Source organism: uncultured Methanobrevibacter sp. (genome assembly GCF_902788255.1).
In the GTDB taxonomy this organism is placed as follows: Archaea; Methanobacteriota; Methanobacteria; order Methanobacteriales; family Methanobacteriaceae; genus Methanocatella.
Genome location: NZ_CADAJR010000021.1, coordinates 1 through 45,276 on the forward strand (window position 1 = coordinate 1; position 45,276 = coordinate 45,276).

38 protein-coding genes are annotated in these 45,276 nt (G+C 37.7%); 9 read left to right on the plus strand and 29 right to left on the minus strand.

What is annotated here, in order from left to right:
- Nucleotides 1-300: 300 nt before the first annotated feature.
- The 7 genes from hdrA to QZV03_RS06700 all read right to left on the minus strand — a co-directional run bounded on the left by hdrA (nucleotide 301) and on the right by QZV03_RS06700 (nucleotide 7,449).
- Nucleotides 301-2,610: a ferredoxin:CoB-CoM heterodisulfide reductase subunit HdrA gene (gene hdrA, locus QZV03_RS06670; RefSeq protein ID WP_296875137.1), complete on the minus strand. Its 2,310-nt coding sequence runs from the start codon at nucleotides 2,608-2,610 to the stop codon at nucleotides 301-303.
- On the minus strand, nucleotides 2,600-3,547 hold the full coding sequence (hdrB, locus tag QZV03_RS06675) for a ferredoxin:CoB-CoM heterodisulfide reductase subunit HdrB (protein ID WP_296875140.1): 948 nt from the start codon (nucleotides 3,545-3,547) through the stop codon (nucleotides 2,600-2,602). The genes hdrA and hdrB overlap by 11 nt, the downstream gene beginning before the upstream one ends.
- Nucleotides 3,544-4,143 carry a ferredoxin:CoB-CoM heterodisulfide reductase subunit HdrC gene (hdrC, locus tag QZV03_RS06680; RefSeq protein ID WP_296875141.1) on the minus strand — a complete coding sequence of 200 codons (600 nt, stop codon included), beginning with the start codon at nucleotides 4,141-4,143 and terminating at the stop codon, nucleotides 3,544-3,546. Before hdrC ends, hdrB begins: the two co-directional genes overlap by 4 nt.
- On the minus strand, nucleotides 4,140-5,390 hold the full coding sequence (locus tag QZV03_RS06685; RefSeq protein ID WP_296875144.1) for a methanogenesis marker 16 metalloprotein: 1,251 nt from the start codon (nucleotides 5,388-5,390) through the stop codon (nucleotides 4,140-4,142). The genes hdrC and QZV03_RS06685 overlap by 4 nt, the downstream gene beginning before the upstream one ends.
- Nucleotides 5,391-5,413: 23 nt before the next feature.
- Nucleotides 5,414-6,184: a phosphosulfolactate synthase gene (comA, locus tag QZV03_RS06690; protein WP_296875147.1), complete on the minus strand. Its 771-nt coding sequence runs from the start codon at nucleotides 6,182-6,184 to the stop codon at nucleotides 5,414-5,416.
- 104 nt (nucleotides 6,185-6,288) lie between these two features.
- Nucleotides 6,289-6,576 carry a UPF0058 family protein gene (locus tag QZV03_RS06695; protein ID WP_296875149.1) on the minus strand — a complete coding sequence of 96 codons (288 nt, stop codon included), beginning with the start codon at nucleotides 6,574-6,576 and terminating at the stop codon, nucleotides 6,289-6,291.
- Nucleotides 6,577-6,726: 150 nt separating this feature from the next.
- Entirely contained in the window at nucleotides 6,727-7,449 is a 723-nt protein-coding gene (locus tag QZV03_RS06700; RefSeq protein WP_394350679.1) for a UPF0280 family protein, read from the minus strand.
- A 34-nt stretch (nucleotides 7,450-7,483) separates the two neighbouring features.
- Between QZV03_RS06700 and QZV03_RS06705 the strand changes: the two genes are divergently transcribed.
- The gene (locus tag QZV03_RS06705; RefSeq protein WP_296875153.1) at nucleotides 7,484-8,863 is read left to right on the plus strand and encodes a 2,3-diphosphoglycerate synthetase; all 1,380 of its coding nucleotides are present in this window, start codon (nucleotides 7,484-7,486) and stop codon (nucleotides 8,861-8,863) included.
- 11 nt (nucleotides 8,864-8,874) lie between these two features.
- Here QZV03_RS06705 and QZV03_RS06710 read toward each other — a convergent pair whose 3' ends face one another.
- The 9 genes from QZV03_RS06710 to QZV03_RS06750 all read right to left on the minus strand — a co-directional run bounded on the left by QZV03_RS06710 (nucleotide 8,875) and on the right by QZV03_RS06750 (nucleotide 17,360).
- A complete protein-coding gene (locus tag QZV03_RS06710; RefSeq protein WP_296875155.1) occupies nucleotides 8,875-9,198 on the minus strand; it encodes a zinc-ribbon domain-containing protein in 324 nt (107 codons plus the stop codon).
- A 3-nt stretch (nucleotides 9,199-9,201) separates the two neighbouring features.
- Complete coding sequence (locus QZV03_RS06715) at nucleotides 9,202-9,783, minus strand: hypothetical protein (protein WP_296875157.1); 582 nt, start codon at nucleotides 9,781-9,783, stop codon at nucleotides 9,202-9,204.
- A gap of 261 nt (nucleotides 9,784-10,044) precedes the next feature.
- Nucleotides 10,045-10,953 carry an SseB family protein gene (locus QZV03_RS06720; protein WP_296875159.1) on the minus strand — a complete coding sequence of 303 codons (909 nt, stop codon included), beginning with the start codon at nucleotides 10,951-10,953 and terminating at the stop codon, nucleotides 10,045-10,047.
- On the minus strand, nucleotides 10,953-12,524 hold the full coding sequence (locus QZV03_RS06725; RefSeq protein ID WP_296875160.1) for a helicase C-terminal domain-containing protein: 1,572 nt from the start codon (nucleotides 12,522-12,524) through the stop codon (nucleotides 10,953-10,955). Before QZV03_RS06725 ends, QZV03_RS06720 begins: the two co-directional genes overlap by 1 nt.
- A 98-nt stretch (nucleotides 12,525-12,622) precedes the next feature.
- On the minus strand, nucleotides 12,623-13,693 hold the full coding sequence (locus QZV03_RS06730) for a zinc ribbon domain-containing protein (protein ID WP_296875164.1): 1,071 nt from the start codon (nucleotides 13,691-13,693) through the stop codon (nucleotides 12,623-12,625).
- Between the two features lies 1 nt (nucleotide 13,694).
- Nucleotides 13,695-15,152, minus strand: coding sequence for an AAA family ATPase (locus tag QZV03_RS06735; protein ID WP_296875168.1), 1,458 nt, complete (start codon nucleotides 15,150-15,152; stop codon nucleotides 13,695-13,697).
- A 54-nt stretch (nucleotides 15,153-15,206) separates the two neighbouring features.
- Nucleotides 15,207-15,626: an NUDIX domain-containing protein gene (locus QZV03_RS06740; protein WP_296875172.1), complete on the minus strand. Its 420-nt coding sequence runs from the start codon at nucleotides 15,624-15,626 to the stop codon at nucleotides 15,207-15,209.
- Nucleotides 15,627-15,666: 40 nt separating this feature from the next.
- Nucleotides 15,667-16,665: a GGGtGRT protein gene (locus QZV03_RS06745; RefSeq protein WP_296875176.1), complete on the minus strand. Its 999-nt coding sequence runs from the start codon at nucleotides 16,663-16,665 to the stop codon at nucleotides 15,667-15,669.
- Between the two features lie 2 nt (nucleotides 16,666-16,667).
- Nucleotides 16,668-17,360 carry an iron-sulfur cluster assembly scaffold protein gene (locus QZV03_RS06750; RefSeq protein WP_296875179.1) on the minus strand — a complete coding sequence of 231 codons (693 nt, stop codon included), beginning with the start codon at nucleotides 17,358-17,360 and terminating at the stop codon, nucleotides 16,668-16,670.
- 258 nt (nucleotides 17,361-17,618) lie between these two features.
- Between QZV03_RS06750 and QZV03_RS06755 the strand changes: the two genes are divergently transcribed.
- A complete protein-coding gene (locus tag QZV03_RS06755) occupies nucleotides 17,619-18,404 on the plus strand; it encodes an NAD(+)/NADH kinase (RefSeq protein WP_296875181.1) in 786 nt (261 codons plus the stop codon).
- Here QZV03_RS06755 and QZV03_RS06760 read toward each other — a convergent pair.
- The 3 genes from QZV03_RS06760 to QZV03_RS06770 form a co-directional block, all read right to left on the minus strand.
- Complete coding sequence (locus QZV03_RS06760) at nucleotides 18,397-18,633, minus strand: 4Fe-4S binding protein (RefSeq protein ID WP_296875182.1); 237 nt, start codon at nucleotides 18,631-18,633, stop codon at nucleotides 18,397-18,399. The two genes, QZV03_RS06755 and QZV03_RS06760, sit on opposite strands and share 8 nt — an antisense overlap.
- An 84-nt stretch (nucleotides 18,634-18,717) precedes the next feature.
- Nucleotides 18,718-19,686, minus strand: a complete 969-nt coding sequence (locus tag QZV03_RS06765; protein ID WP_296875185.1) for an alpha/beta hydrolase — start codon at nucleotides 19,684-19,686, stop codon at nucleotides 18,718-18,720.
- A gap of 76 nt (nucleotides 19,687-19,762) precedes the next feature.
- Nucleotides 19,763-20,305 carry a flavodoxin family protein gene (locus tag QZV03_RS06770; protein ID WP_296875187.1) on the minus strand — a complete coding sequence of 181 codons (543 nt, stop codon included), beginning with the start codon at nucleotides 20,303-20,305 and terminating at the stop codon, nucleotides 19,763-19,765.
- Between the two features lie 89 nt (nucleotides 20,306-20,394).
- On the opposite strand from QZV03_RS06770, the gene QZV03_RS06775 reads away from it, so the two are divergent.
- Both QZV03_RS06775 and QZV03_RS06780 read left to right on the plus strand, forming a co-directional pair.
- The gene (locus QZV03_RS06775) at nucleotides 20,395-21,420 is read left to right on the plus strand and encodes a glycosyltransferase (RefSeq protein WP_296875189.1); all 1,026 of its coding nucleotides are present in this window, start codon (nucleotides 20,395-20,397) and stop codon (nucleotides 21,418-21,420) included.
- Nucleotides 21,417-22,121 carry a PD-(D/E)XK nuclease family protein gene (locus tag QZV03_RS06780; protein ID WP_296875191.1) on the plus strand — a complete coding sequence of 235 codons (705 nt, stop codon included), beginning with the start codon at nucleotides 21,417-21,419 and terminating at the stop codon, nucleotides 22,119-22,121. Before QZV03_RS06775 ends, QZV03_RS06780 begins: the two co-directional genes overlap by 4 nt.
- On the opposite strand, the gene QZV03_RS06785 is transcribed toward QZV03_RS06780, so the two are convergent.
- The 6 genes from QZV03_RS06785 to QZV03_RS06810 all read right to left on the minus strand — a co-directional run bounded on the left by QZV03_RS06785 (nucleotide 22,122) and on the right by QZV03_RS06810 (nucleotide 39,209).
- Entirely contained in the window at nucleotides 22,122-22,814 is a 693-nt protein-coding gene (locus tag QZV03_RS06785; protein ID WP_296875193.1) for a class I SAM-dependent methyltransferase, read from the minus strand.
- A gap of 12 nt (nucleotides 22,815-22,826) precedes the next feature.
- Nucleotides 22,827-23,300, minus strand: a complete 474-nt coding sequence (locus tag QZV03_RS06790; RefSeq protein WP_296875195.1) for an isoprenylcysteine carboxylmethyltransferase family protein — start codon at nucleotides 23,298-23,300, stop codon at nucleotides 22,827-22,829.
- 80 nt (nucleotides 23,301-23,380) lie between these two features.
- Nucleotides 23,381-25,117, minus strand: coding sequence for a Na+/H+ antiporter NhaC family protein (locus QZV03_RS06795; RefSeq protein ID WP_296875197.1), 1,737 nt, complete (start codon nucleotides 25,115-25,117; stop codon nucleotides 23,381-23,383).
- 201 nt (nucleotides 25,118-25,318) lie between these two features.
- Nucleotides 25,319-26,755: a GNAT family N-acetyltransferase gene (locus QZV03_RS06800; RefSeq protein ID WP_296875199.1), complete on the minus strand. Its 1,437-nt coding sequence runs from the start codon at nucleotides 26,753-26,755 to the stop codon at nucleotides 25,319-25,321.
- Between the two features lie 150 nt (nucleotides 26,756-26,905).
- Nucleotides 26,906-30,364 (minus strand): C1 family peptidase, encoded by a 3,459-nt coding sequence (locus tag QZV03_RS06805; RefSeq protein WP_296875201.1) that lies wholly within the window; start codon nucleotides 30,362-30,364, stop codon nucleotides 26,906-26,908.
- Between the two features lie 49 nt (nucleotides 30,365-30,413).
- Nucleotides 30,414-39,209, minus strand: coding sequence for a right-handed parallel beta-helix repeat-containing protein (locus QZV03_RS06810; RefSeq protein ID WP_296875203.1), 8,796 nt, complete (start codon nucleotides 39,207-39,209; stop codon nucleotides 30,414-30,416).
- 196 nt (nucleotides 39,210-39,405) lie between these two features.
- On the opposite strand from QZV03_RS06810, the gene QZV03_RS06815 reads away from it, so the two are divergent.
- From QZV03_RS06815 to QZV03_RS06830, 4 genes are all read left to right on the plus strand, one after another.
- Nucleotides 39,406-40,356 carry a ketopantoate reductase family protein gene (locus QZV03_RS06815; protein ID WP_296875205.1) on the plus strand — a complete coding sequence of 317 codons (951 nt, stop codon included), beginning with the start codon at nucleotides 39,406-39,408 and terminating at the stop codon, nucleotides 40,354-40,356.
- 186 nt (nucleotides 40,357-40,542) lie between these two features.
- Nucleotides 40,543-41,028 (plus strand): hypothetical protein, encoded by a 486-nt coding sequence (locus QZV03_RS06820; protein ID WP_296875207.1) that lies wholly within the window; start codon nucleotides 40,543-40,545, stop codon nucleotides 41,026-41,028.
- Between the two features lies 1 nt (nucleotide 41,029).
- Complete coding sequence (locus QZV03_RS06825) at nucleotides 41,030-41,473, plus strand: hypothetical protein (RefSeq protein WP_296875210.1); 444 nt, start codon at nucleotides 41,030-41,032, stop codon at nucleotides 41,471-41,473.
- The gene (locus QZV03_RS06830) at nucleotides 41,473-41,736 is read left to right on the plus strand and encodes a hypothetical protein (RefSeq protein WP_296875212.1); all 264 of its coding nucleotides are present in this window, start codon (nucleotides 41,473-41,475) and stop codon (nucleotides 41,734-41,736) included. The genes QZV03_RS06825 and QZV03_RS06830 overlap by 1 nt, the downstream gene beginning before the upstream one ends.
- Here QZV03_RS06830 and QZV03_RS06835 read toward each other — a convergent pair.
- Nucleotides 41,728-41,997, minus strand: a complete 270-nt coding sequence (locus tag QZV03_RS06835) for a hypothetical protein (protein ID WP_296875214.1) — start codon at nucleotides 41,995-41,997, stop codon at nucleotides 41,728-41,730. The genes QZV03_RS06830 and QZV03_RS06835 overlap by 9 nt on opposite strands.
- Before the next feature lie 9 nt (nucleotides 41,998-42,006).
- Nucleotides 42,007-42,198, minus strand: a complete 192-nt coding sequence (locus QZV03_RS06840) for a hypothetical protein (RefSeq protein WP_292601247.1) — start codon at nucleotides 42,196-42,198, stop codon at nucleotides 42,007-42,009.
- A gap of 52 nt (nucleotides 42,199-42,250) precedes the next feature.
- On the opposite strand from QZV03_RS06840, the gene msrA reads away from it, so the two are divergent.
- Nucleotides 42,251-43,177, plus strand: a complete 927-nt coding sequence (gene msrA, locus QZV03_RS06845) for a peptide-methionine (S)-S-oxide reductase MsrA (RefSeq protein ID WP_394350678.1) — start codon at nucleotides 42,251-42,253, stop codon at nucleotides 43,175-43,177.
- Nucleotides 43,178-43,607: 430 nt separating this feature from the next.
- On the opposite strand, the gene QZV03_RS06850 is transcribed toward msrA, so the two are convergent.
- Together QZV03_RS06850 and QZV03_RS06855 are read right to left on the minus strand one after the other, a co-directional pair.
- Entirely contained in the window at nucleotides 43,608-44,135 is a 528-nt protein-coding gene (locus QZV03_RS06850) for a group II intron maturase-specific domain-containing protein (protein ID WP_342764231.1), read from the minus strand.
- A gap of 449 nt (nucleotides 44,136-44,584) precedes the next feature.
- The coding region (locus QZV03_RS06855; protein WP_296875218.1) for a group II intron maturase-specific domain-containing protein at nucleotides 44,585-45,276 on the minus strand (692 nt) is incomplete at its 5' end.

Sequence of the window (45,276 nt, forward strand, 5' to 3'; positions counted from 1 at the left end):
TGGTTCCGCGGGGATAGCCTAGAAAATACTCAATAAACGATTGAGCAATAAAAATAAAACTCTAGGAATCCTCACCTTCTATAAGGCGAGGTTGTTCAAGAAGACGCACTTTAGTTTCAGGCTCTTCAAAAATATCATGAATTTTATTATTTAAAATTCTATTTAAACCCATATTATCACCTCTAAGGGTTAAATTTGTATTATATAATTTAAAATTAGTTATTTATAAAGTTTTTCGAATGTAAGCACTCACTTGCATTTAAAAAAAAGAAAAAGAGATAATAGATGAATAATCATCTATCATAATTCGGCTTCATCCAACTCAGCAATCTTTGCATCAAATTCATTGAATTTGCGAGCAAGACCTGAGAAGTATGGAATATATACCTTTGAAAAGGTAATTCTTTCAGGGTTTTCGCCCAATTCTTCAAGTCTGTCTTTTACCCTGTTGATTTTACGTTCCACCTCATCATACATCAAATCGCCAGGGAACTCCCCGATGAACACTCCATCGGCACCGTTTTCCAATGCATATTTGATATGTCTTGGCCTTACACGGTTAACTGAGATGACCTTGATGATATGTATGGATTCAGGATAGTGAAGCCTGTTTACCCCAATATTGTCTGCAGCAGTGTATCCTATATTGTCCAAAAAGACCAGAATCATACGTTCGCCTTCCTGCTTTTTAGACAGTGCTCCCTTGATTGTGGAAATGATCTTCTCATCAATGTTACCATTTACAGTAATTGCCCTCTGTTTGCATCCAACAAGACATTTTCCGCATCCAGTACAACTCATAGGATCGATATATATCTCATCATTCTGAATGCTCATTGACTTATACTTGCATCTCTCGATACATTCACCGCAGACGGTACATTTCTCAGTGTCGATTTCCGCAATGAACGGCTCGATTTCAACACCACCATAATTGTATTCACCTACCTTTGATGCTGCGGCGGTTGCCTGCATGATTGAATCGGTTATGTCTTTTGGCTCATGGGCTGTTCCGCAGACAAATATTCCCTGAACATCTGTTGCAACAGGTTTGATTTTCGGATGGGACTCCTTGATGAAACCGTCTTCGGTTACACCAACATTAAGTATCTCCGCAATCTCCCGTGTACCCTCTGAAGGCTCCATTGCAGTGGACAACACCACCATGTCAGCCTCGATTTCAACAAACTCTCCCTTAAGAGTATCCTCTGTTCTGACTATGAAGTTGTCACCTTTCTTGACAACCTCTCCAGGACGTCCACGCAGGAACCTGACCTCATTTCCCTGGGTGTGTTTATAGTACTTTTCAAACATTCCAGGAGTCCTAACATCAGTATAGCATATCAAGACATCAGTGTCGGGATACTTGTGCTTTATGATGTTTGCATTCTTGAGAGCTACAGTGCAGCATATCTTTGAGCAGTACTTGTGTCCGTCAGGCTTTTCATCACGTGAACCCACACACTGTATCATGACTACACGCTTCGGCACTTCACCGTTGGATTTCAATAGCTTACCCTTTGTCGGACCGTTTACACCGGTGATACGTCCAAGTTCAGACTGGGTTATGACATCATCATAACGGGTGTATCCGTATTCCGGACGTTTTTCCATGTCAAAGAGCTTATGTCCTGTTGCAACCACGATTGAACCCACCTGCAGAGGAATCCTTTCAGACCTTCCCCTAAGGCGTATCGCCTTCATTGTACATGCCTTGACACATTCGCTGCATTTTGAACAGTTGTCCATATCTATCACATACGCTTCAGGATATGACTGTCCGAATGGCCTGTAGATTGCCTTTCTCATTGAAAGATTGTCATTCCAGTCATTTGGAACCTCAACCTCACATGCCTCTGCACATTTTCCGCATGCAATACATTTATCGGTATCAACATAGCGAGGGGACTGCTCCAATATCAGGTTATATGTTCCGGCACGCCTTTCAGCTTCGATGACCTTTGTGTTTGTCAACACTTCAATGTTGTCGTTCCACACAAGCTCATTCAAAATCGGATTTAAAAGACACATTCCACACTCCTCAGCTATCTTTACCGGGGAGAATACCTTACCTATCTTTGCCATGTGCCCACCGATTGAAGGGGACTGCTCTATTAATGTGACCTTGGTACCCTGTTTTGCAAGGGAAAGCGCTGCATTCATGCCCGCTATTCCTCCACCGATTACCGCAACCTCATCAGGTGTCTGGCAGTAAATAGGATCTACGGCATCAGACTGCTTTACCTTTTCGATTGATGCATTTATCAGTGTTATTGCCTTTGCGGTTGCACGCTTCTTGTCGTCATGCACCCATGAACACTGTTCACGAATATTGGCCATATCCATCAGATAAGGATTTAGAGGTTTTACATAATCCTGGAATGTTTTTTCATGGCTTATCGGTGAGCATGCCGCCACCACAACACGGTCAAGGTCATGGTCAAATATTGCATCACGTATAATTTTTCGACCATTGAGTGAGCATAGGTTCTCGAACTGCCCGATAAATTCAACATCCAGGGAGGCCCTTACTTCATCCAAATCCACAATGTCTGAAATGTTGCCTCCACATTCACATAAAAACACGCCAACTTTTAAATCATCCCTCATTTTTAACCTCCCTCAAATCCTTAATGATAGAATCTATAGGTACTGTATGTGCCTTGACACCTATTACCTTATCAAAGTCCCCGCCCATGGCAAGGGCAATGAACTGTGCAATATTCAAATGTATTGCCTTGAATTTTCTGCCTTCCCTTTTTGCAATCAAATCCTGATACCTGTCGAACTGTATATGACAATTAGGGCACAGGTGCACCATTATGTCAACATCCTCATCGGCTATTGCATTCATCTTGTCTGCAGTTGCCGTGAATGACAGTTCGGGATTTGAATACCTTTGTCTAAATCCTGTTCCACAGGTGGCCCTCTTATGGTCATACCATCCAATAGTATGACAGCCACATTCCTCAATAATCTCATCCATAATATTCGGGTCTCGCACACCACCTATTGTATCCTCATAGTGCACCTTGCAGTAGTGGCATCCGTGATGGGTTGCGATTTTGTATCCGCTTAAATCATATTTGATATTCTCTTTAATTCTGTCCTTTTTAGCATATAAGATATCAACCACATGGAAAATGTTTTCTGTCGGTTTCAAGTCATCCTTTTCATATTTGAGATGACCCAATCCATTATCATCAAACAGCTGATTGATATGCTCTCTTAAATCATCCTTCTTGTTCAAGAGTTTCACTGACTTTTTGTTGATGGCATAGCATGTCGCACACATCATGACAAGATTTGGCCTTCCGATATCTTTTGCAATACGGAAATTACGGGCTCCGATTGCTGTTGTGTCAATCTGTGAGAACACATCGGAGTAATGTCCAAGACCGGTACAGCAGGTCTGTTTTGGAGATATCTCATAGTCAACACCCAGCTTGTCAAATACAAATTTTGTAGATGCCTCAACACCAGGATATTCAACGCTTACAAGACAACTTCTAAAAAGAAGAATATTGCTATCTGGAACATCCTTCATTTTCCTTCCTCCTCGCTTTGCCTTATCTTTTCGATTTTATCCTTAAAACCAGTGATTGTTAAAATCTTACTTACCTCATCTATTACTTCCTCATCAGGCATCAGTGGAGGATCAAGCTCCAGTTCCCGCCTGATTTCATCAAGGTTCTGTCTGAAGTCCCACCATCCATCAACGTCACGGTCAATGTCCGGGAAGAACCTTTCAGGAATTGCACCGATTGCGGCTGTAAAATATGAATCTGCAAAACCGAGATATTCATACAGCTTTTCATAACCGATTTCAGAGGATATTGCAATCTGCTTCAGGATTTGGTTTACCTCACATACACTGTTTCCAACAGGACATACGCTGTGACAGGTATAGCAGTAGAAACAGTTCCAGATATTGTCATCCGCAAGAATTGTCTCATCACCTTCAAGAACTCTCTCCATGATGTCTCTTGGATTGTAATTTGAGTGTCTTGCGGCAGGACATGTTGATGTGCACATTCCACACTGCACGCATTTCAATACACCTTCATCCTTGGAGTTTTTAACATCCTCTATGATTTTTTCTGCAAAATCAATTGGGGAATCGGTAATCTTTTGAGTGGTCATAATATAAATTCCCTGTTTTCAATTTGTTGTTTAAGCTTTAAAGACAACTTGTTTGCCCTTAACCTGTCTGATTGTCTGCAGATGATTGGCAGACTTACATCCTCATTATTGATATTCAAGTCCACACTACCTGTTTTCATGTCAAATGCATCATTCCTGCAGTAGTTTGCACACATTCCGCATCCAAAACAGTAGACAAGGTTAAATTTCCTGTCCCTGAAGGCATTAGTAGGGCATACGCTTTCAACGATACAATCATCACAGTTACTGCATTTGTCACTGTCATACTTTGGCCTTAAATCGTTGCCGTCCCACATGCAGGCGTAGTTGGTATTGTCCAACGGCAAATGACGTCCCTTGATGTCTGCAACAGGAAGGTCAATCATGTCATCGGTTACTAGCAGGTTTTTGTATATTTCCTCCGAAAGAACAGGTATCGGTATTGCAACAGTGTCGTAGATTTCTCCGCCCTGACCAGTCTTGAATCCTCCAAGGTAATATGGATCCATTTCAAACAGGTCTGCTGAAAGCATGAGGTTTGGCTTTTCAGCACTGGACCTTGTTCCGTCACCCAGAACATACCCTTGAGCTCCGTTTACAAGAACCCTGCAACCTTCCCTGATTACATTGTGAGGGATATCGTTTTGAAGTGGGTTTAAATCACCGCAGCCTGAAAATGTCAGTCCCCTGAGGTTTCCTTCAAGAGGTATTGCCGCAAATATTGATTTTACTGATTCCTTGTTTGGGTTTGTAAATGCAGTATAATTCTTGAATGCCATACGCGCACCTATAATCTGTCCACGTGTAATGTCATCTTTTGTTATTGTATTTTCGATTGTTTTTCCTTCGGCGCTTTCCACCCTTACATCAATAGATTTTCCTTCTAAAAGATCCTTTAAAAGAAATCCTCCGCCGTAATTTTCATCATATATCGAATGGGCAGTACCGTGAAGTATCACATCCACAGATCCCAACCATTCGTTTGGACATGGTCCCGCATATGCAGGAACCCCGTTCAGGTACACCTCATTTGCCCTTATGAACTCTCCAGGAGGAGAGACGATAAAGTTAAGTATTGCAGCGGTTCCGCTCATTACACCACAGGTTCCTGCGGTTACAACATCAACCTCATCAAAGTCAGGTGCATCATCCTTTTTAATCAGCTTTTTGAATTCTTCAGCCGTGTAGATATTGGCTTCGCCATTATTGATTTTTTCATTTATTTGGCTGATGGTTTTAGTTTTCATATGCTACTCTCCATTAATCTAAATCATATTTTTCCTACAGTATCTCCCCTTAAACCTCTTCTTAAGGTTTCAAGTGAAGTTATATCATCAGTTGAAACGTTACCAAGGTTAACAGTGTTTCCCAACTTCAATATGAAAAATACCTGCTGGTCCTTGTTCGGAGCCTCCCAGAGGAGTTTGCTGCCGTCAAAGTTGTCAAGTATATAGTCAATTTCATCTTCCTTTGCGTTTCCGGACTTGTCAAATATTCCAATGTTTTTTCCGCCTTCCCTGGCTTCTACAATAATCAGTGATGAACCGGCATCCAGCTCTTCCTGCATATATTCTATTCTTTCGTCAAGTGTAAGTTCCTTGTCAAGATTAGGGTCCTTTTTCCCAACTTCGGACAGCACCTCAAATCCTTCATCCCTGGCCATTTCTATGCATTCAACTTTTCTGTCATGAGGAATCTGTATTGACCCGTCGGATATCTCAATTGCATTAAAGCCCAAATTGTGTGCTTCTTCAAAGTATTCATTGAGCTTGTCATTCATGTAGGCCAACTCAAACAAGGTTCCTCCAGTGTATGGGGTTATGTCATGGGACTGGTACATACTGACCTTTTTTCTGATAATATCCTGTTCATGCACGATTGATGTTCCCCATCCAAATTTAAGATAGTCAACATACTCACCGGATATTTCCATTAGGCTTTCTGCGGTTTCAAGACCTAATCCTTTGTCCAAAACCATTGTTATTCCACATTCTCTTGGTTTTTCCTGTCTTTTTATAGATAAAAATTCAAAAGATTTCAAAATATCACACGTGTTAATTTTTATTATATAATTAATTATTAAAATATTGAATATAAATATTATTAAAATTTGTGTAAAAAAAAGTATAAAAAAATTTTTGAAAATTATTCGGCATGAAGCTCAGCTTCTGATCTTTTAACTAAATCAGAAAGTGAGTTGCGAACATTTTCAGGAATTGGATTATCTTCCCTATCAGCAATTATCTCAGAGATAATTTTGCATAAAACAAATATCGCATGCTTATGTTCAGCTTTTGTCTTATGAATGTGATGGGGACTAATTTTGAGGGAGATATATTCACTACAGTCATTTTTTATTTGGTCATCTTCAGCTAAATATTTTAAAACATATACTAAAAATTGGTGCATTTGTATCATTTCGTCTTTATACATAGATATCTAACCCTTATTTAACTAATTTCAGTTAGTTAAAAATTAACTCCTTAATTATATACATTAATATTATATATTAATCATATTTAAATCTTGCATTCAAAAATTTATTACATATATGGCTTATCAAGTTAAATTAAATTTAATCAACTATCTTTTAATATTAACATCAAAATTTTGTGTCTCGATTATATTCGGAAGCTTTCCGACGGTTCCAACATTGTCATCCGAAATGACAAGAACACCTTGGAATAGGTCCCGGTAGTTTTCAGCACACTCCAACGCATGATAAACCTTATCCTCACTGGTCATGCCATTGACCTCATTGGCAATTCTTGTTGCAAGACCATCCGCCAGGGAAGGGGAGTTTGAAATGACAGTTACACTATCCGATTGGCCGAAACTGATTGAATGACCGATTTTTCCGGAGGATGTGCAGATTCCAAGAGGACTTTTTCTTTTTTTAATCTCGAATGCAATCTCATTTCCCAAAACATCATTGTTAGAATATATTCCGCACAGAACCTTGCGGGAGTTAATAAGTGCAATGTCACCACCGTTTTCAACAATTGAATGTACGGAACCATTGGAAATCAGATAATTAAGGGACAACTCAGAAATCGTTCCGGCAACGCATGCCATCGGACCTACATCGGCAAGACAGGAAGACTCATGCATTCTTCCTACAATCAAGGGCAGATTCTCACCATCCAATTTTACAGGTTCCATTGAAATCAGAAAATCATCATTTCCTAAAATGTAGTTTTTAAGATCCCTTCTTATTGAAAGAATATATGCGTACAAATCATGATTTGCCAAATCTGTCGTCAATCGGATATGAGTTTCTCCAATGTTAATTTCCATAATAATAATTAAACTTTTAATTTATTAAAAATATACTATACTTATGAAATCCCTAACCAAAATGCTATGTTTAGTTGACGGCGAACATTACCTGCCGGTCACACAGCAAGCGATAGATACATTGAATAATTTGGAACACATTGATATTAGAGGTGCAGTATTCATTGGAGGAACTGAAAAGCTCAGAGACGATTCAGAAGAGTCATACTCCGAAAAGCTGGGAATGCCCGTTCAGTTTGCAAAGGACAAGGACATACCTTATGATATCATTGTGGAAATGATTAGAAAATATGAAATCGATACAGTATTCGACTTAAGCGATGAACCTATACTCGATTATCCCAAAAGGTTCAAGATAGCATGCAAGGTTTTAAATGAAGGAATAAGCTATGAAGGCCCCGACTTCAAATTTGAGCCTACAACACAGTATGAAATTATGGAAAAGCCATCATTGACAATTCTCGGTACAGGAAAAAGAATAGGAAAAACCGCTGTTTCAGGTTTTGTATCCAGATTGATTGATAAAAACGGCTATGAACCATGTGTAGTTGCAATGGGAAGGGGTGGACCTGAAGAGCCTGAAATCGTACATGGGGAAGAGCTGGAAATAAATGCAGAATTCCTTCTAGAACAGTCCGAAAAGGGAGTCCATGCTGCAAGTGACCATTGGGAAGACGCTCTTATGAGCAGGATTCTAACCATAGGATGTCGCCGCTGTGGTGGAGGAATGGCGGGTGAGGTATTCATGACCAACATGAAAAAGGGTGCCCGTCTGGCCAATGAGGTTGAGTCCAAATTTGCAATATTTGAGGGAAGCGGAGCTGCAATACCTCCAATTAAAACAAACAAGAAAATAGCATTGATCGGTGCAAACCAACCGATAGAAAATCTTACAACATACTTTGGACCATATAGGGTTGGTCTTGGAGATCTTGTAATACTGACAATGTGTGAAGAGCCAATGTGTTCAGATGAAAAGGTTAAAGAAATAGAAGAGTTTGTAAATGATGTAAATCCAGATGCCGTCGTAATCTCAACAGTATTCAGGCCAAAACCATTGGATGACATTACCGGCAAAAAGGTATTGTTTGCAACCACCGCACCTGAAGATGTCAAGGACAAACTTGTGGAATATCTTGAAAGCAACTACAACTGTGAAGTTGTTGGTACAACAGCACACCTTTCCAACAGACCGCTTTTACGTGAGGATATGCAGAAATATATGGACAAGGCTGATGTCATGCTGACCGAGCTTAAGGCAGCTGCAGTGGATGTTGCAACCAAGGATGCAATTGCACACGGTCTTGAAGTGGTATACTGCGACAACATCCCGGTACCTATCAATGACTCATATCCTGATTTATCACAGTCAGTAATCAATCTGGTTGACTCAGCAATTGATGATTTTAACAAATCATCATAATTTTTCTTTTTTTAACGAATCAACATGAATGAAATGAACCAGACTATCGCCGCAACTATAATAACATATTTACCGTGCTTTTTGGCATTCTGTGAGTCGTTTCTGGTAATCAAATAGATTCCAACAATGAATCCGAATAATGGTATCAGAACAGCTAAAACATAACCAACTATAACTGCTGCTTTATGGTCATTTTCAACAACCGGAACCTGAAAACTTTGAGATGTGTTAACATCTTGAGGATTTTCAATATTTTCCAAATTCTTTCCGCAATTTTTACAGAACTTGGCATTATCAACCAATTCTTCACCGCAAGAGGGACAATATTTTGACATAATCTATTCTCCATTATCGTTCTCAAATAATTTTTCAATCAATTGCTCATCGTTTCTATAGAAGTTAAGTTTCAGAATTCTTTGCAATGTATCCGGCGCACCCAAGAGTTCCATCATCTGATCCCATGGAATGAAAACCTTTTTTGCACCCTGCTCATGACATATCTGCAAAGTTTTTGGCAAGTTTCCTTTACTTGAGTTGGTGAGTATTACTGTTCCATCATCAATGCTTTCATTTCGGCCAATGGATTCATTAGAAATTTTTTCCACTGCACTAAAATTGGTAGTTACCTCCCCACCCATTAAATTATCAATGACTCCTTCATTATTTTCAATACTATACCTGTAGATGTCACCGTCCATGAAATATACTTCCCCAACTGCAATCTCATTATCCAATAGATTTTCAAATTCTTCAAATTTATCTTCCACTTCAGGAGTATCATCCTCAAATTCAGGATACACATACCCTGACCTATCAGCATAGTCGGCTTCTCCTGCAATGATTTTTAAAAGACGGATGATTTCCTTGTTTTGATTTTCTATACTTTTGTTGATTCTAATTAACTCTGATAATTCTGACATAGTAATTAATATAAAAAAAGTAACTATTAAAATTTTGTAAAGAACCCCATTTCGTCACCATCACATCTTAAAAAAATTGTACCTAAAAAAAGAATTGAATGGGGTTCTTTAGTCACTACTCGAGAATCGTGGGATTGTCACCGACACAATCCCATATAGTAATTTAAATCTTATAGAATATATATTTTACCATATGAAGCCAGTACAATATTGCTTTTAACTTGTAAAATACAAATTGACTTCAATTTTGATATTGAGTTGTTATTCATCAATTAAAAACATGTAATATATTGTATCTGAGAGTTTCTCATCATGGGCAAATTTTTCAAAACCGAGAGAATATCTCAAAAGTGTGACCCTTGGAATCAACACGTCATCGCTTCCCGGATTTAGGACTATGCCCTCCATGTCTTCAGAAAGAACAAAATTTACAAGCATCGCAAGGTTTACAACCTGAGAATATTTGAACTTGTCTGTTTCAACTATTTTCATCTTTTCCTCACTGGAAAATATTGTGGCATAAACCCCTCCAACATTATCGGTATACATCTGTGCCAATGGTCCTGAATCCATCATGGAAATGACTCCCTCCTTGGCCTTTGAGGATAAGTCGATATCAGATACCATCATTGTCAATGGCCTTGAGTTTGCAAGCACTTCGAACAATGCCTCATAGTTTCCAACATTTTGTCTGTTAGCAATGAAACTTTCCAGGGCATCATTTTTGGAATTTTTCAAACCTTTCAGCTCCTCTATGCTGTAGGTATTGGTTGAATAGAAATTGGTCTTTGGTATATTTTTTATTTTAAGGATGAATTCCTTGGTAAAAACATACTTCTCGGTTGCAGGATTTAGGATATAACCTTCAATATCTGTGGTGTGGAGAATATTCTGGTATAGCTCGAATGAATTCTGCATAAGTTCAATGCTGTCCTCATCCTTGAAAAACTTCTTGAATTCATCAGGATCTGTGAATAATGGTGTCAGTTTCAGTCCATTGTCATCTTCATAAATGATAAAATTCAGACTGAATTCATCCCTTTTTGCAGGAATATACAGGTTTGAGTATCTAAACTCATTAATTAATCTCAATGTCAGCTCTTCAGTCAGTTCGTTATTGTTGGAGTAGATATCTTCAATCACTACCCTCAAGTGTTTATGGTTTGTCATCAAGAAGTATTTTGTTCGATTAAATATTTAAATGAATCTGGCATGAACTTGTCGGATTTAATGAATTGCCTTATTCTCGAATCGATAAAATAGGTGATGCAGTAATCATCCTCAAATCTCATCCCCCTTCCATAGGTCTGGACCAGTGCAAGGGATGTCTTATAGTTATACCAATCCTCATCCGCATTCGCCCTTAATCTGATCTGCTTGTCCCTCAAATCAGGATACGGCAATTTGTATATGATCTGAAAACGGCACAAGTCCCCCGGAAGGTCAACACCCTCATTCATCGATGGAGATATTAAGACTAATGGATCCTTAGAGTCCTTAAAATCCTTTAATACTTCAGCACGGTTTTGAGTATTGTGCTCAATCAGACGTGAATCGTTCAAATTGTCAACGATAAAATCCTTACATGTGGTGCTGACCGTATGAATCATGCCCTTTTCATCCCCATGATTGTCTAGAATCTTTTCTATGACATTCAATGTCTTCGGAGCATTATCCCTGATTGTCTTATGGGACAGGTCATACTCCTCAAATGTCTTGATTGGATTTCTGTTTAAGTCGAATGGGCTTTTGCGCCTGATTGCATATACTTCACTTTCACTGATTCCCAGACATTTTGAAAAGAACTTGTAGTCAAGTATTGTCGCACTCATGAAAATGCAAACGTCCGCATATTCAAATAGCGTATTCTGCGCATAGTTATCGACTTTGAGAGGCTTGAATTCCAGTATCTCATAATCAGTGTTGTAGTCAAAAACCCAACTGTACGGATCATAGGTGATGTTTTCAATAAATCTGTTGCAGTCGCTTATCCTTTGTTTGATATATGATATCTTCTCTATTAGATGTGGTTTTGAAACATTTATTATCTTATCCAGTTCCTTTTGAAAGTTGTCATTAATCTCCTGGATAAACAGAAGCCACACGTCATAGTCCCCATTGTCCAGTTCGTATATCAGTTCGTCTTCAATGTCAAGCTTAAGGTAGTGCTTCAGGTCGGCAATGGAAAATTCAAGTTTCAGCTGGCTCATCAGCACATTTTCCAGGTTATGTGCCTCGTCAAATATCATCAGTTCCCTTCTGGTAAAATCATTAACATAATTAAGCTCCAAAAACATGTAATGATAATTTGAAATTACGGTTTTTGAGTTTAAAGCCTTGAATTTCTGGATATAATAATCACAGTCCGTTTTTGGGTTTTCACATGGATCGGCTTCAAGTATGCATTTTCCATCATCACAGGTCAATGACATATCCCTTCGGCATCTGAAGTTTTTCCTGCCCTTTACAAGACTCATATTGGTGAAATCCTCAAGATACTGGTCCTGCAGCTGTTTTGTGACAGTCAGTATATATGATGAATCATATATTGATGATAATGTTGCAGCTATAGCGGACTTGCCAGTACCTGTCCCCGCTTCGAGAATGATATATTTATAGCCCCTGTTTATTGCATCGATTATCTCTGAAATGGTTTCCAGCTGGTCATCTCTCGGATTTTTAAACGGGAAATTCCTTTGGGCCACAGGACTTATTTTTGAATAATTGCTATACTGCCACATTGTTTGATAGTTTAATAGTTAATATATATTTAAAAATTGTGAGAGAGCATTTGAAAACTAAACTCCCTTTAAAAAAATAATGATGATAACAAAAGCCATCATTGCTCATAGTCTTTTACTGAATCAATCAGATTGTCCATGTCATTAATCAGATTGTCGACATCATCCTTATTGGACAGATTGTTATTCAGTATCAATTCGTTAGACAAATCATCCAGCTTTTCAATGATTGACTTTAAAATATCTATTTTTGTTTCAACCTCGCCGGCAATTCTTGGTGAATACTCATCTGCAAGGTTTATCATCGTATATGCTGAATCAGAATGTTTTTTAAACAACTCGCTTGACTTATCCACTCCACTGATGAAACGTGTATATGTCAGTTGAGGCGGTTCAAATCTTTTTTCAATCAAATCACGTGCGGACTTTTCCTTGGAAGCGAACTTGCCATTTAAATCATCCAGCTGTGAGAGATATCCGACATATTCCGGAATAACCTGTGGATTTGAGCTTGCGGTTTCAACCTTTTTGACTTCCTTAACCTTTTTGGGCTTGACTTTCTTTTCGGGCAGTTCATGTTGGGATGTATCGGACAATGTCAACTTGTGTATGAGAAAACCCAAGACAAACACTGGAATTTCAAAAAGAAGTGCAAGCAATATTGCTGAAAAGACCACCAATGTGTTAAATGTGGTCAAACCCAAGCCAAATACCAATAGAAATACTGCAAATGAAAATATTTTGGTTTTGGATAAAATATATCCTCCTGTCCTGTCCTGCCAATAGAACAGTAAATGTTTTAGATCCTGAATCAGGCCGTAGTCATTGTATCTGATCTTATTGAATGAGGGTTCCCCAAGGAACTTGTGGATTGCAAAACCTAACAGGTATGTTGCCAATGCAAAGATTAATGTTATTACCACAAATATTGGAGGTGCACCCGAAAATAGCCACATTAAAAAGAAAAATGCAAACACGCTTATTGAAGCTATCTTTGTTTTGGACAATACGCTACCTCCAGAATATTGCCAATAAAATGCCTTATGGACAATATTATCATTTGGAGTTGTAACTTCGTACTTGTTTCTAAATGTCTTGTTTTTGCAGTATGGACAGAACTTTGCATCATCATTTACTGTCTTTCCGCAGTTTTCGCATATTTTTGACATGTTAATCCTCAACTAAAAAATCTTCATATGTTAATGTATTTAATTCCTCATCAGTTATATCCTTTTGCGGTGCCAGACGATTGGCCTGTGAGGTAATTACCTCTTCAAAGAAATTCCGAACGGCCCTTCCGTTAGCGAAATTGGCAGGCTTGTGTTCATACATTTTTGTGAAATACTGGTGCGCGTAGTCATCTGCGGCATCATCAAGACTCAGGTTAGCCCCTTCGCACATGAGCATGAATATGTCATAGAGCTCATCGGCATTGTAATCCTCAAAGAATATGAACTTGTTGAACCTTGACTCCAGACCTGGATTTGAATGAAGGAACCTGTCCATGAGTTCCGGATATCCGGCTACTATGACAATCAAATCATCACGATTGTCCTCCATGGCCTTCAATATCGTATCTATAGCTTCCTTGCCGTAGTCATTTTCGGAAGATGATGCAAGGGAATATGCCTCATCGATAAAGAGTATTCCGCCCATTGCCTGGTCTATTACATCCTTTGTTTTAATTGCGGTCTGTCCCACATATCCGCCTACAAGGCCTGACCTGTCGGTTTCAATCAGATGTCCCTTGGAGAGAAGTCCGATTTCATGATATATCTTTGACAGAAGTCTTGCAACTGTTGTCTTACCTGTTCCAGGATTTCCACTGAAAACCAGATGAAGACTCATTGGAGGCTGTTTTATTCCACGGTCTTTTCTGAGTTTTCTAATCTGCACGAGATTGATCAATGAGTTTACATCCTTTTTGACCTTTTCAAGACCGACAAGCCTGTTCAGCTCATCAAGATATTCATCGATTGAGTGGTGTTCCTCCTCCTCTTTCGGTTGTGTGATGTTTTTAGGAAGCTGATAGGTCATGCCGTCATCTTCAACGAGATAATCTCCCAAGGCGTTTTCCAAATCATCAATGTACTTATTATATTTGTCAAGCACTTCCGGATTGAGTTCACCGTCAACAGTTATGAAGAACTTGCCCAGGAACTTATACGAGTTGAATAGTTCATTGCAGGACTTTACGGCATACATGTCAAACTCCTGTGCAAACAGGTCCAGTTCATGCAGACACTCAAATGACAGCGGCAAATCATCGGGAGTGCTGTCTGAAAGACTCTGCAAATCATCAATTGAGTAGTTCGCATCAAGCAAATCATTGATAAATGTCAATTCGTTGTCGGTGATTTTTCCATCACCCCAACTGAGATATGTGAAATATTTAAACAGGTCATCAAGAACTATGACATTTAGGGATGCATCCTGTGATTTAATCTGTGGACAATAATCCTTTACCAAATCAATGTCCAAAGTCTTTATCAGAAAAGTCAAGTTAGCCAAATGATTTTTAAAAAAATCCATGTTAAGCTTTTTGGTTTTGCTGTTGCAGCTTGGACAGATGTCCTTTGAATTGTCCAGAACTTTTCCACATTTTGTACAGATTGTCCACTCTAACATACTATCAGATTAATATTTAATATCATTGATTATATAAATTGTGTTTAAGTTATCTTAATTTTTTCCAAATGCATTGGCCGCAGCAGGAGTCAGCAAGCCATTCTCAATCATTTCATCAATTTCATCCCAGCTGAACCATCCGTAGTCGTCATGTTCCCTGCTGATTGTTATCTCATCGCTTTGGCAAGTGACTTTCATTATAAGCTGGATTGACTTTACCTCCTCTGAGGTCTTGCATGCGGTATAGTCATTTCTTACAACATTATGCAATGATTTGATGTCTATTTCAAGGCCGGTTTCCTCAAGGTATTCCCTTTTGAGGGCCTCATCGAAATATTCACATTTCTTGACCTTTCCGCCTGGAATCTCCCATTTGTTTGCATCATGTGATGAGCGTGAACGGACCTTCAAAAGCAGTACCTTGCCGTCAAGTTCACAGATTCCCCTAACGGTCAATCCCCACATTGTTGACATTATTATGACTCCTAAAAAAAAGAAAAGGGAAATGATTCCCTTATTTCATTGCCTTTTCAACGGCAACTGCCACAGCTACGGAAGCACCTACCATCGGATTGTTGCCCATACCAATAAGTCCCATCATTTCAACGTGGGCAGGTACTGATGATGATCCGGCAAACTGCGCATCGGAGTGCATTCTACCTAATGTATCTGTCATACCATAGGATGCAGGTCCTGCCGCCATGTTGTCAGGGTGAAGTGTCCTTCCTGTTCCTCCACCTGAAGCTACTGAGAAGTATTTTTTACCCTGAAGGAGACATTCCTTCTTGTAGGTTCCGGCTACAGGGTGTTGGAAACGTGTAGGGTTTGTTGAATTACCGGTAATAGATACGTCAACCCCTTCAAGATGCATGATAGCCACTCCTTCACGCACATCATCGGCACCGTAGCATCTGACTTTTGCACGTTCACCGTCGGAGTATGCCTTTTCCTTGACGACTTTCACTTCACCAGTGAAATAGTCAAATTCGGTTTCAACATGTGTGAATCCGTTGATTCTTGAAATTATGAGTGCGGCATCCTTACCAAGACCGTTTAGTATAACCCTTAAAGGTTTTTCACGCACTTCATTAGCTGAGTTTGCAATTCCTATTGCACCTTCTGCAGCCGCAAAACTTTCATGGCCTGCAAGAAATGCGAAACATTCACTTTCATCACTTAAAAGCATTGATGCAAGGTTTCCGTGACCTAATCCCACTTGCCTGTCATCAGCCACACTTCCAGGTATGCAGAATGCCTGAAGTCCTTCACCGATAGCCTTTGCGGCATCGGAAGCTTTTGTGCATCCTTGTTTAATGGCTATTGCAGCGCCTAATGTATATGCCCAGCATGCATTTTCAAAACATATTGGCTGAACGCCCTTAACGATTTCATACGGGTCAAACCCTTTGTCGAGACAAATCTGTTTTGCTTCTTCAAGGTCCTTGATACCATATTTCTCAAGTACTGGAGTGATCTGGTCGATTCTTCTTTCATAACTTTCAAATAAACTCATGCTTATTCACTCCTTGGATCTATTTTTTTGACTGCATCATCAAATCTTCCGTACTGACCGGTTGCCTTTTCAATGGCTTCCATCGGGTCAACACCCTCTTTGATTGCATCCAACATGACTCCCAGGTTTATGTATTTGTAACCTATGATTTCATTATCTTCATCAAGTCCGATTTCTGTGATGTAACCTTCTGTAAGTTCAAGGTATCTCGGACCTTTAGCCTTGGTGGAGTATATTGTTCCCACCTGACTTCTGTGGCCTTTACCTAAATCTTCAAGACCCGCACCGATTTGAAGTCCTCCTTCAGAGAATGCTGACTGGGTTCTTCCGTAAACGATTTGCAGGAAGAGTTCACGCATTGCGGTGTTGATTGCATCACACACAAGGTCGGTGTTCAATGCCTCAAGGATTGTCTTTCCAACAAGTATCTCACCGGCCATAGCTGCTGAGTGTGTCATACCTGAGCATCCCAGGGTTTCAACCAGTGCCTCTTCAATAATTCCATCCTTAACGTTTAATGTCAGTTTGCAGCATCCTTGCTGTGGAGCGCACCATCCGATACCGTGGGTAAAACCGGAAATGTCACTTACTTCCTTTGCTTTAACCCATTTTCCCTCTTCAGGAATTGGAGCAGGGTCGTGATTTGCACCTTTTCTAACAGGACACATATTTTCAATTTCAGTTGAATATATCATCTTTTTTCTCCAAAATTTATTGTTGATTAAATATATTTGTTTTTTAATTAATGTATTTTTGCAAAAATATATGGATTTCAACCATTTTGAATATTCTAATGTGGATGAGTCAATTCACAATAATTGTTTTTTATTTCTGTTGTCGATATTTTAAAGATGCTTTTTAAATAATTGAAATCATTATTCAATCATGTCAAATTATCCCTTCTGCTTTTAAGGATTATGCAAGAAAAATATTTTAGTGATGCAGTCCAAATTATGATTATGAAAATATTCATCAAAACCGACAATTATAAAGAAATTGCCCTGAAAACAAGAGATGACTTAATCAGACATGCCAATGACTTGGATATTGAGGTTACAAATGAAATCGGTGATGCCGACATAATCTTTTCCATTGGCGGTGACGGAACATTTCTAAAGACCGCAAGATTATCCGACAAGCCAATAGTGGGAATTAATACCGGTACACTGGGCTATCTTACCGAAGTTAATCCTGAGGATATCAGATTGATTTTGAAAAATATTATTGAGGGTGAATATTACATTGAAGACAGGATGATGCTTGAGGGAGAAATAATCAGAAATAACGGAGAAATCATTGAAATTCCCGAATCATTGAATGAGATAGCAATTTCTAAAAACATTTCCGGCGTCGTGAGGTTTGATGCAATAGTTGATGGCAAGCTTATAAACTCATATACAGCAGACGGGATTCTGGTCTGCACACCAACCGGCTCAACAGCATATAACCTCTCATGCGGAGGACCTATCGTTGATCCGACAGCTGAGATAATAACATTAACACCAATTGCTCCCCATACCGTAATAAACAGAAGCATAATATTGTCAGACAATTCTACAATAGAAATTAAAATAAACGAACTTAGGGATGACACCACATCCTATGTTCTATATGACGGCATAGCAATTGAGGTATTCAGTGATGATACAATAAAAATTAAAAAATCAGATAAGATTACCAGAATAATCAAGTTTGAAAACAGAAGTTTCATCGATACAATACGTGAAAAAATCAGTTGACTGTAATGCAGTCACTCGGACATATTGCAACGCAAACCCTGCAGCTTTTGCACACCTGCGCATCACGAACGGACATCACATCATCAGCAAGCATCAACACATTGTTCGGACATGCAACTGAGCATTTTTCACATCCGTCACAGTCATCAACGTTAATGTCGATGTGACATTCCTCGACAACATCCTCTTTTTGCTTTTTTCCTCTTTTGAAAAATGAACCTAAACCCATAATGATATTTTGAACTTCATTGCTTATTATCATTTGGTTTTGGTTTGATAATCATTAAATGTTTTTAAAAAAAAAAGAAGAACTTTATAAATTTTTATTATAAAATTCAATAATTTTGTCAAATGGAATGATGTCCATATCATCATAGAGGTCTGTGTGAACAGCTTCAGGGATGATCATCAGTTCCTTGTTGTCACCTGTCAGTTTCTCAAACTCATCTTTTGAGAAATAGCATGAGTGTGCCTTTTCCCCATGGATGATTAAAACAGCAGACCTGATTTCATCGGAATATGCAATTATAGGCTGTGATATGAATGACATTGTACCTATTGCTGTCCATCCGTCATTGGAGTTGAGTGAACGTTTGTGATAACCCCTTTCGGTTTTATAGTAGTCATAATAGTCCTTTACAAAGAATGGCGCATCATCAGGAAGTGGATCGACTACACCCCCACCCATGGCATACTCGCCGTTTTTAAAGTCTTCGGTTCTCTGATTGTTGAGCATTACTTTCATTTCATATCTTGCATCCGCACTGTCTGCCTCGTCAAAATATCCTTTTGCGTTGATACGGGTCATGTTGTACATTGTTGAGGTTACAGTAGCCTTGATACGGGTGTCCAAGCTAGCCGCATTTAATGCCATTCCTCCCCATCCGCAGATACCGAGGATTCCAACCCTTTCTGCATCGACTTCATCGTTGGTGACCAAAAAGTCAACAGCAGCCTGGAAATCTTCTGTGTTGATGTCGGGAGATGCCATGTATCTTGGAAAACCTCCGCTTTCACCGGTGAATGACGGGTCAAAAGCTATTGTCAAAAATCCGTTTTCTGCAAGTTTTTGTGCATATAGTCCTGATGACTGTTCCTTGACTGCACCGAATGGACCGCAAACCGCAATTGCAGGCAATTTGTCTTCAGCTTCCAATGGTTTGTATAAATCAGCAGCCAATGTTATTCCGTATCTGTTGGTGAAAGTTACCTTTTCATGGTGTACTTTTTCTGATTTGGGAAATACCTTATCCCATTCGCTGGTTAAATTTAATTCTGACATAGTTAAGACTTTGTTAAAAATAGTATATAAAACTGTTGTAGTTTACAACAAAAAAGTAAAAAAAAAGTATTAGGTTTTAGAATTTTAAACCTAACTCGTATGCTTCTTTAAGTTTGTTTTCTTGTTCTTCTGCAACGATACCTGCAGGTCCTGCTGAACCGGCATCAACATGGCCAAGTACTTCATATCCGACGAATGCAAATGGTGAAGCTTTAGTCAGTTCAATGTACTGTCCATATGTTCCTTCAGGTTGGTTTTCAGTGAAAATCAATGCAGCCTTACCTGATAGGGATTCATCATTGAATTTTCCGATTTTATAGAAACGGTCAATGATAAGTTTACCTTGTGCAGTCATTTGACCATAGTAGATAGGTGTTGCAAATATTACACCGTCAGCATCGAGTAATGCCTGAATAATTTCATTACCGTCATCTTTACGGATACATTCAGGGTTTTCAGCACAGTGCATGCATGCCTTACATGGTGCAATGTCACATTTTTCAAGGTAGTATTTTACTACTTCCCCGCCGTTTTCCTCAATACCTTTAATCATTTCATCCATTAATACATCACAGTTTCCACCTTTACGTGGACTTGCTTGAAGTGCGATAATTTTCATTTTAAAATCTCTCCAAAATATTGTAATTAACAATATATATTTTAAACATTAAATAGATTATTGTAAAAATTATATCGATTTGATGAATTATGGTAAAAATTTCAGTGATAGTTCCCGTATACAATACCGAAAGCTATCTAAGGCAGTGCATTGACAGCATTTTAAATCAGACATTTGAAGACATTGAAATAATCTGTGTAAATGACGGCTCAACCGACGGATCACTTGACATATTAACCGATTTTGAAAAAAGAGACACAAGGGTCAAGGTTTACACACAAGAAAATCAGGGTGTCGGAGTCGCCAGAAACAGGGGATTAGAATATGCCTGTGGAGAATATATGTACTTTATGGACAGTGACGATTATCTGAATGATAATGCGCTTGAGGACGTTTTAGATATTATAGAAGAAAAACATGCCGATTTTGTAATGTTTAAAATCAGAAACTTCAATGAAGACAGCGGCGAAATCATAGATGATGACTACTACAATATGCCATACCTAAAAGAGGCAGTAGGGGATGAAACCTTCAACTATTCAGATGTTTCAAAAATGGCACTGAATTTATGTGTCTGCCAACCTGGAATCCTATTCAATCATGAATTCATCAGGGACATCAGATTTCCCGAAGGCCTGCTTTTTGAGGACAATGTCTTTTTTACAGAAGCACTTTTTAAGGCTAAAAGAATCGTATTTTATGATGAATTTCTCTATAACCGAAGAAAGCATACAGAATCCACAACAACCCAAATAAGTCTAAAGTCACTGGATACAATCGATATAACAAACATGTTGCTTGATTTGTGTGATGAATACAATCATAGCCTGCATAAAAAAGAACTGTACTACAGGATTTTCATCAATATCTACAATATATTTAAAAAGGCGGATCCTGCATCAAAGGAAAAGTTGTTTGAAAAAATAAAAGAGAATTATCTGAAATACCAAGAGAAGTGGGAAGGCGACGATTACTTTAAAAATAAGTTAGACCCTAAATATAAACATATCTACAGCTGTGCGTTAAAATCAAAAAATGCAGATAAATTCGAGTCCTGTGTAGAAAGTTATGGAAAAGAATCCAGATTAAAAAAATTAAGGAAAAAATTATTATGAAGCTATCCAAATCAAAAATAAATACCTATCTCAAATGCCCATTGGAGTTTAAATTCCAGTATATTGATGAAATAGAGGTTGAGCCTAATGTCTATATGCAGATAGGCACCAATGTGCATCTGATTGCCGAGAAGTTCTCTGAAAAGTTCGGCGATGAACTGGACGGAGTTGACATTGAAAATGAACTGGTTAAGATAGCTTTTGAAGAGAACCTATATGATCTGGACAACCACATCGAGAATCTGGCAACATTTTTCAGGGAAGTCTTTGTTGAAAGCGACTACAAGCTGTTTTCACAGGAGGAGTACCTTCTTGATGAAACACATCGGTTTTCAGGAATATGCGACATCATTCTTGAGGATGAAAACGGTGATTTAGTGGTTGTCGACTACAAGACCGGAAATTCAAATTCATTTTCAAAGTATCGCCGTGAACTGTGCTATTATAAGTTGCTTGTTGAAAATGTCTGTGAAAGGGACGTTTCAAGTGTGGGAATATTCTTTACAAAAAACGGTCGTTTAAGGTTGCTTGATGTATGTGATGAGGAAAATAAGCGCAAGTTCCTTCATTCACGTGAGATTGATGAGGCAATCGATACATTCTACCATGTCAGAAATGAAGTAAACAAGGGCAATTTCTATCCTAAAAGACAATTCTTATGCAAGTTCTGCACATATAAACATATCTGTGATGCATACTGATTATTTTTTTGCAACAATTGTCATCCATTCTACCAGTTTATCGGTAAACGCCCGATGATTATAGTCATCAGCAATCCTTTTTACCTCACCATTGGACTTGACAATTTCCTCTTTGTTTTTTGCGTCCCTCAGATATACTGTAATTTCACCATAACCGTTGTTTTCTAAAAATTGAGTTAACTCCTCATCATTATAAACGGTCATGTCTATGAGTTTTTGAGATATTTTCATAGGAAGATTGTCTGATCCGTTTGACTCCATTCCAATCAGGAATATTCCACCAGGTTTTAAAACCCTTTTAACTTCACCAAATGCCTTTTCAATATCTGGCCAGAAATAGACTGTTTCAAATGCTGTTACAATGTCAAATTTGTCATCATCAAACGGCAGGGACAACACATTTCCTTCAAGCACTTCAACCTTTCCCTTGCTGACGTATTCCTCATTGACCTCTCTTGACAGTTTGACACTTTCAATGCTGTAGTCAACGCCATATACCTTTTTTGCCTTTGATGCCATTCTGTTGATGTTAATTCCTCCACCGCATCCGACATCCAAGATTATATCGTCACTTTTGATGTCCAAATGCATCAGGTTCCACAATGCCACTGGAGTGTGTTCCTTGTTCATAGATTTTAATTGTATGTTTCCAAGTTTTCCTTTCGGCTTTCTCATATTTTCAAAAATTCCCATGTTATCATATCCTTAAGAACGGAACAAATCTTGATACATTTCTTGAATACTCGGCATAACTCTCACCGAATTTATCGAAAGCCACTTCTCTTCTGTTTTCATCATGGCTATTGTCAAAATAAGCCAGCATATTACAGGCAATATCAACAGATACAAATTATTGGAGATGAATGTCAAACCTGTCACTGCATAAAGAAACGCAGCATAGATTGTGTGTCTAACCAAAGCGTAAATCCCTGTTGTGACCAGCTTGTTTGATTTGATATTTTTGTCGATTCTAGAGTTTAACACCGCAAGTAGCCAGAAAATGATTCCCAAAGTAATCAATACAATTCCAATAACTGCCATTATCAATCCGTTGGACTTAAATGCGGGAATCATATTGTAGTAGGACAACAAAATTACAGTTGCTGTTGCAATAATGATTGGAAAAATTAAAAATGGTCCCACTCCAAAAAGCGGCAGATGATTGTCCTTATCGTTCATATATATTAATTTATACAAAATGATATAAATATTTTTAGGCATACCTAAATTTAAACAAAATTAAAAAAAATAAGTGAAGTTTAAGAGGAGGCCTCTTCAACTTCTTCAAAGTCTACCTTTTCACCTAGTATTCTCAGTCCAACAAACATCACGATTACACCAGCAACCAATGAGACGTAGAACGGTACGCCTAAACCTGCTGGGATGTAACCAATGAGTATTGCTACTAAAGCAACGAATATTGCATAATAGATTTGTGTTTGAACGTGGTCAATGTGGTTACAGCTTGTACCCATAGATGAAAGGATAGTTGTATCTGAGATTGGAGAACAGTGGTCTCCGAAAATTGCACCGGTCAATACTCCACTTGTACATACGATTGTGAAGTTCATGTCTCCGGTACTTACAGCCCATGCAAGAGGAATGGCCAATGGCATCAATATACTCATTGTACCGTATGCTGTACCTGTTGCAAATGAAATCAGCGCACCCAATATGAAAATCAGGGAAGGTACAATCCATGCAGGAATGGTACTGCTTAAAACACCAACAAGATAATCAGCGGTTCCAACTTCACCGATTACTCCACCAAGGGACCATGCAAGAAGCAGGATTACACCGGTGATAACGATGGTTTTCATACCGCCGATCCATTCGGATATTGCATCTTCAATGGTGAGTATGCGTTCACCCACAGCCATTACGATTGCAACGATGGATGCAAGAAGTGCAGCCTGGAAGAGTGCAACGGAAGCGTCAGATTGTGATAATGCTTCAAATATACCGTTGAATGATAACGGTGAAGTTTTCATCAAGGTAATGAGAGCTTGGTCTTCTCCACCTAAAATGGTGGTGTATCCGCTCCAGTAGAATGCTATCAATGCACCGATAATCAGTGTTCCAATAGGAATGATTGCATTCCAGACAGACAGTTTGATTCCTTCAACTGGTTTTACTTCATCAAAACCAGGTGCTTCAGGAACAACGATTTCTTCATCTTCTTTTCTGGCACGTGCTTTTTGTTCTGCTTTTTTCATCGGACCGAATTCATATAATGTAATTGCTGAGATTACAATGAATAAAAGGATAAATATATTGTAGAATCTGTATGGAATTGTTTGAAGGAATATTCCAAATCCGGTTACGTTGGTCACACCAACTGATTGGAAACCGGCAGCAATTAAACTGATTTCTAATCCAATCCAGGTGGATATAATTGCAATTCCCGCTACAGGAGCTGCAGTTGCATCCACAACAAATGCCAATTTTTCTCTAGATACTTTAAGTTTGTCCATTACCGGCCTCATGATAGGACCGACAATCAATGAGTTTGCATAATCGTCAAAGAATACACATAATCCTAAAACCCATGTGAACAGTTGAGCTTTTCTTGGAGTGTCCGCCCTTTTAGCGAATGCGTCAGCAAGAGCCTTTGCCCCACCCATTTTTGTAATCAATTGGATTACTCCTCCAATGAGAAGACATTGGAGAATGATTCCTGCATTCCATGGATCTGCCATACAAGAAATAATCTGTGAACCTAAATCCAGGAAAGCATTGATTATAGTTGAGATGATGTTTAAATCATTGCAACATAACATGAATTCCCCAACAAAAACACCGATGAATAATGACAATATTGTCTCTTTTGTAATAAATGCCAATGCTATAGCAACAAGTGGCGGTAATAATGTTAATATTCCGAATCTAACGGAATTGTCAGCGTTTGCCGGTGTTGTTGAAATCCATAATGATAAAACAAAAAGGAGTATAATTGAAACAGCAGCAACTAATCCTAATTTCATTTTCTCATTCATTTATTATCACACCATTTTCCTATACATTTGTTAAAATAATCTTAATAATTTTAAACAAAGATAAGTTAATGAATATTAACTTAAAATGTACACTTTAATATTGGTTTTAATAGTATAAAAATATTATTTTATAAAAATAAATGAATAAAAATTATAATATTATATTTTTTTAAATAGAATATATAATTATATAAAAAATAGTTAATTTTTTAAACAATCCTTATTAATTTTAGTTATAATTTCAACAAAATCTTCATCATCACCAAATTGTTTTAAATATTTTAAACAGATTTCATGAGGATTTGAGTCAGCGTTCTCATAAAAATACTTTTCAAAATCATTATAGTTAACAATATCCATTCCATATTTCTCCCAAAAATGCAAAGGATGATTATTTAGGAAAACATAACCTTCAGAAGTGATTTTATTGTCATTAAAGTAATTATTATCCCTTAAAAATGAATTCAATTTTTCCCACCTGATGTTATATGTATGTTCAATAGTGAATATTGAATATTCAAGTTCTATTTTTGATTCAACCAACCTTAAGAATTTGTATGCGACGAAACGGATATCCTCCTTAAAATCACTTTCATGAGTGTTGACATATTCAAAGAGATTTTCCTCAGTCCTTTCGAGGTCGAATTCAAGATTGATACCACAGAAATGGCAGAACCTGTCATGGTCATCAACAGGCATGCTGCAATATGGACAGACCTCGATGTGTGATGTTATTGTAGGTACAGGATTTTCATTGAAAAGATATTCCAGCCGGATCATAAGTGACTCGTTTAATATCATGCCCGCTTCGTATTCCTCTTTTATCTGCTGTTTGATTTTCAAGGCCTTTTCCCGTGTGACGTGGGCATCGTCAATCATGCTTTCTATGTAAATTGAGAAGTTGTCGTCATCACCTATTATCTCTTCAAGAGTGTAATTTTTAATGGCAAGGTTTTCCTCAAGTTTTAAAATGGTTTCCATTAGCTTTACGTCATTTTTCATGTAAAAATCTATGAGACTATCCACATATGCATCATCAACATGTTTAATCCCATCAAAGCGGAGGATGTCGTCATTCAAAGGGGCACTATATGCTATGGATTTGTTTTTCCAGTCAAGAATATGAATGCTTGAGCAAATGCTCAAATCATAAAAATGGGTTGACAGCTCCTCATTGTCATAAGCGGCATTGGACATCACATGGCTTCCTGGAATGACAAACTCAATGGCGCTTGCAACAATGTCGTCATTGACTTTCAAAGCAAAACCATATTTGATTAAAAGTTCAACGACAAAACGGGTCGGCTCCATTATGCTGGGCTTGTTGTGCTCCTCCATTGTCTTTTTCAGTTCGGACAAGAGCAACTTATTTCCCCTGTATTCCGGAAGTACATAAATATTGTTCAGTGCGGCGGTGATGAATTCCCTTGAAAAGTCGTATGAACAGAAGCCCACCACCTTTTTGTCATGGACAAGTTCCTTGAACAGATTGCATTCATTGTATTTCAATATGAAACCTTCGGATTTGATGGAATCCAGAATATATGGATAGTGCGCTTCAAGAATTTCCAAAACATCAAGTGCATTTTCACTTAAAAATACCTTTTGAGTATTGTCATCTTTAGTTATGATGTCCATTATTCTCCCTTTAAAAATGCTTTTTTTAATTAATAAGTATATAAGATTTAATATTATATAAATTGTTCGATTAAAAATTTAGTTTAAACTAAAAAAATAATGGTTATTTAGTTATAACTAAATTTAAAAAAAATAAGGGGAAAAGTTAATTTATTTTTTAACTGTTATCTTGTTTGTAATCTTAACTTTTCCATAACTGGTTTTTATTGTATATTTGCCGACCTTAAGCTTTTTGACTTTAATGGTTGCAATACCCTTCTTATTTGTTTTGGCTGTGTATTTCTTGCCTTTAATTTTAAAGGTCAGTTTTTTACCCTTCAAGGCCTTGCCTTTGCTGTTGACCAGTTTGGCTTTAAATTTAAGGGTTTTGCCTTTCTTGATTGATTTGTTTTTTGCAGTCAATGTTGATTTGATGGTTATTTTATTTGAAACCTTAAATCCTTTATAGTTAACAGTAACAGTGTATTTGTTTACTTTGAACTTGTTAAGTTTAAGGTTGGCAAATCCGTTTTTGTCTGTTTTAACCGAATAGACTTTTCCATTAACAACAATTTTGACAGTTTCGCCTGAAATGGCTTTGCCGAAATCATCATGGACTCTTAGTTTATAATAGCTGTTTGCCCCATAATACATGACAATGTTTCTGTTATCACTTAAACGTGGACGAACCTCAATGTTTTGGCTAACACTCTCATTGTTGTTTGGATTGGTGATTGTAAGTACATATTTTCCAACACCCCAATCAATAGGCAGAATAATTTCCCCATTTTCATCACTGACCTTTTCAAATTCCCTGTTGTTTAAGGTAAAAATCAATGCCTTGCCTGAAATGCCCTGGCCGTACTGGTCATGAAGGACAAGCATATAATTTGAATTAAAGCAATACACATTACTTGAAGGAAGATCCATTTTTAACAATATTTCAAATGTCAAATTCGCATGTGAAGCGTTATAGCTTCCAGATTCATAAGTCACATCAACACCATATATCCCGTCAGCCAGACTGAAAGGTATGGTTGCGTTACCATTGATAAGATTCAATGTTTGTGTGGCGTTATTGAATTTGACAATGATTCTACCGTCTTTTACAGGTCTTTTGAATTGGTCAACCACACTTACTGAAATGCCACCTCCATTGACAGAAACATCCACAGTAGTATTGTATTTTGCCAATTGAGTGAATGCCTTTATGCATGCAACCTGAGATTTGTAGGTATGCAGCGCATAGGTTTTTGAAAGATAAAAGAGATCCTCCCAGTTTACGCCGTCATAGCTTACATATGATATCTCAGGATAATAGATTGCCTTGTTGAGTGATGCAATCTCTGAAATCGGCACGGAAGATAATTTTTCTGAAGTTGTGTTAAAGACTATTTCAAATATGTCCCCTTTATATAACGGTACAACATCATCCAAATGGAAAGTATAATAGCCCGCTTTGGACATTCCACTTTTAACTGTTTTCAAAATGCCATTCACATAAACCGATAATGTCCAATTGGTTAATTTTTCGAAGTATGTTGAAACTCCAGACAGGATTTCATTGTCTGTGGCTGTGAATTTGTTCTTGTACCATACAGATGTCCTGTCATCATGCAGATAATCAGTCTTACCTGCTATATCATACTGATAATTTTTATCGTATTTTACAGTGTCATTTAAAATAAATGTATAAGCGATTCCTTCAACGCCAGGTTTTGCAAATGACTCGTCATAATATGACACATAGAAGTAACCATTGTCACCCCAATTTGGTCCCCAGCTGTTCTTCACTATCCATGCACCATCACCTGCAGCGTAACTGCCGAAATAGAAATTGTCCCTTGAATAGGTATCATTCCATCCCACAATTGTCACTGCATGGTTTGAAGGATAAAGTGCCCAAGTGAAATAGTCCTTTCCATTGTTTAGATAATAGTTGTCAAAGTATATTGAGGTTCCGACTGCACCATATTTCAGGATAGCGGTTTTAATTGCATCATTGTCTGTGTAATTGTCCCTTTTCAAGAACAGTATATTTTGGATATGCAATATGCTGTTTAAAACCGGTGATAAAACTGATTTGTCATCAAACAAATCTGAAGTTTCATTTACAGGACCCAGCCAACTTGCAAAATAACCGAATGGCATGGAATCATATCCTCCTTCATTGGTATCCATCTTCCAGCCATAATCGGAATACAGTGCAATCAGATTTTTCATGTTTTCCTCAGACAGGTCAAATTCTGTTCCTGTTGCCTTTTTAAGGCAGGACTCCAATACCGCCATGGCTGTAAATGCCCAGCAGTTCCCGCTTGACTGTTGGTCTTTAACTTGTGACACCAATCCCTCATCCACTAAGCTGTAATAGCTAGGAAAGTCAGTGATTTCAATGTCTTCAGCATTATAAATTGTATAGTTTTCCCCACCAAGATGGACGTTTAAATCCTTGGAGTCAATATAATCCTTGTCCATTGGAGCGTTGTTATTGTTATAATGATTGTTCTTTATAGGCAATCTCAACTTGCTTAATAGGGAATATACTGCTCCAGCTTGAATTTTGGCATTGTTATTTTCAAATGAGTTGGAAAGCAATACCAAATCTGTGGAATTGTCTATGAATAATGCTCCTCCGTTTCTTGCAGAGTTATTATTAAACACTCCATATGTGGATGCAAAAGTACCGTACATATGATAAACAGATCCACCATCCCATTTTGCGGAGTTATTATAAAAATTATTGTAATTCAGTGTTACTGCACTGTTTAATGTGGTTATTGCACCTCCAAATGTTGCCGAACAGTTGATGAAATCAGTGTGGTCAACCTTAAGTGGAGATGATTTGATATAGATTGCACCGCCGGCATCATCAATAGTATAGTCCTTAATGAATTTTGATCTTGAAATGGTTACGTCTGCTGTATTTTCACAGGCTATGGCTCCACCGAAATTATACGCATAGTTGTTTATGAACCTGGAATTTGATACGCTCAAATAGCCTGCGCCCATGTATATCGCTCCACCATAGACGGCGTAACCTCCTTCGAATGTGCAGTTGTTTATTGTCACTTTGGAATTGGCATTCAAGTCAGATGTGTAGATTGAACCTCCATAATTATTTCCATAACTGTCAGGTGCACTGCCATACCCATAGTTAAAAATGGTGTTTGTGGCATTGAGGGTTCCTGAATTTGTAATTGATAAATCCATTAATGTGACATTGGTCAATGTTAAAAGGGAATTCACTCTGAATCCTACACCGTCATACCTGATTATTGTCTTGGTGGGATTGGACCCTATAATGTTTACCTGTTCGATTGCCTTATAATCATCTAGATTATATTCCCCATTGGCCAAATGGATGTTGCAGTTTCCCTTAATTCTTTCCACAGTCAGATATTTATATGGATTTTGTGATGATCCATCACCATTATCGTCTTCAAGTGATGCATCGAAATAATAATCGTTATTAGCAGTTAATGCGTCATCATTATAATCTATAGCAATGGTTGTCTGGTGGTCATCAAGCTGAACTACGTCAGCTGTCTGGTTATTTATTGCATAGCTTGACGGAATTATAAATATCACAAGCAATAATGCCATAAGAATAATTTTATGATATTCAGCCATTTTCATTCCCCCAAAAAAAGAAAAAATAAATAGAGATTAATTATAATCCCTATCTTTTAACTCTTAAAGTTTTCTTAACAACGTCCTTACCGTAGATTACTTGGAATTTGTATTTTTTACCAGCTTTAAGTTTTTTAAGTATACTTTTCTTAATCTTAAAGGTAGCAACACCTTTCTTATTGGTTTTTGCTTTTATTTTTTTGCCTTTAATCTTAAGGGTAATCTTTTTGCCTTTAATAGGTTTCTTCTTAGATGTTTTTAAAGTTACTTTAATCCTAACTTTTCTAGCTGATTTTTTAATCTTTGTGTTTTTAGCCTTGATAACATTTTTGACAGTGACTTTAACTGTTTTTGACACCTTGTTGTAGGTCACTTTGGCAGTGTACTTCTTAGGTTTTACTTTCAATGTGAATTTAGCATAACCGTTCTTGTCAGTTTTTGCCTTTAATGTTTTTCCAGCTATTTTCAAGGTTACGACTTTACCTGCACCAACGGATTTACCATTGATTGTAGCGCGAACCTTATATTGGAATCCGTAATCCACTTTGGCATTGCTTGCAACCACTTTAATGACATCTTTAGCCGGTGGGGTGACCGGATCTTCAGATGACTTGTTGTTGTCAACTTTTACATCTGAGTTGTTCAATGCAATGGTTGCATCTCCTCTCTTGCCGTTTGCAATCAATTTGTTATTGACAATTGATCCGTTACATCCATTCAATGAAATTGTCTTGTTTCCTGTTGAAGTGATGTTGTTGTTTTCAATTGTAACATTTGAGTTGTCTGCATAAATGCCCAATGTTTCGATAGGGTTAACCATTGGGTAATCGTCTGCAGATTTACCTACATTTGTACCGTTGGCATTGATTGTGTTGGCCTTAATGGTTGCATTTGCATTTTTGACACCGATACCGATAGTGTAGTTACCGTTAACGGTAATTTCATTGCCGTCAATTTCAGTTTCATTTGTAACCAGAGACAAACCATATGCAGTGTTAGAGTCAACTTCAATAGTGTTGTCGACAATTTCTAAACTGGTATCATGAATACCCCAATTGTCAGCATATATACCATATCCAACATCTTCTGATTCAGCAGTGATGTCATTTCCGTTAAAAGTTGCGGTTGTTTCTCCTTGTACAGAAACACCTGCCGCATAATGGTCATCTGAAGTTACATCAATTGTGTTGTCTTCAAGGGTTATGTTTTTGCCTGAAACCTCTACACCATAGGCGTATTGGTGACCGTTCAATTCAATGTCGTTTCCAGCGATGTTTGCATCATCACAACCTGCAACTCTTAAACCGTAAAGTGTATCTGAATATCCTGCAGATTTATTGTAGTCTACGATAACTGTGTTGTCCTCAAATGTGAGGTTTTTACAGTTTTCAAATTCGATTCCGGCAGACAATACCATAGGAGCATAATCAGGTGCAGGACCATAACCCACATCAACGGATGGAACTGAAGCTTTGACATTATTATCGCTTACAACCATATTGTTAGAGTCAATTGCAAATATTGCCATGGTCCTAGTTGCCTCACCTAACTTGCCCTCATAGAAAATGTCGTTTTCAATCAATTTGGTTCCATCAGAACCATCCACATAAACAGCGTATGATTCACCGATTGGAGCGTCATAATCGATTGTGTTATTTTCTATTATATTGTTTTTACCTTCAACATAAATGACTGCATTGTTGTCGAATTCCTTATCAGCAACAAATTTGATGTTTTTAACAGCCACATTGTCGGCCTTGATGTAAAGAGCGGTGTTGTTGAACAGTGCACCGTCACCGGTTATGTTGATGGCCTTGTTTAATTTGAGTGTTCCTAAGTCTTTGAATTCTCCTTGGAATATGAGTTCATCGAATGGAACATTAGCTTTCATTACACCGTTTTCATCGAAGAAGTTACCTATTGTTTCCGGAGTTACAATGTTGTTGATTCCAGTGACTGTAAGAGTTTTGGTAGCTTCACTAGCACCGAACTGTTCGGTTGTGTCAATGAATTTGGCCTTGATATCATAGGTTCCGATGTCTTTGGAAATTAAAATGCTTTGCTTAGCTGTTCCATCCACAACAGGAATTGTTGCTATTAAATCTTCACCGAAGTAAAGTTCAACTTCTCCCTTGTTGACGACAGTTCCGTCATCGGAAGTTACGGTGATTGTGTATTCTACAGAGTCACCTTTTGCTGCGGTAATGTCATCCATTGCGATTGTTGTTGGAACAGTGTTTACGAATAACACTTCCTCATCGCCACCAACTTTTGCGGAGATGTATTTAATGCCTGTTGCATCTAAATCGTGAGTGAATTCACCGTTGGACAATACTCCTTCAATATCTCCCTTGTTAGTGGAGATGGTTACTGGGATTTCAACATTGACAGGACTGTCCAGTGCATAAACGCTTTCACCGTCAGTATATGAATCAATTGCTACGGTTAATTTTACGATGTTTCCATCCTTGATTTCGGTGTCATTTTTAATGGTCAATATTGCCCAATTGTTTACGGTCGGTTTGTATTTGTTGTTTCCGCCTACAAATGCACTTGGATCAGCATTGGTTCCCCACCAATTCTTATTGGCAGTTATGGATGGGTTGATTTGTTCTGTTGCATATCCGTAAACTGAGATGTTGTTTGCATCATTGTTGTTTATGAATACGGATTTTTCAACATTTACTGTGGTAGCTCTTGAATATATTGCTCCACCGTTTGCATCAGCAGTGTTGTTTTCAAATAAAGTGTCAGAAATGGTTAATTTACCTTTTCTTTCATAATTTGAGGTTCCAACCATGTAGATTGCTCCACCGCCGGTACCGTCCTGACCGTTAGCATGGTTTGCAATGAATTCGGAGTTTGTGATTTTCATTTCAGCTTCGGAGTGTGAAATGAATATTGCTCCACCGCTTGAAGTGGTCAATGCCTTATTGTCCTTGAATGTTGTGTTGTCAATGGTCATTCCAGCAATTTGCTGAGCAAATATTGCTCCACCACCGTTGTTTTCATTACCATTAGCAACGTTGTTTTCAATTACGGAATTTTCAATATTGATTGTTGCTCCTTTAGCAAGACCTGTACCTGAATAGATTGCTCCACCAAGTTTAGCGGTGTTGTTTGCAATAGTTGAGTTGATGATAGTCAAGTAACCAACATTGTAAATTGCTCCACCGTTATTTTCACCGGCTGTTGAATTAGCTAATGTACAGTTAATCAGGGTTAAATAGTTTGAGTTTCCGAGTAATGCACCGCTTTCAACTGCATTGTAACCGTTGATCATGATTAGGTTTTTAAGAACAACTTTTGCATCTTCACCTACGTAAAGGAGTCTGTTGCTGTTGTCCGCATCGATTACAACTTTTCCTTCACCTGTAATGTTTAGGTTGTTGGAAATGATTCCTAAATCACCGGTTTTATAGGTACCTTCTAAAAGAACGATTTGACCTTTTTTAGCGATTTCAACTGCATGAGCCAATGTTTTTACAGGAGCGTCAATAGATCCTTCGTTTGCATCGTCACCTTCAGGAGATACATAGATTACATCAGGAATATCACTGATGAGTACTGTGAACTGAGGAACTCCACCTAATGAGACGAGAATTTCCTTATCCGCTTCATCTACAGTGTATTTGAAAGTGATTTCTTTGCCTTTGCTTAAAACAACTTCGTTTAATTTACCTGAATCAGAAGTGAAACTCACTTCGACACCGTCTGGAATTTCATTTGAAAATACAGCGGTGATTGTGATTTCATCGCCTGCAACAGCATCTTTAGGGTCAACAGTCACATCCAATGTGATTTTACTGTCTTCACTAATGTCGATGTTTGCTTTTGTATTATTACCCCAGTAGTTGTTGTTGGCGGTAATGACTGTGGTTGCTTTTTCTTTCTTGTCTATTGCATATTTGTCGTCACCTTCTTTGCTGATGATGATTGAATTTGCAATATCGAATGTACCTTGGTCGGTATTCACATAGATTGCAGAACCTGCATCTCCAGCAGTGTTGTTAATGAATACACAGTTGTCAATGCTCATTGTGGATTTCAGATCATCCATAGTTTGATAAATCGCTCCACCTTGACCTTTAACATATTCTCCACTGTTAGCCTGGTTGTTGGTGAAAGTGGAATCCTTGATTGTTGTTGGGGTTCTTCCGGCAAATATTGCACCAGCAGTACCTTCAACTGCAATATTGTTGTCAAAAGTACAGTTAGTTACTTCCAATGTTCCTTTAGTTGCAGAGGAAGCTCTGGTTGCATAGATTGCACCTGCTGATTTAGCTTTGTTATTTCTGAATACTGTGTTTTCAACTACAGTGTCAGCAGAAGCTGAATAAACGATACCGTTTGTATTTGTTAATGAAGTCATGTCATTTCCAATGAATTCAGAATTATTGATTAATAAGTCTGTTTCTGATTGTGATGCAACAACTCCTCTTTTTGCAACATTTTCAGAGAAGTCACAGTTATCAATGACCATTGTGCCTTTTCTATTGTTAATAATGTTTCCGCTGGATCCGGTAGCTTGGTTTGAATAGATGTTACAGTTGACAATTGTTGAATTTCCGTCATTTAAAAGCACTGAACCGAAAGCTGATTTTGCATTTGTAAATGCAATATTGGTTAGATTAAGGTTTGCAGTGTTTTCAAATATTCTTAAGGAATTACCGTCAATGACAACATTTCCTTGACCTGAAATATCTAAATCCTTATTAACAACCAATGTTTCAGTGATTACATAATTACCGTTCAGGATTACGATTTTACCTTTCTCAGCAATTTCCATAGCATGTTTGATTGTTGCTACAGGAGCATCCCTTGAACCGATGTTGTTGTCGTCACCGGTCATGGATACATAAATCACTTCCAATACGATAGGTTCTTCCACAGTCACGGCAGTGGTATTCACTGCATCAGTAGATGTGATTGTTACGTTGTTCACTCCACCGTCAGTGGCTGTGAATATGAATTTAGCAACATTGTTTTCGGTTGTTGCCTTATCCTTGTCCAATTCGCCGTAAACTGCACTTGCTTTTACTTCAACTTCAGGGATTGAATCAGTCAATGCCTGTTTGTTTACATCATGAGTGAAGTCAACAGTGAATTCAGCCTTATCTCCAACTTTTAATGCGTCTGCGGTCAAGTTGTTTGACACGGTCATTACAACCCAATTGGATGAGTCAACGTCAGCGCATGGAACTTCATCTTCCCAGTCGTTCTCATAGGTTCCTACACCATTCAATGAGCTAGGGTCATCATTGGTTCCCCACCAGTTGTATTGGGCGTTGACAACATTGTCATCACCGTCATTGTAAATCAAGTATTTTGTACCGTTGGTTAAAAGTACACAGTAATTTACGGAAAGCTTGTTTCCATTGTAGATTGCATCACCATGATATCCGCTGCTGGTTACTGTGTTGTTGATGAATACTGATTTAGTTACAGTTGCATCTCCAAGGAAACCAACATAAATTGCTCCACCATCTCTAAATGCTTTATTGTTGATGAAATTGGATTCAGTGACTGTTAATGTAGAACTTGCACGAATAACTCCACCGTATGAAACAGTGTTTGTGTTGTTTATAAATTCTGAGCCTTTTACATCAATTACTGTATCTGATGAACCAATCAATACACCTTGTCTTGCAACGTTATTGGTGAATTTTGAGTTTTCAACAATTAAATTGCCTTTTCCGGATGAAATGTATACAATTCCATAATCGGATGAAGAACCGGTTACGGTGTTGTTGTCAAATGTGGAATCGGTAATTGTAATGTCATAGTTGCCGGAACTTTTTATTACATCACCGCAGGTGTTGTTTGCAAATTTGGATTTGCTTACAGTCAATTTACCGTTGTTTGTGATGAGGTTTCCACTAGTTGGATTAGCGATTACATTTACATTTTCCAAAATCAGTTCTTTTGCGTAACTGTAAATTACGCTGCCGTAATATGCATTTCCGCCGGTTAATGTTAAATTGATTAATGTCAATTTGGCAACGTTAGCGGAAGATGCCACATTGAATAATCTTCCTTGTCCTTCTCCATTAAGCACAACATCTCCAACACCGGTAACTTTTAAGTCCTTGGTGACTTCATAATTTGTGCCAGTGTATGTACCTGCATTTACGATGATTTCACCGGATCCTCCGTTAATGGATGCAAGTTCAATAGCCTTTGCGATGCTTGCAACAGGATATTGTTCGGAACCGTTGTTGTTGTCATTACCTTCGGTTGACACATAGATGATGCCATAGTATGGTTCAACACCTTTTGCAAGTTTAATGTCCACATTAGCTTCGCCACATGTTGCCTTAATAAGGGCAGTGTTGTCGGCGGATGTGAAGATTACATCTTGGGTTTTTCCGTTTTTAACGACTACTTCATCCTGTGAGAATGTACCGTTTTGGGAAGTGAGTTTGACAGTGTATGAATCGATTGGGATTACTCCACCGGTCAATTCCTGAATCTCGCCGGAAGTTGTGTTTACATGGTTAAAGTCTATTGTCAATTTCACTTGGTCTCCTGAAATCACTTCAGTTGCGTTTGCAACGACATTCATGATTACCCAGGAGTCCATAGTTATGTTTTTACCTTCAACTTTTGAGCTAGGGTCATTAGTTCCCCACCAGTTATTGTTTGCAATTACAACACCTTGACCGTAAACAGCATCATAACCTGTAGCTGTACGTGTTTCGATTGATAAGTCATTAATCAATGATGAATATGAAATTTCAATCAAATTCATGTCAGCATAGATTGCAGGTAAAGTCTGACCGTTTCCATTGTTGTTTTCTATTACACAGTTGGTAATAGTTGTTTTTGTTACACTACCTGAAACAGGAGTTGTACTTATTGCAACACCCTTTCCGCCAGCAGTGTTGTTTGAAATTACACAGTTGTCAATGGTTGCAGTTGCATTATATAAGTATATTGCACCAGGTGCGTTAGCTGCAGTGTTTTCAATGAATTTAGAACAGATAATGTTTACATTTGCAGCTCTTAAATATACTGCAGCACCATTGTTTGCTTTGTTACCTTTGAATATTGAATTTGAAATATCAACAGTCAATCCGTCAGCCTGGGATGAAGTTGCAATGGTTATTGCTCCCCAGGAACCGCTGTCAATATTATAGAATTTGGAGTCCTTAACTGTCAATTTACCTTTAGCGGTTGCAACATAGAATGCTCCACCTCTTGAAGTGGAATTGATATCTGTAAATGTACAGTTATTGATTAAAATGTTTATATCAACGTATGAACCAGCATTGATAGCTCCACCGTATCCTGGATTGTTGTTTGTAAATACGATGTTGGTGAAATTTGCAACTCCACCATCCATTACAAAAATACTGGTTGAGCTTGCCTGTCCGTCGATAACAACATTACCGTCACCGATAATGCTGATTGGTTTGGAATTGTTGAGTTCAATTCCGCTTTCCTTGTATACTCCTTCCTTGATGACAAGATAACCTGATCCTGCATTTGCAAGTTCGACACCTTTAGCGATTGTTAAGACAGGACTGTCTTCAGAACCGTTATTATCATCACTACCGTCAGTTGCAACATAAATTGTTCCTTCAGGATATTTAGGTTCAGGACCATCATTCAATCCAGGAATGATTACATCAATTGCTTCGCCAGTGTTTAATTCATAAGCACCGTTGTTTTCCACAATCCAATTTGATGCAGTAACACCATCTGGTAATGAATTGGATCCCCAATAGTTTGCATCTAAATTGTAGGAGCCTGAAGAAGGATGATTGACACCCAAATTGACAGTGTTGTTCTGGATGTTATTGTAATTTAAAGTAAAAGATGATGTTGCAGTATTGGAAGCTGCAATGTATTTAGGTCCAGAATTGTTCGCAATCATACTTGATTCTATATTTACAGTTTTACTCCCTGCAGATATAAAGAATAAAGAATTATAGTCATTGCCTTCTGAAAGAACATTGTTAACAAATCTGGAATTTTTTATTTCCATATTTCCTTTAGCAGTGATAAGTGCCCTTCCTTTACCAGTACCCTGGAAATTGCTAATGGTCACATTATCTAATACCACAGTACCTGCACTTTTCTCATTGTACAAAACACCAAAAATATAGGATCCAGTATGTGCACTGGATATTCCTGAATTGTCAATGATGGAATTCTTCAATACATACTCAGTATCTCCACTACCACCAAAGTCTATAGCACTTGAATAGGCACCATTTGATGATTTTGTGCCTAAAAACTTACATTGGTCAACAATCACACTACCTGAAGTATATATGCGCAATGCACCATATCTAGATTCACAGTTGTCAAATGTACAATTTGTTATAATAACATCATCATTTCCACCAATGAATATTGGAGTTTTAGCTTTAGTCATTACAATCTCTTTAAAAACCAAATTGTTGAAAACCAATGTGCAAGAACCAGACCCTGTTGTATAAAATAAGTCATTATCTCCGGATTTAATAATTACTCCATCAGGAGACTCACCGGTAAAAGTCAATTTCTTTGTACCGATGTCAATCTTTGAGGTTTCTGTATATTCTCCGTTCTTAATAAAAATAGTTTCCCCACCAGTGGCTGCGCCAACAGCGGCGGAAATTGTTTGATAGTCCCCACTACCACCTGCATCAACAGTGATAGTGTCTCCCTCAGCACTTAACTTGTCCTGACTGTCCGAAACGCTTAGCTCTTCATTGACGATTTCGCCAATTTCTCCCTCCGTATCGGTTGCTGTCAAGTTTTCGTCAAGTGGTTCATTAGCGCTTGCGGTTCCAATAATGCACAGCATCACGAGCACCAAAAGCGCACATATTAAAAGTTTTTTATTAATTTTCATTCAACCACGTTGTTAAATTTATTTGATATAAAGTTATTTAATAAGATTTCAACTTTACATTAATAATTATTATAATTATAGTATATAAAATTTAAAATTAATTTGAATTATATTAAAACATGGTTAAATTTTAATTGATTAAAAAATAAAATTAAAATGAATAATGATTATTACTTATTAAGAACAGAATATCATCATGAACATATTGGTGATTGGTGCCGGAGCGGTAGGAATAGGGCTTGCAACATCAATTGCTTCACAAAATGCAAGCGTTTCAGTTTATGCACGTGGAAAAACCGCTAAGGCAATAAGGAAAAACGGTATAAAAAGAACAGGACTCTTTGAAAACATAGAAATAGAAGATATTCCAGTCTATGAGGACTATGATGAGATACCCGAAAACAATTTCGACTACATCCTCATCACATCTAAGACAACAGCAAACGAGAACATATCAGACAATCTCAACAGCCATAAAAACATATTGAAGCAAAGTGGAAAGATAATCATATTCCAGAACGGCTTTGGAAACGACGAGCCGTACCTGAGATATTTCTCCAAAAGCCAGGTGTTCTGCGCACGCCTAATCATGGGATTTACAAGACCTGAAAGAAACATCAGCGAAATCAACTCATTTTCAGAACCGATACTTATAGGATCCCTTCAAGATGAAGACCCACACCAACTGCAGGAGATTGCAGACATCATCACCTCATCAGGAATCGAATGTGAAATAACCGACGAGGTGGACAAGCACCTGTGGGCGAAGATGATTTACAACTGCGCACTGAACCCGTTGGGAGCAATACTTGACGTGACATACGGCAAGCTAACCGAAAACCCATACACAATCGAGATTATGGACAGCATAATCGATGAGATATTCGAGGTCATAAAATCCTCACCATATGAGACCCTTTGGGCAAATGCCGATGAATACAGAGATGTTTTCTACTCAAAGCTTGTTCCCGACACTTATAACCACTACTCATCAACACATCATGACCTTCAAAATAAGATAAGAACAGAGATTGATTCGCTTAACGGTAAAGTGATTCAACTAGGTGAGCTCAACAATGTGAATGTAAAAACTAATAAATTCATATATAATATGATTAAGGCCATAGAAAGCACCTTTGAAAACTAAAACTTTATATATGTGGAAATCTAAAATAGTATTGTTCATATTGTTATGTACTATTTTTTTATAATATGAACAATGGTGATGGTTGAAATGAGCATTCGTTTGTATTCCTTTAGTGGTGTTTAGGAAGAGAATGTTCATTTGTTTTTAAAGAACTTATTTTTATTAATTAATTTATTTTGTGATACTATGAGTGAACTTAAAGAATTAGTAGAAAAATTTATAGAACTTGACGATGACTTAAACGCTAAAATCGAAGAGGCTCTAGGCGACTCAGATGAATTGCCTGAAAGCTTTGAAAAAGATAATGAAGCTCAAATCGATGAAATGGGTGAAATCTACCACAGCATCGAACACAAGGTATTTGATGAGGAATTCATAATTGTCTTCAACAGCAGCGAAGATGAAAAGGAAGTTGTTGCACTAATCGTAAGTGATGAAGGCGAAGATGAGGAATTCGTAATTCCTGTATTTACCGACGAAGAGGAAGCAAACAGTGCTATCCAGGAGTTCAGGGAAGAGTTCGGAGACATCGAATTCGAATGTGAAACAAAAACTGGAAGCGAAATTATAGCTGATCATCATGAGGATGACGCTTTCATCGGTCTTGCAATCAACGCCCCACAATGGGACTTTGTAATTGCACATGAAGACGTTCACGAATGCTGTGACTAACATGAATCCGCAAGACTATAAGGATTATCAGGAAAATAACGTTAAGGCATCCAAAAGCCAGCTGAAAGAGTATATTCAGATATATGCCGAAATGGCAAAAAAGCTTAAGAACGAGGATGCAATAGAGCTTGAAGCCGTAAAGAAAAACATCAGGAAAACCTACCCTGATGAAATTTACTTTACCCTGATTGACGAATCAGACCGCTTCGTCAAGCTGACACTGACTGAATCAAGCAAGGAATACATCATCCCTATTTTTACTGACATGAGGGAATATGCCCTTGGAAGTGCAAAGATATCCAAGCTCTTTCTGGACAAGCTTGACTTGAAGGTAATAACTCCCGAAGAAATTTCCGAATTGGCTGAAAATGATGAATATTTTCAGGGTTTTGTAATAAATCCACATTCACAGAACTTCAATATGGATAGAAACGGTGATTTCTAATGTATATCTGCCCTACTCTTGGTGATGATCATGAAAAGGACTTTCTTGTAACAGGTTCTCTGGATGATTTCAAGATTATTGTCTTTTCCTCTTTGGAGGAATATGAAAAAGGCTATGAATATCTCGAACTTAGAGACTACAATCCTACCGAAGTCTCAGATGAACTCTTTTGTGAACTTGCAAAAAATGATGATGCTTTCAGTGGTCTTATTTTAGACATTCATTCAAAAAATAAAATAATTTCAAAAGAAGAGTTAATCTAACTCTTCATCTTCTGTTTCTTCTTCAATCTGATTTTGATAATACTTATACCTGTAAGACATCTTAAAACCAGTGATGACTTCTCTTTTAGGTCTCTTTTTTCGTTTTATGTTAGGCCCGTTCATTTCCTTGAACTTGTCCTGATGGGGTTTGGCGATATTCTGGTTTTCCCTTTTGTATTGTGAAATCCTATGTCTTGAATGGGGAGCCTTATACATTCTTTTTCTTAAAAGTCGCCTGCTGGATGTAACACGTCTTAACACTTAAATCACTTATCTTCTGTTGAGGTTTTTGGTAGCGGACTTATCCAAGGTAGCCTGGATTTCATCAATTCTTTCAACTACCACTTTAATTGCCTGTTCACCTTGACGGGTAGGGTTGATACCCTGTTCAACAAGCAGTGCATCCCTTATGTCTCTTAATCTGTCAATTGAATCGATTTTCATAATGGTACTGTAAAACATTAAAATTTCCTCCTAACTAATTAAATTTTGTTTTTAGTAATAAAAATATTTTATGCATAACAACAAATTATTAAACATGTTTGAAAAACAATCTGTAATTTATCTTGCCGGCGGTTGTTTTTGGGGTGTTGAGGCATTCATATCAAGGCTTAAGGGCGTTAACAATACAGAAGTCGGTTATGCAAACGGCAGGGATTTGGCTCCTACCTATGAAAAGGTGTGCACCGGAAAAACAGGTCATGCAGAAACAGTCAAGGCAACCTACAATCCTAAAATCATTTCATTGAATGAAATATTGGAAAATTTCTTTAAGATAATTGATCCATACATCCTAAACCGTCAGGGTGCCGATATAGGTACACAGTACAGAACAGGAATCTATTGGCAGGACCCGGATGATGCAAAAGTTGTAATGGACTTTTTAAGAGAAAAGCAAATGGAATCATCTAAAAGAATAGTGGTTGAGACACATGAAATCCATAATTTCTATGCAGCTGAAACCTATCATCAAAAGTACCTTGAGAAAAACCCGCAGGGCTATTGTCATGTTGATTTAAATTTAATAGATGATAAAGAATTTAGCCACTTGACTCGTGAAGAGTATGAAATAACACAGCTTTCTATGACAGAAACTCCTTTCAGTGGAAAGTATGATGACTTTTTTGAAGATGGTATATATGTAGATGTAGTAAATGGCGAAGTTCTCTTTTCTTCAGATGACAAGTTCGACTCAGGCTGCGGCTGGCCGGCATTTTCAAAACCTATTTCAGAGGATGCGATTACCAAAAACCGTGACTTCTCCCATGGAACCACCCGTATAGAGGTTAGAAGTGCAAAGGCAAACTCACACCTGGGACATGTATTCAATGACGGACCTGGAGGAAGCAAACGCTACTGCATAAATTCAGCTGCACTGAAATTCATACCGAAAGATGAAGTGGAAGAATATTTGAAAAAATCAAACAATAGTTGTGATTAGAATCATGAATGTTGGGGAAAACTATCCATTAACATTTAGCTAATATCATCCGTCTAAAATATATAACTAAATTCAGCACACAACTATCTGCTATTTAACCTAAGCTAGGTGAAGATAATGCACAGCAATCACAAAATATGCAATGGCTACACAAACCTCTTCAATCATATTTATCACCAGTATTTGAAAATTTAATTTCATAATCACTTTTATCTAATGATGCAAGAATACCATGACCTCTTCAAGGTCGTGGATGAATTGCATTAAATGAGGGGGGTTAGATAGGATTGGACGATTACTCGTCCGCACCCTCTTTGGAACCGTACGTGTCCGTTAGTCAGATAAGATTGAGGCATTACTGCCTCGCACTCTCAGAAGAACCGTACGTGTGCCTTTTAGCACATACGGCTCAAATAGACCATTATCTTAATCAATTTGACAACTTAATCTGTCGATTTTTAAAGTATTCAGATTTATCACTATCAAAAGGCGAATAATTATGTTTAATCATTATATGCCTTTTGTCAATGTTAGTCCACCTCATTTTAACTAATTGACGACCAGAAACTGGGTCAGTCAAAATCCACCTATCTTGATGTTTATCTTCAGGCTTAGGATCAGGAAAATATTTTCTTCTAATCCATTTCCATCCTTTTTTGGGATGTAGATGTTTTAGGAATTTCTTGACTTTAATCCAAATATAATTATCCATCTTTTCAAATGCTACTGTGGAAACCATGGGTTTCCAATAATTTACAAGTCCGATAATCAATGGATTAAGAGCATCAATTAAATCCCCAACATTATGCCCTTTCATAAGTTCAAATCTTTCTGCGATTTTAGTTCTGGCATTCTTTAGAGAATCTTTAGATGGTTTAATGAAACATTTGTCTCCATCCTTAGTGTGCCTTTGCCTAGTTTCAAAACCGAGAAAATATGTTATCGGAGGACTGCAAATGGCTTACCAAGTTAATCTCCCGTCAGATACGAATAAGGGAAGGTTCAATCTATACACCGGCAAATATACAGGTTGCGAAAATATAAGTATGTCCAGACTACTTATTTCTTATTTGCAATATGATAGTAGCAAAAAAAAATTTTGCGTTGTATTCCACCTATCACTGCCGCTAACGATGCTTACAATTGTTCACATAATGTTAACCATTCTTATTCTTTCTCTTGCCCTTTAATGATTGAATACTATCATTAAATTAGGCTTTTTCTTCATGCAACTTCCTAAAATCCGTTACCAGACTAGGAATTTTAGAGGAGAAAATCCCACACAACAGGGATTAAAATCTCGCAATCGAGACTTTACTGACATTAAAAGGGTTAGGAGACCCTATCTTGTCGCACCCGAACATAAGGCTCGAGCAGAACTTTATCCGAATGTTCAATAATGATATTTCATCGATTCATGAAATAATCCTCTTTACTTTTATCATATGGTGAATAATTGTGTGTTATCATTTTATGTCGCTTAATCTTAGTCCAGCTCATTTTAATTAAATGATTCTCTTCTTTAGGGCCAGTTAATATCCATTTTCCACGATGATATCCGTCGTCGTATTCTGGGAAATATTTTCTTTTAATCCATTTCCAGCCTTTATTTTGGTGCAAACGGCGCAAAAACTTATATATTTTGTTCCATATATAGTAATCCATATCAGAAAATGTCTTTTTAGCAACAGTAGGTTTCCAATAATTGGCAGCGCCAATTATTAGGGGATTTAAAGAGTCTATCAGACTGTCAACGTTGTTTCCGTGATGCCATCTGACTCTTTCAGACACTTTGGCTTTAAAGTTCTTGATACTATCTTTTGATGGTTTAATCAAACATTTTAATCCTTTGTTTGTTTTGTATTGTCTGAAATTGAATCCTAGAAAATCAAATCCTTGAGAAATGTGTGTAATTTTAGTTTTATCTTCTGCAAGTACCAGTCCTCTCTCAAAAAGGTAGTTTTCGAGAATTTTAGGTACTTTTTCGATGTCTTCTCTGTTTCTTGCGAAAATAACGAAATCATCGGCATATCGAGTAACACGATATTTTCCTTTAGTTTCATAAAATTCTTTGGTTTCACCATTTCGTATTTGAGTTC

Bases quoted from the DNA above. Each gene is read 5' to 3' on its own strand.
- QZV03_RS06755 (WP_296875181.1), top strand. From the start codon at position 17,619: ATGATTATGAAAATATTCATCAAAACCGACAATTATAAAGAAATTGCC.
- QZV03_RS06830 (WP_296875212.1), top strand. From the start codon at position 41,473: ATGTATATCTGCCCTACTCTTGGTGATGATCATGAAAAGGACTTTCTT.
- QZV03_RS06770 (WP_296875187.1), bottom strand. From the start codon at position 20,305: ATGAAAATTATCGCACTTCAAGCAAGTCCACGTAAAGGTGGAAACTGT.
- QZV03_RS06720 (WP_296875159.1), bottom strand. From the start codon at position 10,953: ATGACAAACCATAAACACTTGAGGGTAGTGATTGAAGATATCTACTCC.
- QZV03_RS06695 (WP_296875149.1), bottom strand. From the start codon at position 6,576: ATGTATAAAGACGAAATGATACAAATGCACCAATTTTTAGTATATGTT.
- QZV03_RS06740 (WP_296875172.1), bottom strand. From the start codon at position 15,626: ATGTCAACAATGTGGGGATTGACCGTTAGGGGAATCTGTGAACTTGAC.
- QZV03_RS06735 (WP_296875168.1), bottom strand. From the start codon at position 15,152: ATGTTAGAGTGGACAATCTGTACAAAATGTGGAAAAGTTCTGGACAAT.
- hdrC (WP_296875141.1), bottom strand. From the start codon at position 4,143: ATGACCACTCAAAAGATTACCGATTCCCCAATTGATTTTGCAGAAAAA.
- QZV03_RS06750 (WP_296875179.1), bottom strand. From the start codon at position 17,360: ATGATATATTCAACTGAAATTGAAAATATGTGTCCTGTTAGAAAAGGT.
- QZV03_RS06840 (WP_292601247.1), bottom strand. From the start codon at position 42,198: ATGTTTTACAGTACCATTATGAAAATCGATTCAATTGACAGATTAAGA.
- QZV03_RS06790 (WP_296875195.1), bottom strand. From the start codon at position 23,300: ATGAACGATAAGGACAATCATCTGCCGCTTTTTGGAGTGGGACCATTT.
- QZV03_RS06775 (WP_296875189.1), top strand. From the start codon at position 20,395: ATGGTAAAAATTTCAGTGATAGTTCCCGTATACAATACCGAAAGCTAT.
- QZV03_RS06810 (WP_296875203.1), bottom strand. From the start codon at position 39,209: ATGAAAATTAATAAAAAACTTTTAATATGTGCGCTTTTGGTGCTCGTG.
- QZV03_RS06725 (WP_296875160.1), bottom strand. From the start codon at position 12,524: ATGTGGCAGTATAGCAATTATTCAAAAATAAGTCCTGTGGCCCAAAGG.
- QZV03_RS06815 (WP_296875205.1), top strand. From the start codon at position 39,406: ATGAACATATTGGTGATTGGTGCCGGAGCGGTAGGAATAGGGCTTGCA.
- QZV03_RS06685 (WP_296875144.1), bottom strand. From the start codon at position 5,390: ATGAAAACTAAAACCATCAGCCAAATAAATGAAAAAATCAATAATGGC.
- QZV03_RS06705 (WP_296875153.1), top strand. From the start codon at position 7,484: ATGAAATCCCTAACCAAAATGCTATGTTTAGTTGACGGCGAACATTAC.
- QZV03_RS06765 (WP_296875185.1), bottom strand. From the start codon at position 19,686: ATGTCAGAATTAAATTTAACCAGCGAATGGGATAAGGTATTTCCCAAA.
- QZV03_RS06795 (WP_296875197.1), bottom strand. From the start codon at position 25,117: ATGAATGAGAAAATGAAATTAGGATTAGTTGCTGCTGTTTCAATTATA.
- hdrB (WP_296875140.1), bottom strand. From the start codon at position 3,547: ATGAAGGATGTTCCAGATAGCAATATTCTTCTTTTTAGAAGTTGTCTT.
- msrA (WP_394350678.1), top strand. From the start codon at position 42,251: ATGCATAACAACAAATTATTAAACATGTTTGAAAAACAATCTGTAATT.
- QZV03_RS06710 (WP_296875155.1), bottom strand. From the start codon at position 9,198: ATGTCAAAATATTGTCCCTCTTGCGGTGAAGAATTGGTTGATAATGCC.
- QZV03_RS06825 (WP_296875210.1), top strand. From the start codon at position 41,030: ATGAATCCGCAAGACTATAAGGATTATCAGGAAAATAACGTTAAGGCA.
- QZV03_RS06800 (WP_296875199.1), bottom strand. From the start codon at position 26,755: ATGGACATCATAACTAAAGATGACAATACTCAAAAGGTATTTTTAAGT.
- QZV03_RS06715 (WP_296875157.1), bottom strand. From the start codon at position 9,783: ATGTCAGAATTATCAGAGTTAATTAGAATCAACAAAAGTATAGAAAAT.
- QZV03_RS06805 (WP_296875201.1), bottom strand. From the start codon at position 30,364: ATGGCTGAATATCATAAAATTATTCTTATGGCATTATTGCTTGTGATA.
- QZV03_RS06745 (WP_296875176.1), bottom strand. From the start codon at position 16,665: ATGAGTTTATTTGAAAGTTATGAAAGAAGAATCGACCAGATCACTCCA.
- QZV03_RS06730 (WP_296875164.1), bottom strand. From the start codon at position 13,693: ATGTCAAAAATATGCGAAAACTGCGGAAAGACAGTAAATGATGATGCA.
- hdrA (WP_296875137.1), bottom strand. From the start codon at position 2,610: ATGAGGGATGATTTAAAAGTTGGCGTGTTTTTATGTGAATGTGGAGGC.
- QZV03_RS06785 (WP_296875193.1), bottom strand. From the start codon at position 22,814: ATGGGAATTTTTGAAAATATGAGAAAGCCGAAAGGAAAACTTGGAAAC.
- QZV03_RS06820 (WP_296875207.1), top strand. From the start codon at position 40,543: ATGAGTGAACTTAAAGAATTAGTAGAAAAATTTATAGAACTTGACGAT.
- QZV03_RS06780 (WP_296875191.1), top strand. From the start codon at position 21,417: ATGAAGCTATCCAAATCAAAAATAAATACCTATCTCAAATGCCCATTG.
- QZV03_RS06760 (WP_296875182.1), bottom strand. From the start codon at position 18,633: ATGGGTTTAGGTTCATTTTTCAAAAGAGGAAAAAAGCAAAAAGAGGAT.